At 70.7% G+C, this 57671-nt stretch carries 55 protein-coding genes and 1 pseudogene (1 of these 56 running past the window's edge); 38 read left to right on the plus strand and 18 right to left on the minus strand.

The window, feature by feature from the left end; all coding sequences use genetic code 11:
* The 5 genes from AU195_RS10990 to ctaE all read right to left on the minus strand — a co-directional run.
* Window positions 1-365, minus strand: a 365-nt coding sequence (locus tag AU195_RS10990) for a cbb3-type cytochrome c oxidase subunit I (protein WP_172800544.1), incomplete at its 3' end; no start/stop codon positions are given.
* 193 nt (window positions 366-558) lie between these two features.
* Window positions 559-2226, minus strand: a complete 1668-nt coding sequence (qcrB, locus tag AU195_RS10995; protein WP_059159105.1) for a cytochrome bc1 complex cytochrome b subunit — start codon at window positions 2224-2226, stop codon at window positions 559-561.
* Window positions 2223-3467, minus strand: coding sequence for a cytochrome bc1 complex Rieske iron-sulfur subunit (gene qcrA / locus AU195_RS11000; protein ID WP_059159106.1), 1245 nt, complete (start codon window positions 3465-3467; stop codon window positions 2223-2225). The genes qcrB and qcrA overlap by 4 nt, the downstream gene beginning before the upstream one ends.
* On the minus strand, window positions 3464-4330 hold the full coding sequence (gene qcrC, locus AU195_RS11005) for a cytochrome bc1 complex diheme cytochrome c subunit (protein ID WP_502687335.1): 867 nt from the start codon (window positions 4328-4330) through the stop codon (window positions 3464-3466). The genes qcrA and qcrC overlap by 4 nt, the downstream gene beginning before the upstream one ends.
* Window positions 4331-4341: 11 nt before the next feature.
* Complete coding sequence (gene ctaE, locus AU195_RS11010) at window positions 4342-4953, minus strand: aa3-type cytochrome oxidase subunit III (protein WP_059159107.1); 612 nt, start codon at window positions 4951-4953, stop codon at window positions 4342-4344.
* A gap of 86 nt (window positions 4954-5039) precedes the next feature.
* On the opposite strand from ctaE, the gene trpD reads away from it, so the two are divergent.
* Complete coding sequence (gene trpD / locus AU195_RS26070) at window positions 5040-6128, plus strand: anthranilate phosphoribosyltransferase (RefSeq protein WP_059159108.1); 1089 nt, start codon at window positions 5040-5042, stop codon at window positions 6126-6128.
* On the opposite strand, the pseudogene AU195_RS25180 reads toward trpD, so the two are convergent.
* Window positions 6066-7868 (minus strand): annotated as a pseudogene (locus AU195_RS25180) (DEDD exonuclease domain-containing protein); the annotation flags it as partial. The gene trpD and the pseudogene AU195_RS25180 overlap by 63 nt on opposite strands.
* A gap of 122 nt (window positions 7869-7990) precedes the next feature.
* Between AU195_RS25180 and AU195_RS11020 the strand changes: the two are divergent.
* The 4 genes from AU195_RS11020 (at window position 7991) to AU195_RS11035 (ending at window position 11525) form a co-directional block, all read left to right on the plus strand.
* Window positions 7991-8275, plus strand: a complete 285-nt coding sequence (locus AU195_RS11020) for a hypothetical protein (RefSeq protein ID WP_059159109.1) — start codon at window positions 7991-7993, stop codon at window positions 8273-8275.
* A 153-nt stretch (window positions 8276-8428) separates the two neighbouring features.
* Window positions 8429-9550 carry a peptidoglycan hydrolase RipC gene (ripC, locus tag AU195_RS11025; protein ID WP_059159110.1) on the plus strand — a complete coding sequence of 374 codons (1122 nt, stop codon included), beginning with the start codon at window positions 8429-8431 and terminating at the stop codon, window positions 9548-9550.
* A gap of 5 nt (window positions 9551-9555) precedes the next feature.
* Entirely contained in the window at window positions 9556-10386 is an 831-nt protein-coding gene (locus tag AU195_RS11030) for a gluzincin family metallopeptidase (RefSeq protein WP_059159111.1), read from the plus strand.
* 11 nt (window positions 10387-10397) lie between these two features.
* On the plus strand, window positions 10398-11525 hold the full coding sequence (locus tag AU195_RS11035; RefSeq protein WP_059159112.1) for a glycosyltransferase family 4 protein: 1128 nt from the start codon (window positions 10398-10400) through the stop codon (window positions 11523-11525).
* Here AU195_RS11035 and AU195_RS11040 read toward each other — a convergent pair.
* Entirely contained in the window at window positions 11522-13339 is a 1818-nt protein-coding gene (locus AU195_RS11040) for an AMP-dependent synthetase/ligase (RefSeq protein ID WP_059159113.1), read from the minus strand. The genes AU195_RS11035 and AU195_RS11040 overlap by 4 nt on opposite strands.
* 62 nt (window positions 13340-13401) lie before the next feature.
* On the opposite strand from AU195_RS11040, the gene AU195_RS11045 reads away from it, so the two are divergent.
* The 5 genes from AU195_RS11045 (at window position 13402) to AU195_RS11065 (ending at window position 16721) form a co-directional block, all read left to right on the plus strand.
* The gene (locus AU195_RS11045) at window positions 13402-13791 is read left to right on the plus strand and encodes a polyketide cyclase / dehydrase and lipid transport (protein ID WP_059159114.1); all 390 of its coding nucleotides are present in this window, start codon (window positions 13402-13404) and stop codon (window positions 13789-13791) included.
* Window positions 13792-13846: 55 nt separating this feature from the next.
* The gene (locus tag AU195_RS11050) at window positions 13847-14284 is read left to right on the plus strand and encodes an SRPBCC family protein (RefSeq protein ID WP_059159115.1); all 438 of its coding nucleotides are present in this window, start codon (window positions 13847-13849) and stop codon (window positions 14282-14284) included.
* Window positions 14281-15534, plus strand: a complete 1254-nt coding sequence (locus AU195_RS11055; RefSeq protein ID WP_059159116.1) for an ArsA family ATPase — start codon at window positions 14281-14283, stop codon at window positions 15532-15534. Before AU195_RS11050 ends, AU195_RS11055 begins: the two co-directional genes overlap by 4 nt.
* Window positions 15531-15920, plus strand: coding sequence for a hypothetical protein (locus AU195_RS11060; RefSeq protein WP_059159172.1), 390 nt, complete (start codon window positions 15531-15533; stop codon window positions 15918-15920). Before AU195_RS11055 ends, AU195_RS11060 begins: the two co-directional genes overlap by 4 nt.
* 81 nt (window positions 15921-16001) lie before the next feature.
* A complete protein-coding gene (locus AU195_RS11065) occupies window positions 16002-16721 on the plus strand; it encodes a lysophospholipid acyltransferase family protein (RefSeq protein WP_059159117.1) in 720 nt (239 codons plus the stop codon).
* Here the strand turns inward: AU195_RS11065 and AU195_RS11070 are convergent.
* Window positions 16682-17938, minus strand: coding sequence for a glycosyltransferase 87 family protein (locus tag AU195_RS11070; protein WP_059159118.1), 1257 nt, complete (start codon window positions 17936-17938; stop codon window positions 16682-16684). The genes AU195_RS11065 and AU195_RS11070 overlap by 40 nt on opposite strands.
* An 85-nt stretch (window positions 17939-18023) precedes the next feature.
* Here AU195_RS11070 and AU195_RS11075 point away from each other — a divergent pair, with 85 nt between their 5' ends.
* Genes AU195_RS11075 through AU195_RS11085 form a run of 3 tightly spaced genes read left to right on the plus strand, consistent with a single transcriptional unit; the run spans window position 18024 to window position 20836 of the window.
* Window positions 18024-18917 carry a hypothetical protein gene (locus AU195_RS11075; RefSeq protein ID WP_059159119.1) on the plus strand — a complete coding sequence of 298 codons (894 nt, stop codon included), beginning with the start codon at window positions 18024-18026 and terminating at the stop codon, window positions 18915-18917.
* Window positions 18918-19424 (plus strand): polyadenylate-specific 3'-exoribonuclease AS, encoded by a 507-nt coding sequence (locus AU195_RS11080; RefSeq protein WP_059159120.1) that lies wholly within the window; start codon window positions 18918-18920, stop codon window positions 19422-19424.
* Between the two features lie 14 nt (window positions 19425-19438).
* Complete coding sequence (locus AU195_RS11085) at window positions 19439-20836, plus strand: class II 3-deoxy-7-phosphoheptulonate synthase (RefSeq protein ID WP_059159121.1); 1398 nt, start codon at window positions 19439-19441, stop codon at window positions 20834-20836.
* Between the two features lie 21 nt (window positions 20837-20857).
* On the opposite strand, the gene AU195_RS11090 is transcribed toward AU195_RS11085, so the two are convergent.
* Window positions 20858-22054, minus strand: coding sequence for a protein kinase domain-containing protein (locus AU195_RS11090; protein ID WP_059159122.1), 1197 nt, complete (start codon window positions 22052-22054; stop codon window positions 20858-20860).
* A 35-nt stretch (window positions 22055-22089) separates the two neighbouring features.
* On the opposite strand from AU195_RS11090, the gene AU195_RS11095 reads away from it, so the two are divergent.
* Window positions 22090-22494 (plus strand): Rv2175c family DNA-binding protein, encoded by a 405-nt coding sequence (locus AU195_RS11095; protein WP_059159123.1) that lies wholly within the window; start codon window positions 22090-22092, stop codon window positions 22492-22494.
* Here AU195_RS11095 and AU195_RS11100 read toward each other — a convergent pair.
* The 4 genes from AU195_RS11100 to AU195_RS11115 are packed head-to-tail and all read right to left on the minus strand — an operon-like array spanning window position 22466 to window position 26407.
* Window positions 22466-23998: an alpha-(1->6)-mannopyranosyltransferase A gene (locus tag AU195_RS11100; protein WP_059159124.1), complete on the minus strand. Its 1533-nt coding sequence runs from the start codon at window positions 23996-23998 to the stop codon at window positions 22466-22468. The genes AU195_RS11095 and AU195_RS11100 overlap by 29 nt on opposite strands.
* Before the next feature lie 2 nt (window positions 23999-24000).
* A complete protein-coding gene (gene idsA2 / locus AU195_RS11105) occupies window positions 24001-25080 on the minus strand; it encodes a bifunctional (2E,6E)-farnesyl/geranyl diphosphate synthase (RefSeq protein WP_059159125.1) in 1080 nt (359 codons plus the stop codon).
* Window positions 25081-25082: 2 nt separating this feature from the next.
* Window positions 25083-25787 (minus strand): LppM family (lipo)protein, encoded by a 705-nt coding sequence (locus AU195_RS11110; RefSeq protein ID WP_059159126.1) that lies wholly within the window; start codon window positions 25785-25787, stop codon window positions 25083-25085.
* Window positions 25788-25813: 26 nt separating this feature from the next.
* Entirely contained in the window at window positions 25814-26407 is a 594-nt protein-coding gene (locus tag AU195_RS11115) for a GNAT family N-acetyltransferase (RefSeq protein WP_059159127.1), read from the minus strand.
* A gap of 226 nt (window positions 26408-26633) precedes the next feature.
* On the opposite strand from AU195_RS11115, the gene AU195_RS11120 reads away from it, so the two are divergent.
* From AU195_RS11120 to AU195_RS11215, 20 genes are all read left to right on the plus strand, one after another.
* Window positions 26634-27044 (plus strand): SCO2097 family morphological protein, encoded by a 411-nt coding sequence (locus AU195_RS11120; protein ID WP_059159128.1) that lies wholly within the window; start codon window positions 26634-26636, stop codon window positions 27042-27044.
* 296 nt (window positions 27045-27340) lie between these two features.
* Window positions 27341-27772 carry a division/cell wall cluster transcriptional repressor MraZ gene (mraZ, locus tag AU195_RS11125; RefSeq protein ID WP_059159173.1) on the plus strand — a complete coding sequence of 144 codons (432 nt, stop codon included), beginning with the start codon at window positions 27341-27343 and terminating at the stop codon, window positions 27770-27772.
* On the plus strand, window positions 27747-28859 hold the full coding sequence (gene rsmH, locus AU195_RS11130; RefSeq protein WP_502687333.1) for a 16S rRNA (cytosine(1402)-N(4))-methyltransferase RsmH: 1113 nt from the start codon (window positions 27747-27749) through the stop codon (window positions 28857-28859). Before mraZ ends, rsmH begins: the two co-directional genes overlap by 26 nt.
* A complete protein-coding gene (gene ftsL, locus AU195_RS11135; protein ID WP_059159130.1) occupies window positions 28856-29884 on the plus strand; it encodes a cell division protein FtsL in 1029 nt (342 codons plus the stop codon). Before rsmH ends, ftsL begins: the two co-directional genes overlap by 4 nt.
* Window positions 29881-31809, plus strand: coding sequence for a peptidoglycan D,D-transpeptidase FtsI family protein (locus tag AU195_RS11140; protein ID WP_059159131.1), 1929 nt, complete (start codon window positions 29881-29883; stop codon window positions 31807-31809). The genes ftsL and AU195_RS11140 overlap by 4 nt, the downstream gene beginning before the upstream one ends.
* Before the next feature lie 43 nt (window positions 31810-31852).
* Window positions 31853-33376 carry a UDP-N-acetylmuramoyl-L-alanyl-D-glutamate--2,6-diaminopimelate ligase gene (locus AU195_RS11145; protein WP_059159174.1) on the plus strand — a complete coding sequence of 508 codons (1524 nt, stop codon included), beginning with the start codon at window positions 31853-31855 and terminating at the stop codon, window positions 33374-33376.
* Window positions 33373-34866 carry a UDP-N-acetylmuramoyl-tripeptide--D-alanyl-D-alanine ligase gene (locus AU195_RS11150; protein ID WP_059159132.1) on the plus strand — a complete coding sequence of 498 codons (1494 nt, stop codon included), beginning with the start codon at window positions 33373-33375 and terminating at the stop codon, window positions 34864-34866. The genes AU195_RS11145 and AU195_RS11150 overlap by 4 nt, the downstream gene beginning before the upstream one ends.
* A complete protein-coding gene (gene mraY / locus AU195_RS11155) occupies window positions 34863-35942 on the plus strand; it encodes a phospho-N-acetylmuramoyl-pentapeptide-transferase (protein ID WP_059094910.1) in 1080 nt (359 codons plus the stop codon). The genes AU195_RS11150 and mraY overlap by 4 nt, the downstream gene beginning before the upstream one ends.
* A 1-nt stretch (window position 35943) precedes the next feature.
* Window positions 35944-37434 carry a UDP-N-acetylmuramoyl-L-alanine--D-glutamate ligase gene (gene murD, locus AU195_RS11160; RefSeq protein WP_059159133.1) on the plus strand — a complete coding sequence of 497 codons (1491 nt, stop codon included), beginning with the start codon at window positions 35944-35946 and terminating at the stop codon, window positions 37432-37434.
* A gap of 5 nt (window positions 37435-37439) precedes the next feature.
* Window positions 37440-38981, plus strand: coding sequence for a putative lipid II flippase FtsW (ftsW, locus tag AU195_RS11165; RefSeq protein WP_059159134.1), 1542 nt, complete (start codon window positions 37440-37442; stop codon window positions 38979-38981).
* Entirely contained in the window at window positions 38978-40099 is a 1122-nt protein-coding gene (murG, locus tag AU195_RS11170; protein WP_059159135.1) for an undecaprenyldiphospho-muramoylpentapeptide beta-N-acetylglucosaminyltransferase, read from the plus strand. The genes ftsW and murG overlap by 4 nt, the downstream gene beginning before the upstream one ends.
* Window positions 40096-41550 (plus strand): UDP-N-acetylmuramate--L-alanine ligase, encoded by a 1455-nt coding sequence (gene murC / locus AU195_RS11175; protein ID WP_059159136.1) that lies wholly within the window; start codon window positions 40096-40098, stop codon window positions 41548-41550. The genes murG and murC overlap by 4 nt, the downstream gene beginning before the upstream one ends.
* Window positions 41547-42485, plus strand: coding sequence for a cell division protein FtsQ/DivIB (locus AU195_RS11180; protein WP_059159137.1), 939 nt, complete (start codon window positions 41547-41549; stop codon window positions 42483-42485). Before murC ends, AU195_RS11180 begins: the two co-directional genes overlap by 4 nt.
* Before the next feature lie 202 nt (window positions 42486-42687).
* Window positions 42688-43854 carry a cell division protein FtsZ gene (gene ftsZ / locus AU195_RS11185; protein WP_059094904.1) on the plus strand — a complete coding sequence of 389 codons (1167 nt, stop codon included), beginning with the start codon at window positions 42688-42690 and terminating at the stop codon, window positions 43852-43854.
* 21 nt (window positions 43855-43875) lie between these two features.
* Window positions 43876-44580, plus strand: coding sequence for a peptidoglycan editing factor PgeF (pgeF, locus tag AU195_RS11190; protein WP_157531108.1), 705 nt, complete (start codon window positions 43876-43878; stop codon window positions 44578-44580).
* On the plus strand, window positions 44577-45326 hold the full coding sequence (locus tag AU195_RS11195) for a YggS family pyridoxal phosphate-dependent enzyme (RefSeq protein WP_059159139.1): 750 nt from the start codon (window positions 44577-44579) through the stop codon (window positions 45324-45326). The genes pgeF and AU195_RS11195 overlap by 4 nt, the downstream gene beginning before the upstream one ends.
* Before the next feature lie 66 nt (window positions 45327-45392).
* On the plus strand, window positions 45393-46043 hold the full coding sequence (locus AU195_RS11200; RefSeq protein WP_059159140.1) for a cell division protein SepF: 651 nt from the start codon (window positions 45393-45395) through the stop codon (window positions 46041-46043).
* Window positions 46044-46140: 97 nt separating this feature from the next.
* Window positions 46141-46431, plus strand: coding sequence for a YggT family protein (locus tag AU195_RS11205; RefSeq protein ID WP_011560632.1), 291 nt, complete (start codon window positions 46141-46143; stop codon window positions 46429-46431).
* Between the two features lie 204 nt (window positions 46432-46635).
* Window positions 46636-47457 carry a DivIVA-like cell division protein Wag31 gene (gene wag31, locus AU195_RS11210; protein ID WP_059159141.1) on the plus strand — a complete coding sequence of 274 codons (822 nt, stop codon included), beginning with the start codon at window positions 46636-46638 and terminating at the stop codon, window positions 47455-47457.
* 17 nt (window positions 47458-47474) lie between these two features.
* Complete coding sequence (locus tag AU195_RS11215; protein ID WP_059159142.1) at window positions 47475-47873, plus strand: phage holin family protein; 399 nt, start codon at window positions 47475-47477, stop codon at window positions 47871-47873.
* Here the strand turns inward: AU195_RS11215 and AU195_RS11220 are convergent.
* Window positions 47870-48547, minus strand: a complete 678-nt coding sequence (locus tag AU195_RS11220) for a phosphoribosyltransferase (protein ID WP_172800546.1) — start codon at window positions 48545-48547, stop codon at window positions 47870-47872. The genes AU195_RS11215 and AU195_RS11220 overlap by 4 nt on opposite strands.
* Before the next feature lie 89 nt (window positions 48548-48636).
* Between AU195_RS11220 and AU195_RS11225 the strand changes: the two genes are divergently transcribed.
* Window positions 48637-49995 carry a TIGR01777 family oxidoreductase gene (locus AU195_RS11225; protein WP_059159143.1) on the plus strand — a complete coding sequence of 453 codons (1359 nt, stop codon included), beginning with the start codon at window positions 48637-48639 and terminating at the stop codon, window positions 49993-49995.
* Here AU195_RS11225 and AU195_RS11230 read toward each other — a convergent pair.
* Window positions 49965-50687, minus strand: a complete 723-nt coding sequence (locus AU195_RS11230; protein ID WP_059159144.1) for a type 1 glutamine amidotransferase — start codon at window positions 50685-50687, stop codon at window positions 49965-49967. The two genes, AU195_RS11225 and AU195_RS11230, sit on opposite strands and share 31 nt — an antisense overlap.
* 7 nt (window positions 50688-50694) lie before the next feature.
* Window positions 50695-51909, minus strand: coding sequence for a serine hydrolase domain-containing protein (locus AU195_RS11235; protein ID WP_059159145.1), 1215 nt, complete (start codon window positions 51907-51909; stop codon window positions 50695-50697).
* 17 nt (window positions 51910-51926) lie between these two features.
* Here AU195_RS11235 and AU195_RS11240 point away from each other — a divergent pair, with 17 nt between their 5' ends.
* Window positions 51927-53507 carry a phospholipase D family protein gene (locus AU195_RS11240; protein WP_059159146.1) on the plus strand — a complete coding sequence of 527 codons (1581 nt, stop codon included), beginning with the start codon at window positions 51927-51929 and terminating at the stop codon, window positions 53505-53507.
* Between the two features lie 185 nt (window positions 53508-53692).
* The gene (locus tag AU195_RS11245) at window positions 53693-54565 is read left to right on the plus strand and encodes a hypothetical protein (RefSeq protein WP_286149218.1); all 873 of its coding nucleotides are present in this window, start codon (window positions 53693-53695) and stop codon (window positions 54563-54565) included.
* Here AU195_RS11245 and AU195_RS11250 read toward each other — a convergent pair.
* The gene (locus AU195_RS11250) at window positions 54549-55214 is read right to left on the minus strand and encodes a response regulator (protein ID WP_059159148.1); all 666 of its coding nucleotides are present in this window, start codon (window positions 55212-55214) and stop codon (window positions 54549-54551) included. The two genes, AU195_RS11245 and AU195_RS11250, sit on opposite strands and share 17 nt — an antisense overlap.
* Complete coding sequence (locus AU195_RS11255; protein ID WP_059159149.1) at window positions 55207-56826, minus strand: sensor histidine kinase; 1620 nt, start codon at window positions 56824-56826, stop codon at window positions 55207-55209. The genes AU195_RS11250 and AU195_RS11255 overlap by 8 nt, the downstream gene beginning before the upstream one ends.
* A gap of 57 nt (window positions 56827-56883) precedes the next feature.
* Here AU195_RS11255 and AU195_RS11260 point away from each other — a divergent pair, with 57 nt between their 5' ends.
* Window positions 56884-57671 carry the 5' portion of a Bug family tripartite tricarboxylate transporter substrate binding protein gene (locus AU195_RS11260; protein ID WP_059159150.1) on the plus strand. It continues 208 nt past the right edge of the window, so only the first 788 of its 996 coding nucleotides appear in the window; it begins with the start codon at window positions 56884-56886; its stop codon lies off the right edge, out of view.

The following is a 57671-nucleotide window of genomic DNA, read 5'->3' on the forward strand; positions in this document are numbered from 1 at the left end:
TTGAGGCGGGGGAACGCCACGTCCGGGGCGCCGATCTGCAGCGGCAGCACCAGGTTCGCGAACCCGAACACGATCGGAGTGGCGTAGAACAGCAGCATGGCGGTGCCGTGCATGGTGAACAGCTGGTTGTACTGCTCATTGGACAGGAACTGCAGTCCGGGGACTGCCAGCTCGGCCCGCATGAACAACGCCATCAATCCACCGACCAGGAAGAACGTGAAGCAGGCGACGACGTACATGATCCCGATCAGCTTGTGATCGGTGGTCGTGATCAGCTTGTAGATCAGGTTGCCCTTGGGGCCGAGGCGCTCCGGGAACGGACGTCTGGCCACCAGCGGCTGGTGCAGAGTGGATTCGGTTGTCATGGGAACACCCCCGAAGGAACAACGCCCGACATCTTCGATGCTAGAACGTCTCCGCGAAGGTTGGCAGGCCAATACGCGAGGCGGGCCAAAGGTCAGCGGGGGAGGGGAGGCGCGGCCCCCGACCACCCGGGGAACGAGAAGGCCGCCGCGACCTCCGGTGTGGAGGACCGCGGCGGCCGTCTCGTTGTCGGATCTAGTGGTGACCGTTCGTCGAACCGTCGCCGTCGCCGTGGGCGGAACCGTTGGTGCCCTGCCGCTCCCGCAGCGCCGTGAGCGCTCGGCGATGTGAGGCGTGCTGGGCCTCGGTCAGCGCCTCGTGCTCGACGATCGGGTCGGCGAACAGGAAGCTGCCGCTGCCCGGCGCGCCGCCGGAACCCAGCTTGTTCATCCGCTTGGGCAGAGGAGCGCCCTGGTACTCCAACGGAATCGGATGCCCGTGGGCGTCGACCGGTCCGAGCGGCTGGTGCAGCTCGATGTACGCACCGTGCGGCAGCCGCTTGATGATGCCGGTCTCGATTCCGTGCTCGAGCACCTCGCGGTCGCTGCGCTGCAACGACACCGCCCACCGGTAGGTGGTGTAGTACACGATCACCGGCAGCACCACCATCGCGATACGGCCGATCCACGTCGTCGCGTTCAGCGAGATGTCGAACTTCAGCGCGATGATGTCGTTCATGCAGGCGAAGGTCAGCAGGATGTAGAAGGCCACCGCCATCGCGCCGATCGCGGTGCGGACCGGGGCGTCACGCGGACGTTGCAGCAGGTTGTGGTGCGCGTCGTCGCCGGTGAGCCTCTTCTCGAGGAACGGATACACCGTCAGCAGGCCGAGGATCAGGCCCATCAGCACCGCGATCCACACCGGCTGCGGAATCGTGTAGTTGCCGATGTAGAACTCCCACGCCGGCCACAACCGGATCAGGCCGTCGGTCCACATCATGTAGAAGTCCGGCTGGCTGCCCGCGGACACCTGAGACGGCTTGTAGGGGCCCAGGTTCCAGATCGGGTTGATCTGCAGCAGACCGCCCATCAGGCCGAGGATGCCCACGGTGAGCGCGAAGAAGGCACCCGACTTGACCGCGAACACCGGCATGACCCGCACGCCGACGACGTTCTTCTCGGTGCGGCCCGGCCCGGGGAACTGCGTGTGCTTCTGGAACCACACCAGCGCCAGGTGGGCGGCGATGAGCGCGAGCATGATGCCGGGGATCAGCAGGATGTGCAGCGCGTAGAGCCGCGGGATGATGATCGTGCCGGGGAAGTCGCCGCCGAACAGCGCCCAGTGCATCCAGGTGCCGACCACCGGGATGCCCATCGTGATGCCGGACAGGGCGGCCCGCAGGCCGGTGCCGGACAGCAGGTCGTCGGGCAGCGAGTAGCCGAAGAAGCCCTCGAACATCGCCAGGATCAGCAGAAGCGAGCCGATGACCCAGTTGGCCTCACGCGGCCGCCGGAACGCGCCGGTGAAGAAGATGCGGGCGAGGTGGACCATGATCGACGCGGCGAACAGCAGCGCCGCCCAGTGGTGGATCTGACGGACGAACAGTCCGCCACGGATCTCGAAGCTGATGTCGAGCGCCGAGGCGTACGCCCGCGACATCTCCACCCCGCGCAGCGGCTGGTAGACGCCGTCGTAGACGACCTCTGCCATCGACGGATCGAAGAACAGGGTGAGCCAGACGCCGGTGATCAACAGGATGATGAAGCTGTACAAGGCGATCTCACCCAGCAGGAACGACCAGTGGGTGGGGAAGACCTTGTTCAGCTGGCGACGGACCGCCGCCGACGGGTGGTAGCGCGAATCGATCGCGTTACCCTGCGCCGCGAGTCTGGCGGCCATCTTGGAACCACTCTGTGCGCTCATGATGTCTTCCGTTCCCAGAATGCAGGCCCGACGGGTTCGATGAAATCGCCGTTGGCGACCAGGTACCCGTCCTGGTCAATGGTGATGGGCAACTGCGCGAGGGCGCGCGCAGCCGGACCGAATATGGGTTTCGCGAAGTGCAACGCGTCGAACTGCGACTGGTGGCACGGGCACAGGATGCGGTGCGTCTGCTGTTCGTACAGCGACGACGGGCAACCCAGATGCGAGCAGATCTTGGTGTAGGCGAAGAACTCGCCGAAGTTGAAGCTCTCCTGGCCCTTGCGCTTGACCACCTTCGACATCTCTTCGGGCCGCAGACGGATGAGCATCACGGGATTGCGCACGCCCATGATGATCTCGGTCATCTTGTGGTGCGACTCGACCGTGGTGCCGTCACCGTCGGATTCGCGCCACGGGTACACCGTCTCCATACCGCCGGCGTCGAGATCCTCGGGCCGCATCTTGGCGAACGTCGGACCGTGGCCGGTGTTCCCGGTCGCCCGGGCCAGGAAGATCGTCTCGCCCTGGAACCGCGGGGTCCACCCGGAGGTCCACAGCACGGCCTTGGGGCCGTCGGCGGTCGGGACCACCGGCTTCCACGGGTTCTTGATGAGGCCGCCGATGAACGCCACCGCGGTGCCGAGGCCGAAGGCGCCGAGCCCGACTCCGAGCGAAACGCCGATCATCTTGCGGCGCTTGATGGTCGAGCCCTCGAGCGCGTCGGTCAGGTTCGCCGCCGCGGTCTTGCGCTGGATCTCGGGGGAGGCGCCGTCGTGGCGGTCCTGGATCGAGATCTCCTCGGGGATGAACCGCTTCTGGTAGAGCACCGCGCCGATGCCGATCGCGAGGATCGACAATCCGAAGAAGAGGCCGTAGAGCGGCGTGGTGAGCGAGTACAGGAACTCACCCTCGGAGCCGTAGGGCTGGTACTCCCACGGCCAGAACAGGAACACCAGCAGCAGGATCAGTCCGGACACGCCGCCGATCAGCAGCCAGGACGCCACCCCGCGCTCCGCGCGCTTCTCGGCGCGGGTGCCGGGCACCGGCCAGCGCGGTTCCTTGTAGACCGTCTCGACGCCGTCGAGCCTGCCGCCGAGTTCGACGAGTTCCTCACGGGACATCGCAGCCAGTTCGGCGTCGCTGGGCTGACCCGGCACGCCACCGTGGCCGGGGGCGTCGGTGCCCTTGGGGGCGCCACCCGGGGTGTTGGTCACCTGCTCTTCGTTCCGCTCGTCGCTCATGCCCGTGCCCCGATCCAGAGAGCCGCGCCGATGACGGCCACCATGCCGATGATCCACGCCGCCATACCCTCGGACACCGGGCCGAACCCGCCGAGGCCGTAGCCGCCGGGAGGCGGCGTCTTCCGCGACTCCTCGACGTAGGCGATGATGTCGCGCTTCTCCTCCGGCGAGAGTTGACGGTCGGAGAACTTGGGCATGTTCTGCGGGCCGGTCGACATCGCGGTGTAGGCCTGCGCGGGAGACGCCTGGAGTTCAGGCGCGTACTTGCCCGACGACAGGGCGCCGCCCCGGCCGGTGAAGTTGTGGCACGAGGCGCAGTTGAGCCGGAACAGGTCACCGCCGCGGGCGACGTTGTCGCCGATCAGGGACTGGTTGGCGATCTCGCCGTTCTCGTCGCGCGGGACGACGGGGCCGCCGCCGTTGGCCTGCACGTAGGCGCCGAGCGCATCGGTCTGCGCCTCGTCGAAGTCGGCCGGCTTGTCCGGGGCCTGGGCCTCGTTGCGGCGCGCGGGCATGCGGCCGGTCGAGACCTGGAAGTACACCGCCGCCTCACCGACACCGATCAGGCTGGGTCCGCGGTCCGCCACACCCTGCAGGTTGCTGCCGTGGCAGCTCACGCAGGACATGTCGTAGAGCTCCTTGCCGGTGCGCAGCAGGGCCGACTGTGACTCGTCGGCCACCGCCACCTGCGGTGCGGGCGTCAGCGTGGCGGCGACACCGCCCGCGACACCAAGTCCGACCAGCAGCAGCACCGCTGCCGACAGGCGCCGGCGGAACCGTCGGCGGGACTTGCTGATCATCGAACCCCTTCTCATCGGCTGCGGATCTTGTGAGCTCATGGGCGCGGAGTTCATCGGACGCATCGGCTTGCCGATCATCGGACGAAATAGATGACGGCGAACAGCGCGATCCACACGATGTCGACGAAGTGCCAGTAGTAAGACACGACGATCGCCGCGGTGGCCTGCGCCGGTGTGAACTTGCTCATCTTGGTGCGGGCGAGCAGGAACACGAAGGCGACCAGACCGCCGATCACGTGCAGGCCGTGGAATCCGGTGGCCAGGTAGAAGACCGAGCCGTAGGCGCTGCCCGGGATCGTCGTGCCCTCGTGCACCAGGTGGTAGTACTCGTAGAGCTGGCCGAGCACGAAGAACAGGCCCATCAGGAACGTCAGGACGTACCACCGGCGCAGGCCGAACACGTCACCGCGTTCGGCGGCGAAGACACCCATCTGGCACGTGAACGACGACGCGATCAGCACCAGCGTGACGGGTACCGCCAGCGCCAGGTTCAGTTCGGTCGGCGGGGGCGGCCACTCGCCGCCTGCCTGGGCGCGCGCGGTGAAGTACATCGCGAACAGTCCAGCAAAGAACATGAGCTCACTGGAAAGCCACACGATGGTGCCGACACTGACCATATTCGGCCTGTTCAGCGAATGCACGCGCGAAGTGATCGCGGTTCCCGAGGTCCCAACAGCACTCGTCACACATGAAGTATGACGCTTTGTAGTTGTCGAACTCCACCCGGGTCGCCTAAACGTCACAGTGTCGTTCGGAAGGATCGGGCGGACCTTTGGGAAGTTCCCGGGCGCCGTGGGAACATCGGCGCGTGACTGATACTCCCACGTGGCCGTCGATCCTGGGGCGGTTGACAACCGGACAGAATCTGGCGAGCGGGCAGGCCGGCTGGGCGATGGACCAGATCATGACCGGTGCGGCCACCCCGGCGCAGATCGCCGGGTTCGCGGTGGCGATGAAGCTCAAGCGCCCCACGTCCGCGGAAGTCACCGAATTGGCCGACGTGATGCTCAAGCACGCGCGCCGTATCCCCACCGACGTCATCGGCAACGAGACGGTCGACATCGTCGGCACCGGAGGCGACGGCGCCAACACCGTGAACCTGTCCACGATGGCGGCGATCGTGGTGGCCGCCGCGGGCGTCCCGGTGATGAAGCACGGCAACCGGGCCGCGTCCTCCCTCTCCGGCGGGGCCGACACGCTCGAGGCGCTCGGGGTCCGGATCGACCTGAGCCCCGATCAGGTGGCGGCCTCCGTCGCCGAAGTCGGTATCGGATTCGCCTTCGCCAACCACTTCCACCCGTCGTACAAGCACGCCTCGGCGGTGCGCCGGGAACTCGGCGTGCCGACGGTGTTCAACCTCCTCGGTCCGCTGACCAACCCCGCACGGCCCCGGGCCGGGCTGATCGGCTGCGCGTGGGCGGAGCTCGCCGAGGTGATGGCCGGGGTCTACGCCTCGCGCAACTCCAGCGTGCTGGTGGTGCACGGCGACGACGGCCTCGACGAACTGACCACCACCACCACGAGCACGATCTGGCGCGTGCAGGCCGGCACGGTCGAGCGGCTCACGTTCGACCCGGCGGCCTTCGGCTTCCAGCGCGCCCAGCTGTCCGAACTGGTCGGCGGCGACGCCGAACACAACGCCGCCGAGGTGCGGGCGGTGCTCGGCGGAGCCAAGGGTGCGGTGCGCGATGCGGTGGTCCTCAACGCCGCGGGCGCCATGGTCGCGCACGCCGGGCTATCCAGCGACGCCAAATGGGTGCCGGCCTGGGAGCGGGGACTGGCCCGCGCCACCGAGACCATCGACTCCGGGGCGGCCGAAAAGTTGCTCGCGCGTTGGGTGCGGTTCACGCAGAAGCTCTGACGGGTCGGTCTGTTCGGCGGCCAGCCGCGCCGAACGGGCCGTCTCCGCCCACGCCAGCCACCGACCGGCCGCGCCGATCGGCGTGGCGTATCCGGGGTCGCACCGCACGATCCGCACGCCGGGGCTGCTGAGCCAGCGGGTGATCAGCGCGGTCTCCTCGACCAGCGCACCGCCCAGCGGGGCGGCGTCGGGCAACACCGTCTGCGCCGCGGCGGTCAACGCGTCGACGACCGGCATCGGCGGCACCCCGCGGCGGGCGCAGCCTGCGGCGGCCAGGCGTCCGTGGCGCACCACCGCGAGATCCCACCCGCCACTGCCGTCCGGACGCGCCGCGACCAGTTCGGTCTGGCCGGCCAGCGCGCGCAGCCGCTGCCCGCGCCACAGCACCTCGATGCCCGTGGCGGCGTGGTCACGCAGCCGGGCCGCCGACTCGTAGCGGTTGACGGCGGCCAGCTCGGCGATCCCGTCGAGCACCGCGGCCAGCGCCGCATCGTCGCGGCCCTCGATGAGGTCGGCGGCGCGGCGGGGGGCGGGCGCGTACGCCGCGGCGTCGATGTCCCGCGGCGCCGGGCACGGCGACAGTTCCCGCTCGGCGCAGCCCGCCCCGTGCCGGGCCGCGCGGGCGAGCCGTGCGGTGCAGGTCCGCACACCGGTGAACCGGGCGAGCAGTTCGGCGGTCTGCACGGCGTCTGCGCGAGCCCGGAACGGACCCACCGCCGAACCGTGGCGCGGGGCGCGGACGACCGAGAACCGGGGAAAGGCCTCGTCGGTCAGCACCACCCACCACCAGCGCTGCGGGAATTTCGAACGCCGGTTGTAGGGCGGCGCGTGCGCGGCCAGCAGGCGCAGCTCACGCACACCCGCCTCGAGTTCGTGGGCGCATTCGACGTGGTCGACGCGGGTGGCCAGCGACGCCATCTCCTTCATCCGCGCCCGCGGATCGGCTCCGGTGAAGTACTGCCCGACCCGGCGGCGCAGGTCAACGGCGGTGCCGACGTAGAGGACCTCGTCACCGGGACCGCGGAACAGGTACACCCCCGGCCGGCGCGGCAGCCCGTCGGCCAGCCGGCGATTGCGGCGCTGCGCGGGGGTGACGTCCGGCAGGTAGGCGCGCAGGTCGGTGTAGCTGTGCACGCCCTGGTTGCCGATCCGCTCGATCAGCCCGTGCAGGACGTCCACCGTGGCGCGCGCGTCGTCGAGGGCCCGGTGTGTAGGAGTGGTCTTCGCATGGAACAGCTGCGCCAGTGCGGACAGCCGCACACTCGGCGCCTCTTCCCGGGTGAGCACGCGGCGGGCGAGCTTGACCGTGCAGAGTATCGGCGGACGCGGCCAGGTCAGCCGGCACTGTTCGGCGGCGGCCCGCAGGAAGCCGATGTCGAAACCGGCGTTGTGGGCGACCAGCACCGAGCCGCGCGCGAACTCGAGGAAGGAGGGCAGCACCGACTCGATGCGCGGGGCCGCGCAGACCATCGCGGTGGTGATGCCCGTCAGCGACACGATCTGCGGCGGTATCGCCCGCCCGGGGTCGACCAGGGTGGCCAACTCCCCGAGGACTTCGCCGCCGCGGACCTTCACGGCGCCGATCTCGGTGATGGCGTCCGCACGCTCACCCGTGGCGCGACCGCCGGTGGTCTCCAGATCGACGACGACGAAGGTGGTGTCCCGCAACGACAGTGACTCCATGTCGAAGGACAGCTGCTCGGCCGCGCGCCCTTCGGCACCGACGCTGCGCTGACCCATGCGAGAAACGTAGGGAACGGCACCGACACCGCGGCGGTGCCACGCGGGCCGCGGCGTTCTCGGACGGGTCGTGTCGGTGGGCGCCGCTAGCGTGCGGTCACCACCGATCGAAAGGACGGCCCATGGCACAGGGTCATCAACCGCGAAGCCACCGACCGCCAGGTCAGCCACCGGGCGGGGCGGACCCGGACACGGGTAACGACGCCGACACAGTGATCATCGACTGCGACGACTGTGCCGTGCGCGGCCCGGGGTGTCAGGACTGCGTCGTGAGTGTGCTGCTCGGGGTTCCCGAGACGTTGCTCGTCGACGAGCGCCGGGCCCTGGAAGTGCTGGCCGAGGCCGGATTGGCGCCGCGGCTGCGCCTGGTTCCGGTTCACCGGCAAAACAATTCGGGCGTTGCCTGAGGGGCGGTGCGGGGAGGGATCGGAACAAATCGCCCCTTGGCACCTGTTAAATTTGGCTCTCCTGTTGGACAAGCCCGATGCCGTTTCGTAACCTATCTGAGACCTAAGAGCAGTTCGAGGCGGCTCGTTACGCCAGTTTAAGGACGCAAAATCTTGAGGCTCGTTCGCGCGCAGTGGGGCATCCGTGTTCTCAAACGACCCGCCGTCGGTGCGATAGCGGCGCTGGCCATGTTCTCCTCGGTGCTGGCCGGCAGCGCGCTGGCCGACCCGGCCGACGACGCGTTGGCAAAGCTCAACGAGCTGTCGCGGCAGGCCGAACAGACCACCGAGGCCATGCACTCGGCGCAGCTCGAGCTCACCGACAAGCTGGCCGCGCAGCAGGCCGCCGAGGCCAGGCACACCGCCGACCTCGCCGCCGCCGACCGCGCCAAGGACCAGCTGGCCGACTTCCAGTCGGCGGTGAACAAGGTGGCCGCCACCCAGTACATGGGCGGCCGCACCGACGGGATGAGCGCGCTCTTCACCGCCGACTCTCCGCAGCAGTTCATCGACAAGATCTCGGTACAGCGGGTGATGGCCGGTGAGATGGCCGCGCGGATGGCGGGTTTCCGCGACGCGACATCCCGGGCCGCCGCCGCCGAGCAGGCTTCGGCACGGTCGGCCGCCGACGCCAAGACCGCCGCCGAACAGGCCGCCCAGGTCCGCGCCGATCTGCAGAACAAGCAGAGCCGGCTGCAGACCCAGATCGCCGTCGTCAAGTCCCAGTACGAGGCGCTGACGCCCACCCAGCGCGAGGCGCTGGCCGCGCTTCCGCCCGCGCCCCCGGTGCCGCCTGCCGCGGCGCCCCCCGCCCCGAACGATCCCGGTGTGCTGGCCGCGCCTCCCGGGGCCATCCCGCCGGGCGACATCGCCCCGCCGGCGCCGGGTGGGGCCACCCGAGCCGTCGCGGTGCAGGCCGCGCTCAGCCGCATCGGTTCGCCGTACTCATGGGGCGGATCCGGCCCGAACGCGTTCGACTGCTCCGGTCTGGTGATGTGGGCCTTCCAGCAGGAGGGCATCTCGCTTCCGCACTCCAGCCAGGCGCTGGCCCGTGGCGGGCAGCCGGTGTCGACGGACCAGATGCAGCCCGGTGACCTCGTCACCTACTACTCCGATGCCTCGCACGTCGGCATCTACATCGGCGACGGGATGATGGTCCACGCCTCGACCTACGGCACCCCGGTGCGCGTGGCTCCGGTGAACAACGCGCCGATCCACAACGTGCGTCGCTACTGATTCCCGTGGCCACCGGGCCCGGCTCCACCCGACCCCGGCGGGTCCTGCTCGCGCTGCTGCTGGCCGAGTTCGTCTCCGCCGTCCTGCTGCTCGACCGGGCGCACCCTCCGGCCGCACCGCCGCCGCTCGCCGCCACGGTCGTCGAACAGCCGACGGCCGCCGGCCCCACCGCCGTCACCACGCAGCTGCCCGACGGACGCCGCGCGGAGTTCGTCGCGCTCGGCGGGACCCGCAGCGCGACGCTGCTGTCCCGGATCGCCGCCGAACTCCCGGCGGCCGCCGACGCGGTGACCGGCTTCTGGGGTCCGGACTGGCGGCAGGAGATCGTCATCGTCGCGACGGGTTCGGACCCGCAGTTCGAGGCGCTCGCCGGCGGGGGAGCCGACATCGCGGCCGCGACCACCGCCGACCGGATCCTGTTCGCCCCGGGGGCCGCCGCGATGACCGACGAGTCCCTGCGCATCGTGCTGCGCCACGAACTGTTCCACCACGCGGTGCGCGAGCAGACCGCCGCCGATGCACCGCGCTGGCTGACCGAAGGTGTCGCCGACTATCTGGCCCGTCCGCGCGACGCGGCGCCCGCGCCGGATGCGGTACCCACCCTGCCCACCGACAGTGACCTCGACACCCCCGGCCCCACCCGCTCGCTCGCCTACGACCGGGCGTGGCGGTTCGCCGCCTACGTCGCCGACCACTACGGTCCCGAACGGCTGCGGGCGCTGTACGTGCGGGCGTGCGGGCCCGGCCATCTCGACGTCGCCGCGGCGGTGCGGGACACGCTCGGCGCCGACCTCGACGAGGTGCTGGCCGGGTGGCGGCACTGGCCGCAGGGTTAGCCTGAGCTCCGATGTCCCGAGTCCTGCTGGTCACCAACGACTTTCCGCCGCGCGCCGGCGGTATCCAGAACTACCTCGAGGCGTTCGTCGACCACGTCGTGGCGGCGGGCGCGCACCAGGTGACCGTCTACGCCCCGGCGTGGAAGAACGCCGCGGATTACGACCGTGCGGCCGCCTACGAGGTGGTGCGCCACCCCGGCACCCTGATGCTGCCCGAACCGTCGGTGGCGGGCCGGATGCGCGGCCTCATCGCGAGCCATGACATCGACACCGTGTGGTTCGGCGCGGCGGCCCCGCTGGCCCTGCTCACGCCGATCGCCCGGCGTGCCGGCGCCGCCCGGGCGATCGCCAGCACGCACGGCCACGAAGTGGGCTGGTCGATGCTGCCGGTGGCGCGGACGGCGCTGCGCCGCATCGGCGACGACACCGATGTGGTGACCTTCGTCAGCCGCTACACCCGCAGCCGGTTCGCCGGGGCGTTCGGACCGCACGCCGCGCTGGAACACCTGCCGCCCGGGGTGGACACCGAGCGGTTCGCCCCCGATCCCGCCGCGCGCGCCGACCTGCGGGCCCGCTACGGCCTCGGTGACCGCCCCGTCGTGCTCTGCCTGTCGCGACTGGTGCCCCGCAAGGGGCAGGACATGCTGATGAAGGCCATGCCCGCGATCCGGCGCCGGGTGCCGGATGCGGTGCTGGTGATCGTCGGAGGCGGTCCGTACCGCGCCGCGCTGGAACGCCTGGCCCGCGAGCGCGGTGTCGGCGCGCACGTGTGCTTCACCGGCGGCGTCCCGGGCGAGGAACTGCCCGCCCACCACGCGATGGCCGACGTGTTCGCGATGCCGTGCCGGACCCGCGGCGCCGGTCTGGACGTCGAAGGGCTCGGCATCGTCTATCTGGAGGCCTCGGCGACCGGGGTGCCGGTGGTGGCGGGACGCTCGGGCGGCGCGCCGGAGACCGTCCGCGACGGTGAGACCGGGCTCGTCGTCGACGGCACCGACGTCGGTGCGGTGGCCGCCGCGGTCGGCGATCTGCTCGCCGACCCGGCGCGGGCGACCGCGATGGGTGACGCCGGCAGGCGGTGGGCACTGCAGAACTGGCAATGGCCGACGCGCGCCGCCCGGCTCACCGAACTGCTCTAACTGCTGTAGAGCGCCTCGATGTCGTCGGCGAACTTCTCGACGACGACCTTGCGCTTGACCTTCAGCGTCGGGGTCAGCTCACCGGTGTCCTCGGTGAAGTCCACCGGCAGAACCCGGAACTTGCGGATCGCCTCGGCCTTGGACACGGCCTGGTTGGCCTGCTTGACCGCGGTGTCGATCTCGGCGATCAGATCGGGATCGGTGGCGAGGTCGCCGACCGAGGCGCCGGATAGCTTGCCGTTGCGCTGTTTCCAGCCCTCGAACGCCTCGGTGTCGATGGTGATCAGCGCGCCGACGAACGGCCGGGCGTCACCGACGGCCATCGCCTGGCTGATCAGCGGATGGGCTCGCAACTGGTCCTCCATGACCGCGGGCGCGACGTTCTTGCCGCCGGCGGTCACGATGATCTCCTTCTTGCGCCCGACGATCGTGAGGAATCCGTCTTCGTCGATGGCGCCCAGGTCGCCGGTGTGGAACCAGCCGTCGGTGAAGACCTTCGCGGTCTCCTCCTCGTTGCGCCAGTAGCCGCCGAACACCACGCCGCCCTTGACCAGCAGCTCGTTGTCGTCGCCGAGTCGCATGCTGTTGCCGGGCAGCAGCTTGCCCACCGACCCGATCCTGATGTCGTCGATCCGGTTCACGGTGATCGCCGCGCTGGTCTCGGTCAGGCCGTAACCCTCGTAGATGGTCAGCCCGACGCCGCGGTAGAAGTGGCCGAGGCGTGCGCCCAGCGGTGCGCCGCCCGAGATCGCGGCGTGGCAGTCCCCGCCGAGCGCGGCGCGCAGCTTGCCGTAGACCAGCCGGTCGAACAGCGCGTGGCGGGCGCGCAGCAGCAGGCCCGGTCCGCGCCCGGCCTTGGCACCGCTCGCGTCCAGGGCGCGGCTGTACTCGATCGCCGTCGCGGCGGCGATGTCGAAGATGCGGCCCTTCCCGTCGTTGCGGGCGTTCTGCTCGGCGGTGTTGTACACCTTCTCGAAGACTCGTGGCACCGACACCACCAGCGTCGGCTTGAACACCCCGAACATCGGGACGAGGTTCTTGATGTCGCTGGTGAAGCCGAGGGTGCCCTTGTTGGCGAACGCGGCGATCGTGATCGCGCGGGCCAGCACATGGGCCAGCGGCAGGAACACCAGCATGCGCTCGCCCTTGGCGAGCTGGGTCGGGAAGCAGCTCTTGGCGCCGCGGATCTCGTAGACCAGGTTGGCGTGGGTGAGCTGGCAGCCCTTCGGCCTTCCGGTGGTGCCCGAGGTGTAGATCATGGTGGCCGGTTGGGCGGACCGGATCCCGGCGAGCCGGTTGTCGAGTTCGTCGGGTGCCACCTGCCCGCCCGCCTCGGCCAGCGCCTCGAGCGCACCGGGTCCGGAACCCTCGATGCGCAGCACCGTGCGCAACTCGGGCAGGTCGTCCCTGAGTTGTTCGATCCTGTCGGCGTGGGCGTCGTTCTCGGCGATCACCAGCACCGCACCCGAGTCCGACAGCACCCAACGGACCTGTTCGACCGAGGAGGTCTCGTAGATCGGAACGGTCAGCGCGCCGACGGCCAGGATCGCGAAGTCGAGGATCGGCCACTCGTAGCGGGTCGCGGACAGCAGCGCGACGCGGTCACCGGGCTGCACGCCCGAGGCGATCAGACCCAGTGCGGCCGAACGGATCTGCGCGGCGGCCTCGGCGCACGTCACGTCCGTCCACGTGCCGTCGACCAACCGGCGGAAGATGATGTGGCCGGGGTCGTCGCGCTCGTGGTCGAAGACCGCGCTGACGACGGTGTCGTGCTCACCCACGGTGAACGGTGCGGGCACACTGAACTCAGGCACGGCTTTTAGCCTAGTCGGCCGCTGCGCCGCGGCGAGGGGCCGTGTGTGAAGCTTGGGAGACGATGAACAGCATCCAGATCGCCGACGAGACGTTCGTCGCCGCCGAACCCGCTGACGTGGGCCGGGCCGTCGCCGAACCGGCCAACTGGCGGCGCTGGTGGCCGGACCTGCGCCTGACCGTCGTGGAGGACCGGGGACCGGTCGGGCATCGCTGGACCGTGACCGGCGCACTGATCGGGACCATGGAGGTCTGGCTGGAACCGTCGCTGGACGGCGTGATCCTGCACTACTTCCTGCACGCCGAACCGGCGGGCGTCTCTGCGCGGCAACTGGCGAAGACGAACCTGGCCAAGGCGAACCACGCGCGGCGTGTAGCAGGTAAGAAGATGGCGTTCGAGCTCAAGCGGACCCTGGAGGCATCACGGCCGGTGGGGGTGTCGCGGCTGTCCTGACGATGGGTACAGCCGCGGACGTGAGGGTACATTTCGGCTTGAGGAGGGCGGGTACGTGGCGGACAAGACGGCGCAGACGATCTACATCGAGGCCGATCCTGCGACGGTGATGGACGTCATCGCCGACATCGGGTCCTATCCCGACTGGGTCAAGGAGTACCGGGAGACCGAGGTGCTCGACACCGACGCCGAGGGATACCCGAAGACCGCTCGGATGGTGCTCGACGCAGCCGTGCTGAAGGACACCATGGTGCTGGCCTACGAGTGGCCCGCCGACCGGAATTCGGTGACGTGGACGCTGGTCTCGAGTTCTTTGCTGAAATCCCTCGAGGGCGCCTACCGCCTGGCGCCCAAGGGGTCGGGTACCGACGTCACCTACGAGCTCGCGGTCGACCTGATGATCCCGATGATCGGTCTGCTCAAACGCAAGGCGGAGCGCAGGCTGACCGAGACGGCGCTCAAGGATCTGAAGAAACGGGCCGAGGCTGAGTGAACTCCAGTGGCGCCGCGGCCCGCATCAGCCTGTTCGTCGGCAAGGGCGGGGTAGGTAAGTCCACGCTCGCGACGGCCACGGCCGTCCGCGAGGCGCGGGCGGGTGGGCGGGTGCTGATCGTGTCCACCGACCAGGCGCACTCGACCGGTGACGTGCTGGGGGCGACGGTGACCCCGACCGGGCGGCGGGAACCGACCCGCATCCTCGCCGATCTCGACGCCGGCATACCGGACGCCGGTGGCTCGCTCGACGCGCTGGCCCTCGACACGTTGGCGCTGCTCACCGAGAGGTGGCGGGACGTCGCCGCGCGCTTCCCCGACTCCGACCTCAATGACATTGCGCCAGAGGAACTCTCGGCGTTACCCGGAGTGCAGGAGGTGCTCGGCCTGCACGAGGTCGCGGAGCTGGCGGCGAGCGGTCTGTGGGAGCACGTCGTGGTCGACTGCGCCTCCACCGCCGATGCGCTGCGCATGCTGACGCTGCCCGGCACGCTCGCGCTCTACCTCGAGCGGGCGTGGCCGCGGCACCGCAGGCTGTCCCGGGGCGCCGACGATGCGGCGTCGGCAGCGATGGTGGATCTCGTGGAGCGCATCGATGCGGCCACCCAGCGGTTGACCGTCCTGCTCGCCGACGCGTCGCAGGTCAGCGCGCATCTGGTGCTCACCGCCGAGCGGGTGGTGGCCGCCGAGGCGTCCCGCACGCTGGGCTCGTTGGCGCTGATGGGCGTACGGGTCGCCGAACTGATCGTCAATCAGGTTCTGCTGCAGGATGATTCGTTCGAGTATCGGAACCTGCCCGAACATCCGGCGTTCGACTGGTACGCCGAACGCATCTCCGAGCAGAAGACGGTGCTCGACCACCTCGACACCGCGATCGGGGATGTGGCGCTGGTGCTGGTGCCCCACCTGCCCGGCGAGCCGATCGGCCCCAAGGCGCTGGGGGAGCTGCTCGACGCCGCCCGCAGGCGCGACGGATCGGCCCCGCCTGCGCCGGTCCGGCCGGTCGTCGACCGTGAGTCGGGAACCGGCCTCGATGCGGTGTACCGATTGCGGTTAGAGTTGCCGCAGGTCGATCCCGGCGAGCTCACGCTGGGCCGGGTCGACGACGACCTGATCATCGGCGCAGGCGGTATGCGGCGCCGGGTCCGACTCGCATCCGTGCTGCGCAGGTGCATCGTCACCGACGCGGCACTGCGGGGAAGCGAGCTGACGGTGCGATTTCGACCGAACCCGGAGGTGTGGCCGGCATGAGTGCTGAACATCCCGACCTCGGTCCCGAACTGAGGGCGCTGGCGCAGTCGATCCTCAACCGCCTCGACCCCGCGATCCGGTTCGCCGCCGCCCGTGCGGCCGGCAGCGGCGGGGAGCGGACCGGCAGCTGCCAGCAGGTGTGGTGCCCGGTGTGTGCGCTGGCCGCGCTGGTCCAGGGTGAACAGCACCCGCTGCTCAACGTCGTCGCCGAACACAGCGTCGCGCTGCTCGACGTGGTCCGCGCGCTCGTCGACGACATCGACGCGACGACCCCGCCGCCCCCCTCACCGCCGACCCCGCCGTCTCCACCACCGCCGCCACCGCCGTCCGGCGAGCCGCCCGGCCCGGGTCGCTATCAGCACATTCCGGTGACCGTGCAGGAGTGAGGTCCGCGCTGTGGTCGTGTTCTCACCGCCTGGGTAAAGTTGTCGCAGAGCACCGTCCGGTGCGCCCGATGCGGAGGGTCCATGTGGTATTGGCTGTTCAAGTACGTCTTCATGGGCCCGTTGCTGACCCTGCTCGGCCGTCCCAAAGTGCAAGGGCTGGAATACCTTCCCCGCTCCGGCGCCGCCATCCTGGCCAGTAACCACCTCGCCGTCGCCGACAGCTTCTACCTTCCGCTGGTGGTCAGCAGGCGCATAACGTTCCTGGCCAAGGCGGAGTACTTCACCGGAACCGGGCTCAAGGGCTGGTTCCAGCGCTGGTTCTACACCGTCGCCGGCCAGGTGCCGATCGACCGGACCGATGCGGACTCCGCGAAGAGTGCCCTGACCACCGCGCAGCGCATACTCGACGAGGGCAAACTGCTCGGCATGTATCCCGAGGGCACCCGCTCACCCGACGGACGGCTCTACAAGGGCAAGACCGGTCTGGCCCGGCTCGCGCTGGAGACCGGCATGCCGGTGATCCCGGTCGCGATGATCGGCACCGACGTCGTCAACCCGCCCGGCAGCAAGATGTGGCGGTTCGGCAAGGTCGAGGTCAAATTCGGCAAGCCGATGGACTTCACCCGGTTCGAGGGTCTCGCGGGCAACCGTTTCATCGAGCGGGCCGTCATCGACGAGGTCATGTACGAGCTGATGCGGCTCTCCGGTCAGGAGTACGTCGACCTCTACGCCGCCGACGTCAAGGAAGGCACCGCGGTCGCTCAGCCGGCCGCGCGACTGCCCGAGGCCGCCGCGGGCTGAACTGGCCTGACGGGGTCCGTGCGGTGGGTCGCCCGCGCGGCCAGCGTGCCCGCGGCCGCGATGACCAGCAGCGCCCACCACACGTAGGAGCCGCCGGCCAGCTGGCGCCACAGCGACGCCGAGGTCTCCCGGTGTTCGGGCAGCAGGGTGATCGGCGACCACACCGTCAGCGCGCAACCGAGTGCCCCGGCGACGGCCAGCCCGAGGTGCCGGGTGCGGTAGGCCACCACGAGAGTCACCAGCACCGTGGGCAGCGACCACACCCAGTGGTGTGACCACGACACCGGCGAGACCACCAGGCCGAACATCGCGACGCAGACCAGGGCCAGCACCGGTTCCTCGGCACGCAGTGCACGGCGCGCCGCCCAGACGGTCAGCCCCAGCACCGCGAAGCACGCCAGCACCCACAGGGCGAACCGGAGGTCCTCGCCGACCCCCAGGCGAGCCAGCGTGCCCGCGATGTTCTGGTTGGTGTTCAACGTGGCCGCGCCGATGCGGTCGGTGTTGCGTACCGTCGCGGTCCAGTACTCCCAGGAGTCGCGCCAGGCCAGCGCGAACCCGAGCACCATGAGCGCGACGGCCGAGGCCGCGCTCACCAGCAGTGCCCGGGTGTCGCGGCGCAGCAGGAAGTACAGCAGGAACACCGCCGGGGTGAGCTTGAGCGCGATGGCCACCCCGACCAGGACCCCGCGCGGCCACGGGGTGCGCCGGGGCACGCAGTCGGCGATCACCAGCGTCATCAGCACGACGTTGATCTGGCCGAAGTTGAAGTTGGCCTCGATCGGTTCGACGTGGATCACCGCGACCGCCACGATCGCGGCGGCCAGCCACACCCGCCTGCCGGGCGTCCACACGTCGAGCCGGGTCAGCACGATGAGCACCGCTACGACCAGCAGCAGCAGGGTGATCGCGGTGATCACGACGCTCGCCGCAGGCAGTGACATCAGCGCGAACGGCGAGAAGACGATCGCCGCGAGCGGGGGATAGGTGAACGGCAGGTCGAGGCCGCCCTGAGTGGCGAACATCGCGCCGTCGGCGTAGAGCGGGCGGCCGTCGAGCCAGGCCCGGCCGCCCATCCGGTAGACATCGATGTCGATCCGGTACGGCGTCTCACCGAGCAACCGCCAGCCGGCCCAGCCGAGTGCGACCAGGGTGAGAAGGCAGAACGTCCGCCACGCGAAGGTTGGCGCCCAAGCAGGCGACCGCCGAATACTCATGTCGCCGACCAGCCTATCTGTGGGCTCCGGCGAGTCGGACGCCATCCCGGTCGCGCCACGCGCAGGTCGGCGTAAGTTTTCGGGCGTGCACCTGACCCTGCAGCTGGACTTCCTCACCCTCGATCGCCTGCCGCTGCTGTGTTGCCTGGTCGCCTTCATCCTCACCTTCTTCGTGACGCGCACGATCGTGCGCTACATCCGGCGTCACGCCGGCAGCGACGCCCCACGCAAGTGGTGGCAGCCCCGCAACATCGCCGGCGCGGGTGGCACGCACATCCACCACGTCGTCATCGGGGTGATTCTCGTGATGGTGTCGGGACTCACCATGGTGACGCTGGCCGTCAACGGGGGGGTGCCCGAATTCACCGCTGCGGCAACCGTTTTCGGGATCGGCGCCGCGCTGGTGCTCGACGAGTACGCGCTGATCCTGCACCTGTCGGACGTGTACTGGTCCGAGGACGGCCGCACCTCCGTGGACGCCGTCTTCGCCGCCGTCGCGGTGGCGGGCCTTCTCATCCTGGGGTTCAATCCACTGTCGTTCTTCGACGTCGGCATCTGGCGCGACGACCACAGCGTGGTGGCGCGCGCGACGGTCATCGCGCTGGCGGTCGCGACGCTGATGCTGGCGATGGTGGTGCTGGCCAAAGGAAAGGTGTGGACCGGGCTGGTGGGCATGTTCATCACACCCCTGCTGTTCGTCGGCGCGCTGCGGCTGTCCCGGCCGCACGCCCCGTGGGCCCGCTGGCGCTACACGAACCGGCCCCGCAAGATGCACCGGGCGCTGGAACGCGAACGCTGGCTGCGCCGGCCCGTGGTGCAGGCCAAGCTGTGGCTGCAGGACGCCATCGCCGGGATGCCGAAGTTCCCCGACGACGCGAAGGTCGACGAACAGCTGGACCGTGAGATCCACGCCGCGCCCGCCCCGCAGAAGGTCCCCGCGGCCGAGAAGGCCGCCGCAGTTCAGAAGACCAGGGTCTAGATGCGCTTCTTCTACGACACCGAGTTCATCGACAACGGCCGCACCATCGAGCTCATCTCGATCGGCGTGGCCGCCGAGGACGGCCGCGAGTACTACGCGGTGTCGACCGAATTCGACCCGGAACGCGCAGGCAGCTGGGTCCGCAAGCACGTCCTGCCGAAGCTGCCGTCGCCTGCGTCGAAGTCGTGGCGGTCACGACGCGAGATCCGCTCCGAACTCGAGGACTTCTTCGGCATCGACGGGGACGAGCCGATCGAGCTGTGGGCCTGGGTGGGCGCCTACGACCACGTGGTGCTCTGCCAGCTGTGGGGGCCGATGACCGCGCTGCCGCCCGCGATACCCCGGTTCACCCGGGAGCTGCGCCAGTTCTGGGAGGACCAGGGCTCACCGCGGATGCCCCCGCGGCCCCGCGACTCCCACGACGCGCTGGTCGACGCCAAGCACAACCTGCTGCGCTACCAGGTGATGACCGGAACAGCGGGGCGCGACGGCCGGTCCCGGCGCTGACTTACCATTGACGGGTGAACTGGACCGTCGACATCCCCATCGACCAGCTCCCGGACCTGCCACCCCTGCCGGACGAGCTGCGTCACCGCCTCGATTCCGCGCTGGCCAAGCCGGCGGTACAGCAGCCGAGCTGGGACGCCGACGCCGCGAAGGCCATGCGCACGGTCCTCGAGAGCGTCCCGCCGGTCACGGTGCCCTCGGAGATCGAGAAGCTCAAGGGTCTGCTCGCCGACGTCGCCCGCGGCGAGGCGTTCCTGCTGCAGGGCGGCGACTGCGCCGAGACGTTCGTCGACAACACCGAACCGCACATCCGCGCCAACATCCGGACCCTGCTGCAGATGGCCGTCGTGCTCACCTACGGCGCCAGCATGCCGGTGGTCAAGGTGGCGCGCATCGCCGGCCAGTACGCCAAACCGCGCTCGTCGGACATCGACGCCCTGGGGCTGAAGTCCTACCGCGGCGACATGATCAACGGGTTCGCCCCCGACGCCGCCGCGCGCCAGCACGACCCGTCGCGGCTCGTGCGCGCCTACGCGAACGCCAGCGCCGCGATGAACCTGGTGCGGGCCCTCACCTCGTCGGGGATGGCGTCGCTGCAGAGTGTGCACGACTGGAACCGCGAATTCGTGCGGACCTCCCCGGCCGGCGCCCGCTACGAGGCGCTCGCCGGCGAGATCGACCGCGGTCTGCGCTTCATGGGCGCCTGCGGGGTCGACGACATCAACCTGCAGACCGCCGAGATCTTCGCCAGCCACGAAGCGCTGGTCCTGGACTACGAGCGGGCCATGCTCCGGTTGTCGACGGACTTCCCGGCCCACGATCCGGAGCCGCGGCTCTACGACCTGTCCGCGCACTACGTGTGGATCGGCGAGCGCACGCGCCAGCTCGACGGCGCGCACATCGCGTTCGTGGAGACCATCGCCAACCCGATCGGCATCAAGCTCGGGCCGACGACCACCCCGGAGCTCGCCGTCGAGTACGTCGAGCGGCTCGATCCGCAGAACCAGCCCGGCCGGCTGACCCTGGTCACCCGGATGGGCAACAGCAAGGTGCGCGACCTGCTGCCGCCGATCATCGAGAAGGTGGAGGCCAGCGGTCACCAGGTGATCTGGCAGTGCGATCCGATGCACGGCAACACCCACGAGTCCTCGACCGGGTACAAGACCCGCCACTTCGACCGCATCGTCGACGAGGTGCAGGGCTTCTTCGAGGTGCACCGCGCGCTGGGCACGCATCCGGGTGGCATCCACGTCGAGATCACCGGTGAGAACGTCACCGAATGCCTCGGTGGCGCGCAGGACATCTCCGACAGCGATCTGGCCGGGCGGTACGAGACCGCGTGCGATCCGCGGATGAACACCCAGCAGAGCCTCGAGCTGGCGTTCCTCGTCGCGGAGATGCTGCGCGACTGACGCCCGCGCGGCGCCGCGCGATCAGATCAGGCTGTCGAGGTTGCTGCCGAGCGCCCATGCGCCGGCGGCGAGCAGACCGGTCAGCGTGATGATCGCGACGACCCAGAACAGCAACGCGCGCTTGGCCCGCTGGCGGGCCCAGTAGAACTCGTCGATGTCGATGCCCGCGAATCGCCCTGCCGGATAGTCGATCTCACCGGAGTCGCGGGTGAACACCCGGGTGTGCTGGCGCGGCGGAGTCGAGGGCGGACGCGTGGTCGTGTCGGTCGCGGCCTGCTGCTCGGTGAGTTGGCTGTGGTACAGCACCGCCGACGCGTGCTGGGCGGAGTGGCGCGGCGCGGGCACCCGGAACGGCGGCAACCGCAGTTCCTCGGCGATCTCCTCCAGGTCCTCTCCCATGTCGAGCGCGTCGGCGTAACGGCCCGCCGGGTCGCGGGCGGTGGCGCGCAGCACCAGGTCGTCGAATTGCGGTGGCACACCGGCGATCACCGAACTCGGCGGCGGCACGTCGTTGTCCATGCGCTGATACGCCACCGCGAGGGCGCTGTCCCCGGTGAACGGGGTGACGCCGGTGAGCAGTTCGAAGGCCATGACGCCGACGGAATACACGTCGCTGCGCGGGCCTGCGTTCCCGGTGCCGACCTGTTCGGGGGACAGATAGGCCGCCGTGCCGAGGATCACGCTCGTGGAGGTGATCTTGGCCTCGGCGACGGCACGCACCAGGCCGAAGTCGGCGATCTTGACCTCACCGTCGTCGGAGATCAGCACGTTCTCCGGTTTGACGTCACGGTGCACGAGCCCGGCGCGGTGCGCCACGGCCAGCCCCGACAGCACGGGCGCCAGCACGGCGGCCGCGGCGTGCGGCGGCATGGGGCCGCGTTCGCGCAACAGTTCGCGCAGCGTGCCGCCCTCGACGAGTTCCATGACCAGAAACGGATACTGGCCGTCGAGGCCCTGGTCGTAGACCGCCACCAGCCCGGGATCCTTGAGCCGCGCCACCGCCCGCGCCTCCCGCTGGAAGCGGGTGAGGAACTGGTGGTCCCCGGAGTAGCGCGGGTCCATGACCTTCAGCGCGACGGGCCGGTCCAGTCGGACGTCGAGACCCCGGTACACCGTGGACATGCCGCCGGTGGCGATCGGCGCGTCGACGCGGTAGCGGCCGTCGAGTACGGCGCCGACGAGCGGGTCCGACTGCGGGTAGGCCTCCACCGAAGACATGTTACGAGTCGCGCCGGTGGCCCTAGACTCAGTGCGTGAGCAGCATTCCGGCGGCAGACGACGTCCTCGATCCCGATGAGCCCGTCTACGACCTGCCCGCGGTCGCCGACCTGCTCGGCATGCCGGTGACGCGGGTCCACCATCTCCTGCGGCAGGGCCAGTTGCTGGCCGTGCGGCGCGACGGGAAGTTCGTGGTGCCGCAGATGTTCTTCGACCGGCACGGTCACGTGGTGAAACCGTTGCCCGGTCTGCTCGTGGTGCTGCGCGACGGCGGCTACCGCGACAACGAGATCGTCCGGTGGTTGTTCACCCCCGACCCGTCGCTGACCATCAGCCGGGACGGGTCCACCGAACGGATCGCCAACGCCAGACCGGTCGACGCACTGCACTCACACCAGGCGCGTGAGGTGCTCAGGCGGGCTCAGGCTCTGGCTTACTGACCGCCCCGCGGTCGTCGCTTCTCGCCAGCGCATACCACGCCACCACCGCGCATCCCGCGGCGAGCAGGACGTGCAGCCACGAGTACATGCCGTGCGCCCCATCGGGTTTGAAGATCACCATGATCCACGTGGAGAACCCGGCGATCAGCGCGATCGACCGTCTCGACTGAGCCAGCGCGGAGACCACCGCCAACGGCCAGGTGTAGTACCAGGGCAGTGCGGCGGGCACGAACAGCACGACCACGAGCATCACCGAGGCGATGCCGATCAGCGCTTCGCGGTCGTCGTGCCGGAACCGCCACCACAGCAGCGGCAGCGCGATCACGATGATCGTCAGCCCGATGATGCGGGTGACGTCGATGACGGCGTAGAAGTTCACCGGCAGGAACAGCCCCACCACCGCGTTGGTCAGGTTCGCCACCGCGGTCGGCACCGTCAGCCAGTTGATGATCTTGACGTTGCCGGCCGCCAGCGCGGTCAGCCAGCCCAGGCCGACACCGGCGACCCAGGACAGGACCGCGAAGACGGCGACGAAGATCAGCAGCGCGGCGGCGGTGGCGGTCGCGAAGGCCCGCGGGGCGCCGTAGCCGCGACGGTCGCGTAGCTGTCGCATCCAGATCCACACCGTGAACGGCAGTGCCAGCCCGGCCGTCGCTTTCACCGCGACGGCGACGACGATCACCGCGACGCCGGCCGCCGGGCGCTTGTTCAACAACAGGGCCAGCCCGGCCATCATCAGCCCGACCATCAGCATCTCGTTGTGGACGCCGCCCATGAGGTGGATGATCACCAGCGGGTTGAGCACGCAGATCCACAGCGCCGCAGCGCCGCTCGCGCCGACGTGGCGGGCCACCCGGGGCGCCGCCCAGATCAGCAATATCAGGCCGGGCAGCATGCACAGCCGCAGCAGCATCGTGCCGGCCACCACGTGTTCGCCGACGATCATGGTGACGAACTTCGCGACCATGATGAATGCCGGGCCGTACGGAGCCGTGGTCGTGGTCCAGATGGGGCTGACGTCGTCGAGCAATGGGTTGGGGTTGGCGATCGGGCCGACGACGTAGGGGTCGAAGCCGTCGCGCAGCAGCGCTCCCTGCGCCAGGTACGAGTAGGTGTCGCGGCTGAACACCGGGACGCTCAGCAACAGCGGCGCCAGCCAGAACCCGGTGGTGGCGACCATGGTGTACTCGTCGGCCGTCCGGTCGATGACGCGGCGGCCCAACCACAGCCAGGCCGCCAGCATGATCGCGACGCCACTCCACAGCAGCAGCGAGGACAACACCAGGCCGTGGCCGAAGCGCAGCCACGACAGGTGCAGGGTTTCCAGCAGGGGATCGTGCACCCTGGTGCTGCCCGCGCCGAGCCCGCCGGCCGTGATCAGCGCCGCGCCAACGAAACCGAGCAGGGCGGGTCTGGCGGACGGCGACGTGGCGAATGCGACCAGCCGGGAGACGTGGTGCGCCACGCCGCGTTTCGGCGTCTCGGTCGAAGTGGGTGTGACCATGCTCAGGCGGACCGGTTGGCGGCCGATCTGGCGAGTTCGGTCAGGCCGGCCTTGGCCTGGGGGTCGATCGGCGCCGCGTCCAGTGCCTCGAGCGAGCGGCGGGTGAGCAGCTCGATACGTTCCTCGACCGCCGCGAGCGCCCCGACCGACTCGATGGCCGAGCACAGTTCGCGCACCTGCGACTCGCTCAGATCGGTGCCGATCGACGAGCGCAGCAGCGCGGCCGTGTCGGGATCGGTCTTGTCGGCGAGTTCGACGGCCTCGGCGAGCAGGACCGTGCGCTTACCCGACCGCAGGTCGTCGCCGGAGGGTTTACCGGTGACGGCCGGATCCCCGAACACGCCGAGGACGTCGTCGCGCATCTGGAAGGCGACCCCGATGTCGGTGCCGAGCTGGTGGAAGATCTCCTGCACCTCGGGCCGGTCGGCGGCCGCGGCGGCACCGAGCTGCAGCGGCCGCGACACCGTGTACGAGGCGGTCTTGTAGGTGTTCACCGTCATTGCCGAGGCGACCGTATCGGCCCCGCTGGCCTCGGCGGCGATGTCGAGGAACTGGCCGCCGAGCACTTCGGTCCGGATGTCGGCCCACACCCGCTGCACGCGGCGGTGGGCGTCGAGGGGCAGGTCGACCGAGGCGACGATGTCGTCGGCCCACACCAGCGACAGGTCACCGGCGAGGATCGCCGCCGACAGGCCGAACTGTTCGGACGACCCGTGCCACCCCTTCTCGGCGTGGCGGTCGGCGAAGAGCCGGTGCACGGTCGGCAACCCACGCCGGGTGGCCGAGGCGTCGATCACGTCGTCGTGCACCAGCGCGCAGGCGTGCAGGAGTTCCAGGGCGGAGAACAGCAGCAGCACGCCGCTGTCGGCGGGCCGGTCGGCCACCGCCCGCCAGCCCCAGTAGGCGAAGGCCGGGCGCAGGCGTTTCCCGCCCCGCAGGACGAACTCCTCGAGGGCGGCGGTCAGCTCCTCGTAGTCGGAACCGATGTAGGCGGCGTCGCGCCGACGGGTGGACAGATAGCCCCGCAACTGCTCGGTGACGGCCCCGGCCAACTCGGCGGCGCTCGGAGCCGCGGCATCCACGCTCAGCGCGTGCCCCTTTCGTCGTTGGTGTACGGGTCGGCGAGTGTGGGGGAGCGGTCCCGGCTGCTCCAGGCCAGACCGCCGATGATCCCGGCCACCACGAGCGTCGCCACCGTCAGCCAGATGGCCGCGGTGGTGAACGACCGCGCGCTGGGATCGGTGTAGCGCGCCTGGGCGTTCAACGTCGACACCACACCCGGGTTGAGCTTCCACTCCACGACCTCGGAGCTGACCTGGTCGCCGTTGGTCGACGTGACCTCGCCGGGGAACGCGACCGACAGCGAGACGTCGGCCTGCGGATCGCTCACCGACGTCAGGTCGACGCGGCCCTCGAGAATCACCAGATCACCCGCGCGGCGCAGGGAGATGTCGACGCCCGCGGCGTCGCGGTTCATGTTGGCCAGCTGCGGCAGTTCGGCGAAGGTGAGGTCGGAGAACACCGCCTGAGAGCCCACGTAGTCGTCCCGGTTGTAGTCCGAGACGGCCACCTTGGTGGCGAAGGGCAGGTTGTTCAGCAGCTGCGGACCCTTGTCGTCCGGTCCGCGCGGTTTGGTCGCGGCGACGATCTGGCCGGACACGCGGTCGTCGGGGGACACGGTGATCGAGGCCCGGACCCGCACACACCCCACCACCATGGGCAGCATCAGCAACAGCAGAACCCAGGCCACCAGGCGGGTGCGTTGTGGTCGGGCGAGCACGGAGGTCATCGGGGGTCATCGTGCCAGATGCGGGTCTACAGCGGCAGTGCGCGGCCCAGGATCGCAAAGGCCCTCGGGTCGCCCGCGAAGTGGTAGCCGCGGATGACGTCGGAGAAACCGAGCCGGCGGTACAGCCGCCAGGCCCGGTTGGCCTCGCCGTTGATCTCGGGCGTCGAGAGCAGGACGTGCTTCTCGGCGCGGTCGCTGAGCAGCCGGCGGGCCAGGCCCTCGCCGAGGCCGCGGCCCTGCGCATGCGGTGCGATGTGCAGTTCGGTCAGCTCGAAGTAGTCGGTCATCAACTCGACGATGCGGGCCGGTTCCGCCCCCACGCGCTTGAGCCCGGCCACCACCTGCTGCTGCCACCACTGGTCGGGTGCCCCGCAGTAGCCGTACGCGACCCCGAGCAGCGGCGCGTCGCGCAGGTCCTCCGGCGTGTCGGGCTCCCCGTCGGGTGGTTCGACGGCCGCCACGGCCTTCCACCCCTGCCGCCGGGTGTGCTCGATCCACATCGAGGCGCGCTGGTCCTCCGTGCCCCGCGGATAGCGCATCGCGTCGACGTAGATACCGAGCGCGTCGCCGAGTCGGCGTTCCATGTCGACCGGCGACAGATCGATGAGATGCGGCGCCAATGTCGTTGCCCTTCGGTCCGTCGCGCGGGAGTGTGCACAAGAGTCGTCGGTCCCCATTATCTCCGCGGACGGGCGGTGTCTTTCCAGGGGCGGCACAGGTCATACAATCGTGGGGCCGAAGTAGGTGGTACGGCTCAGATCGACCTCGTATCATGACGGTTAGAGGTCCGTGAACGCGGGCACGCACGGGTTTGAACGAACGGCCGCAGGCGGCGAGGAGGGACGAATGCCACTCTCCGATCATGAGCAGCGCATGCTCGATCAGATCGAGAGCGCGCTCTATGCCGAGGATCCCAAATTCGCGTCGAGTGTGCGCGGCGGGACTCTGCGTGCGCCGTCGGCCCGCCGCCGGTTACAGGGCGCGGCCCTGTTCGTCGTCGGGCTGGCGATGCTGGTCTCCGGTGTCGCGTTCAAGGCGACCATGATCGGAAGCTTCCCGATCCTCTCGGTGATCGGGTTCATCGTGATGTTCGGTGGTGTCGTCTTCGCGATCACCGGCCCGCGAGTGGCCGGCGGCCGGGACCGCTCGACGCCGCCCGCCGGCGGTGGCGCGCGCCAGAAGCGGTCGAAGGGTTCGGGTGGTGGTTCGTTCACCAGCCGGATGGAGGACCGTTTCCGCCGGCGCTTCGACGAGTAGTCGCTGACACGCTGAAAGGGGTGGCCCCGAGTGGGGCTGCCCCTTTTTTCGTGTCACGGGCCGGCGCGCTCCCCCCACAACGCCCCACCGTCCTCCCGCCCGCGCTGAGCTGCGGTTTCACCTGATTCCGTGGGCACTCTGCGGCCCGCTACCCACCGCTGCGACACCTCTGGACGTGGCGAAGTGGGGCTGGGTGGCATTTGGGCGCCAAGCAATGGCGCAAAGTGGGGGATTGTGGGGTAAAGTGGCGTGCAGCGGAGCAACCGGGGCTCCCAGTGGCGCAGGAGGTGGCCAGGATGTTTCTGGGCACCTACACGCCGAAGCTCGATGACAAAGGGCGGCTCACACTGCCCGCCAAGTTCCGCGACGCACTGGTAGGAGGGTTGATGGTCACCAAGAGCCAGGACCACAGCCTCGCCGTCTATCCGCGCGCGGAGTTCGAGAAACTGGCCCGCCGGGCCTCGCAGGCGTCGCGGAGCAATCCGGAGGCGCGCGCCTTCCTGCGGAACCTGGCGGCCGCGACCGACGAACAGCATCCCGACGCCCAGGGCCGGATCACCCTGTCGGCCGACCACCGCCGCTACGCGAACCTGTCGAAGGAGTGCGTGGTGATCGGCTCGGTCGACTACCTGGAGATCTGGGACGCCGCGGCGTGGCAGGAGTACCAGCAGGCCCACGAAGAGAACTTCTCCGCGGCGACTGATGAAACTCTGCGCGACATCATCTGAACCGGCCCGTGCAGCGTGGCCTCTGTCCGAACCGGCCCTGGCGTACTTCCCCGACGCCAGGTCCGCCTCGGACAGGGACCTCGCTGCAGGGGCACACAGCCCGGGGGTGGCGATGGAGCACATTCCGGTCCTGCTGGACCGTTGCGTCGAACTGCTCACCCCCGCACTGACCCGCCGCGACTCCGACGGCCGCGGAGCCGTCCTGGTCGACGCCACGCTCGGCGCGGGTGGTCACGCGCACCGGTTCCTGAGCGACCTGCCCGGACTGCATCTCATCGGACTCGACCGCGACCCCCAGGCCCTGCAGATCGCCGGCGAGAGGCTCGCGCCGTTCGGTGACCGGGTGTCGCTGGTGCGGACCCGCTACGACGGGATCGACGACGCGCTGGCGCAGACGGGCGTGGACGCGGTCAGCGGATTCCTGTTCGACCTCGGGGTGTCGTCCATGCAACTCGACCGCACCGAGCGCGGGTTCTCCTACAGCGCGGACGCCCCGCTGGACATGCGGATGGACAGCGACGCCCCGCTGACGGCGGCCGACGTGGTCAACACGTTCGCGGAGAAGGACATCGCCAGGATCCTGCGGGAATTCGGCGAGGAACGGTTCGCCGGCCGCATCGCCAAGCACATCGTGCGGCGCCGGCCACTGACCACCACCGGCGAGCTGGTGGAGCTGCTCTACGACGCGATCCCCGCCCCCGCCCGCCGGACCGGCGGGCATCCGGCCAAGCGCACTTTCCAGGCCCTGCGGATCGCGGTCAACAGTGAGCTCGACTCGCTGCGTGCGGCGATGCCCGCGGCGCTGGCCGCCCTCGAACCCGGCGGCCGGATCGTCGTGATGGCGTACCAGTCGCTGGAGGACCGCATCGTCAAGACCGAATTCGCCGCGGCCACCGCGTCGCGCACACCGCCCGGTCTGCCCGTCGAGTTGCCCGGCCACGAACCGGAATTCGTCGCACTCACCCGCGGGGCCGAGCGGGCCGCCCCCGAAGAGATCGAACGCAATCCGCGCAGTGCGCCCGTGCGGTTGCGCGCACTGGAGAAGGTCGCAGGCAGGCCGGAAACGGCCAGGAGGGACGCCCGATGAAGGCAAAGCGATCTGCACCCGTGCGCGGTGAGGAACGACGGCGGGGGCCCCGCCAGCCGGTGCGCAAGGCGCCCCGAAGGGCTGTCGAGGCGGCTCCGCGTCGTGGTAGGCCGACCCGCGACTCGCGGTCGGCGCCGCAGACCGCCCCGATCGCGCGGCCCGCGGAGCTGCCGGCGCGGCCGAAGAACGCCAGCCAGGCCAAGGCCCGGGCGAAGGCGCGGAAAGCCAAGGCGCCCAAGGTCGTACGCCCGCCTCTGCGGGAACGGTTGCTGATCAAGCTCTCGTCGATCGAGCTGAATCCCAAGGCGCTGATCGCGCGGGTGCCGTTCGTGGTGCTGGTCATCGGCTCACTCGGGCTGGGGCTCGGCATCACGCTGTGGCTGTCGACCGGCGCGGCCGAACGGTCCTACCAGCTCGGTGCGGCCCGCCAGACGAACCAGGCGCTGGCGCAACAGAAGGAAGCCCTCGAACGTGACGTGCTGGAGGCGCAGGCGGCCCCCGCACTGGCCGAAGCCGCGCGCAATCTCGGCATGATCCCGTCGCGCGACACCGCCCACCTGGTGCAGGACCCGGCGGGCAACTGGGTGGTGGTCGGAACACCGAAGCCGGCCGAGGGCGTGCCGCCGCCGCCGCTGAACACCCCGATCCCCGATGCGGCGCCGGCGCCTGCCGCTGCGCGGCCCGCCGCCCAGGCCGCCGCCCCCCGGGTAATCGATCCCCGAGAGGTCCCCGTCCGCGTCACCACCCGCCCGCAGGCCGCCTCCCCGCAGGCCGCCCTCCCGCAGGGTGAGGTACCGCACCTGGCCCCCGGTGCCCAGCCACCGGCGCCGGGTCCGGTTGCCGCGCCGCTGGATTCGGCCCCGGTCGCCGCGCCCGCTCCGGTCGCCCCGGTGGCCCCAGCCGCCCCCGAAGTGCTGCCCGCGCCGGTCGAACCCGCACCGGCCGCGGTGCCGCCGCCTCCGGCGCCCGCGCTCGACCACCTCGCCGCGCCGCAGGCGCCCGTGCAGGCCGGACCGCCCGCATGAGCGCCCGCCGCGATCCGCAGGGCGCCGCGCCGCGCCGCACCCGCAAGCCGAAAGGGGCGCCCGCTCAGGGCCGCCCGGCCAAGGCCCGCCGGACCCGCAAGGCGGTCGCCGGTGACGCCGGCCTGCGCAGTTCGTCGTTCGTCTTCCGCCACCGCGCGGGCAACGCGGTGATGGGGGTGCTGCTGCTGGTCGCCGGCGTTCAGCTGTTCAACCTGCAGGTGCCGCGTGCCGAGGGTCTGCGCGCGGAGGCGGCCGGCCAGCTCAAGGTCACCGACGTGCAGAAGGCGGTGCGCGGCAGCATCGTCGACCGCAACGAGGACAAACTCGCCTTCACCATCGAGGCGCGGGCGTTGACGTTCCAGCCGGTCAAGGTCCGCAAGCAGCTCGAGGAGGCGCGCGCGAAATCGGAGGAGGCGCCCGACCCCAAGCGCCGCCTGGTCGAGATCGCCGACGAGGTCGCGTCGCGGCTGAACAACAAACCCGATGCGAAAACCGTTCTGCGCAAACTGAACAGCAACGAGACGTTCGTCTACCTGGCGCGTGCGGTCGACCCGGTGATCTCCGATGCGATCACCGACAAGTTCCCCGAGGTCGGTTCGGAACGCCAGGACATCCGCCAGTACCCGGGTGGCTCGCTGGCGGCCAACATCGTCGGCGGCATCGACTGGGACGGCCACGGACTGCTGGGCCTGGAGGATTCGCTCGACGCCGTCCTGGCCGGCACGGACGGCTCGGTCACCTACGACCGGGGCTCGGACGGTGTGGTGATCCCGGGCAGCTACCGCAACCGCCACGACGCGGTCAACGGGTCGACCGTGCAGCTGACCATCGACGACGACATCCAGTTCTACGTCCAGCAGCAGGTCCAGCTGGCCAAGGACGCCTCCGGCGCCAAGAACGTCTCGGCCGTCGTGCTCGACGCGAAGACCGCCGAGGTGCTGGCGATGTCCAACGACAACACGTTCGACCCCAGCCAGGACATCGGGCGTCAGGATAACCGCCAGATCGGCAACCTGCCGGTGTCCTCACCGTTCGAGCCCGGGTCGGTCAACAAGATCGTCACCGCCGCGGCGGCGATCGAGTACGGGCTGACCAATCCCGACGAGGTGCTCCAGGTGCCGGGGTCGATCAACATGGGCGGCGTCACCGTCGGCGACGCCTGGAAGCACGGCACCATGCCGTACACGACGACTGGAGTGTTCGGGAAGTCGTCGAACGTCGGGACCCTGATGCTGGCCCAGCGGGTTGGGCCGGAACGCTACGCCGAGATGCTCAAGAGGTTCGGCCTGGGCCAGCGCACCGGCGTGGGGCTGCCGGGTGAGAGCGCCGGTCTGGTGCCGCCGATCCATCAGTGGTCGGGTAGCTCGTTCGCGAACCTGCCCATCGGACAGGGCCTTTCGATGACGCTGCTGCAGATGGCGGGCATGTACCAGGCAATGGCCAACGACGGCGTGCGGGTCCCGCCGCGGGTCGTCAAGGCGACCATCGCCCCCGACGGCACCCGCACCGAAGAGGAGCGGCCCGAAGGGGTGCGCGTGGTGTCGCCGCAGACGGCGCAGACCGTGCGCAACATGTTCCGCTCGGTCGTCCAGCGCGATCCGATGGGGGAGCAGCAGGGCACCGGGCCCGCGGCCGCGGTCGAGGGCTACCAGATCGCGGGCAAGACCGGCACCGCACAGCAGATCAACCCCGCCTGCGGCTGCTACTACAGCGACGTCTACTGGATCACCTTCGCGGGCATGGCCACCGTCGACGACCCGCGCTACGTCATCGGCATCATGATGGATGCCCCGCACCGCGCCGCCGACGGCTCGCCGGGGTCCTCGGCCGCCCCCCTGTTCCACAACATCGCCTCGTGGCTGCTGCAGCGGGAGAACGTGCCGCTGTCGCCGCCCAGCACGCCGCTGACGCTGCAGGCGACCTGACCGACGCGGCGGGCCGACCGAGGCTGGGTACTGTGTCATGGCCATGAAGCTGCGCCCCAGCCATCCCGTCGGACACGGGCTCGGTGCCCTCGCCGAGCAGGTGCACGCGGTTCCCGCCCCCGGATTCCCGGTGCCCGACATCCGGGTCACCGGGGTGACACTGCGCGGTCAGGACGCCCTGCCCGGTGACCTGTTCGCCGCGCTGCCGGGATCCTCCGCGCACGGGGCGCGTTTCGTCGCCGACGCCGTCGCCGGTGGTGCGGTGGCCGTGCTCACCGACGCCGTCGGGGCGGTCATGCTGGGCGCCGACCCCCCGGTTCCGGTGCTCGTCCACCCCGACCCGCGCGCCGTGCTCGGCGAGGTCGCCTCGACCGTGTACGGCCATCCGTCGCGGCACCTGCGCGTCGTCGGCGTGACCGGCACCTCCGGCAAGACCACCACCACCTACCTGGTCGAGGCCGGGTTGCGGGCGGCCGATCGGGTCGCCGGCCTGATCGGGACGGTCGGCATCCGCATCGACGGACGCGACCAGCCCAGCGCGCTGACCACCCCCGAGGCGCCCGATCTGCAGGCGCTGCTGGCCGTGATGGTCGAACAGGGCGCGGACACCGTGGTCATGGAGGTGTCCAGCCACGCGCTGACCCTTGGGCGCGTCGACGGGGTGCGCTTCGCGGCGGGCGGGTTCACCAATCTCTCGCGCGACCACCTGGACTTCCATCCGACGATGGAGGACTACTTCGAGGCCAAGGCGCGACTGTTCGACCCGCAGTCGACCGCGCACGCCGCGATCTCGGTGGTGTGCGTCGACGACGACGCCGGCCGGGCGATGGCCACCCGTGCCGACCGCGCGGTGACCGTCAGCGCGACCGGCAGACCCGCGGACTGGCGCGCCGAGGACATCCGCGCGGTCGAGGCGGGCGCGCAGGAGTTCGTCGCCGTCGACCCGGCGGGTGTGCACCACGGCCTGCGCATCGGGCTGCCCGGGCACTACAACGTGGCGAACTGTCTGCTGGCCACCGCGCTGCTCGACGCCGTCGACGTGTCACCCGAACAGGCCGCACCGGGTCTGCGCAGCGCAACCGTTCCCGGCCGGTTGGAAGCCGTCGACCGCGGTCAGGACTTCCTCGCGCTGGTGGACTACGCGCACAAACCCGGTGCGCTGCGCGCGGTGCTCGAGACGCTGCGCGGGCAGACCGCCGGCGGGCGGTTGGCCGTGGTGTTCGGCGCGGGCGGCAACCGCGATGCCGGCAAACGCGAACCGATGGGCCGGGTGGCCGCCGAACTGGCCGATCTGGTCGTCGTCACCGATGACAACCCGCGCGACGAGGACCCCGCCACGATCCGCTCGGCCATCACCGCCGGCGCGCGGGCGGCCGCCGGCGGCGCGGACATCGTGGAGATCGGGGACCGACGCGAGGCGATCGCTCACGCCGTGCGGTGGGCGCGCTCCGGTGACGTGGTGCTGATCGCTGGCAAGGGCCACGAGACCGGCCAGACCGCGGCCGGGCGGACCCACCCGTTCGACGACCGCGTCGAACTGGCCGAACTGCTGGAGAAACGCGGGTGATCGAACTGACCCTGGCCCGGGTGGCCGAGATCGTCGGCGGCACGCTCGCCGACATCACCCCCGAGGATGCCGCCGCGACCCGGATCACCGGAACCGTGGAATTCGACTCACGCGCCGTCACCGCGGGTGGGTTGTTCCTGGCGCTGCCCGGCGCCCGCTCCGACGGCCACGACTTCGCGCAGGCGGCGGTCGCCGCGGGCGCCGCGGCGGTGCTGGCCGCCCGTCCGGTCGGAGTGCCCGCCGTCATCGCGCCGCCCGCCGAGGGACCCGAGGGCGCCGGGGTGCTCGAACACGACACCGACGGCGCGGGCGCCGCGGTGCTGGCCGCGCTGGCCCGGCTCGCCGCCGCGGTGGCCGCCGAACTGGTCGAGGGCGGGCTGCGGATCGTCGGGATCACCGGGTCGTCGGGGAAGACCTCGACGAAGGATCTGGTGGCCGCCGTGCTGGCGCCGCTCGGTGAGGTGATCGCCCCGCCCGGATCCTTCAACAACGAGCTCGGGCATCCGTGGACGGTGCTGCGCGCCGGCCGGTCCACCGACTTCCTCGTCCTGGAGATGTCGGCGCGGCATCCGGGCAACATCGCCGCGCTGGCCCGGATCGCCACACCGTCGATCGCGGTGGTGCTCAACGTCGGTACCGCCCACCTCGGCGAGTTCGGCTCGCGCGAGGCCATCGCGGCCACGAAATCCGAACTGCCGCAGGCTGTTCCGGCATCCGGCGTGGTGATCCTCAACGCCGACGACAGTGCGGTCGCCGCGATGGCGGAGGTGACCGCGGCCCGGGTGGTGCGGGTGTCGCGCGAACCCGGCGCCGACATCTGGGCGGACGCGGTGACCCTCGACGAACTGGCCCGGCCGCGCTTCACGCTGCACGCGGCGGGCGGCGAGGTGCCGGTGAGCCTGGCGGTGCACGGCGACCACCAGGTGTCCAACGCGCTGTGCGCGGCCGCGGTCGCGCTGGAATGCGGGGCCACCCTCGACCAGGTCGCGGCGGCGCTCGCCGGAGCCGGTCCGGTGTCGCGGCACCGCATGCAGGTCACGACCCGCGAAGACGGCGTCACCGTGGTCAACGACGCGTACAACGCCAACCCGGACTCCATGCGGGCCGGGCTCAAGGCACTGGCGTGGATGGCGCGCTCCGGTGAGGAACGTCGCCGGAGTTGGGCCGTACTCGGCGAAATGGCCGAACTCGGCGACGACGCGATATCGGAGCACGACGGCATCGGCCGGCTGGCGGTGCGCTTAGATGTGTCTCGACTCATCGTCGTCGGAACCGGGAGGTCAGCGAGCGCCATGCATCAGGGGGCGGTCATGGAGGGATCCTGGGGGTCGGAGGCCACCCGGGTCGATGACGCCGACGCCGCGCTGGCGCTGTTGAGCGACGAACTGCAGCCCGGTGACGTCGTGCTGGTGAAGGCATCCAACTCGGCGGGCCTGGGAGCACTGGCCGACGTGCTGGCCGCCGGACGTGACGGGACCGCCACCCGATGAGGCAGATCCTCATCGCCGTCGGCCTCGCGCTTGCGGTGTCGATCCTGCTGACCCCGGTGCTGATCCGGTTGTTCACCCGCCAGGGCTTCGGACACGAGATCCGCGAGGACGGCCCGCCGACCCACGCCAAGAAACGCGGCACCCCGTCCATGGGCGGGGTGGCGATCCTGGCCGGCATCTGGGTCAGCTACCTCGGCACCCACCTGGTCGGCATGGCGCTGGACGGGGAGGGGCCGTCGGCGTCGGGTCTGCTGGTCCTCGGCCTGGCCACGGCGCTGGGCATCGTGGGCTTCGTCGACGACCTGATCAAGATCCGCCGGGCCCGCAACCTCGGCCTGAACAAGACCGCCAAGACCGTCGGCATTCTGGCCGCCGCGCTGTTGTTCGGGGTGCTGGCACTGCAGTTCGGCAACGCCGACGGGCTCACCCCGGGCAGCCCGGAGCTGTCCTACGTGCGCGAGATCGCCACCGTGACGCTGGCGCCGCTGATCTTCGTGCTGTTCTGCGTCGTCCTGGTCAGCGCCTGGTCCAACGCGGTGAACTTCACCGACGGGCTCGACGGCCTGGCCGCGGGTGCGATGGCGATGGTGTGCGCGGCGTATGTGTTGATCACGTTCTGGCAGTACCGCAACGCCTGCGCGACCAGCCCCGGGCTGGGCTGCTACAACGTGCGGGACCCGCTGGATCTGGCGCTGGTCGCCGCGGCCGCTGCGGGCGCGTGCATCGGATTCCTGTGGTGGAACGCCGCCCCGGCCAAGATCTTCATGGGCGACACCGGATCGCTGGCGCTCGGCGGCATCATCGCCGGGCTGTCGGTGACCAGTCGCACCGAGATCCTCGCCGTCGTGCTGGGCGCGCTGTTCGTCGCCGAGGTCACCTCGGTCGTCGTGCAGATCCTGGCGTTCCGCACCACGGGCCGCCGGGTGTTCCGGATGGCCCCGTTCCACCACCACTTCGAACTCGTGGGCTGGGCGGAGACCACGGTGATCATCCGGTTCTGGCTGCTCACCGCGATCGCGTGCGGGCTCGGCGTGGCGCTGTTCTACGGCGAGTGGCTCACCGCCGTCGGGGCCTGAGATGGCCCGCGCCGTCGTCGAACCCCTCACCCCGGGCGCCCGGGTCCTCATCACCGGCGCCGGGCTGACCGGCCGGTCGGTCAGCGCCGTGCTCGAGCCCACCGGTGTGCGGTTGACCATCTGCGACGACGACCCGCTGGCCCTGCAGCGCCTGGTCACCCCGGCCACCGTGGTCACGACCGACGAGGCGGTGGCGGCCATCGCCGACTACGCCCTGGTGGTCACCAGCCCGGGCTTCCCCCCGACCGCACCGGTGCTGGCCGCGGCCGCGGCCGCCGGGGTGCCGATCTGGGGCGACGTCGAACTCGCGTGGCGGCTGGACCGCGCCGGCTGGTTCGGGCCGCCGCGGCGCTGGCTCGTGGTCACCGGCACCAACGGCAAGACGACGACGACGTCGATGCTCTACGCCATCCTGCGGGCGGCGGGCCGCCGCGCGGCGCTGTGCGGCAACATCGGCAACCCGGTGCTCGACGTGCTCGGCGAAGAACCGCGCACGCGAGGAGCGAATGACGAACCCGAGATCCTGGCCGTCGAACTGTCGAGTTTCCAGCTGCACTGGGCGCCGTCGCTGCGGCCGGACGCCGGAGTCGTGCTCAACGTGGCCGAGGACCATCTCGACTGGCACGGGTCGATGACGGCCTACGCGCGCGACAAGGCCCGGGTGCTCGACGGCCGGGTGGCCGTGGTGGGCCTCGACGACCCGGTGGCGTCCGACCTGATCACGACCGCGGCCGCGCCGGTGCGGGTGGGGTTCCGGCTGGGTCCGCCGGTGGCCGGCGAACTGGGCGTGCACGACGGCTGGCTCGTCGACAACGCGTTCGCCTCCGGCCTGCGGCTCGTGCGCGCCGACGACATCCCGGTCGCCGGCCCCGTCGGGGTGCTCAACGCGCTGGCCGCCGCCGCTCTCGCGCGTGCGGTGGACGTGCCCGCCGAGGCGGTCGCCGCGGCGTTGACGTCGTTCGAGGTCGGTCGGCACCGCGCCGAGGTCGTCGCGGTCGCCGACGGCGTGACCTGGGTCGACGACTCCAAGGCCACCAACCCCCACGCCGCCCGCGCGTCGATCGCGGCGTATCCGCGGGTGGTGTGGATCGCGGGCGGACTGCTCAAAGGTGTGTCGGTCGACGCGCTCGTCGCCGAGGTCGCCGACCGGCTGGCCGGGGCGGTGCTGATCGGCCGCGACCGCGCCGTGGTCGCGGAGGCGTTATCGCGACACGCGCCCGATGTCCCCGTCGTCGAGCTGGTGACGGGGGAGGATTCTGGGGTGCATGGGACTACTGAGTCAGCTGTGAATGTTGTGACTCGTGTGATCGACACGGCGGGCCGGTCGCTACCCGATGCGGTGATGCGGGCGGCGGTCGATGCCGCCCGCCACCTCGCCCGCCCGGGAGACGCTGTGCTGCTGGCGCCCGCGGGCGCCTCATTCGACCAGTTCAGCGGCTACACCCAGCGCGGCGACGCCTTCGCCGCCGCGGTGCGCGCCGACCTCGGATAAGCGCCGTGGCGACGATCCTGGCCCGGTTGCGCGGCAGGGCGGCAGGCACCGAGACCGCCGAGGGCGAATCCGTCGCCGCCGGCGCGCCCGCGACGAGCGCCGCCACGGCCCCGGTGGTGTCCCGCACCCGCTTCGCGGCCTGGCTGGGCCGCCCGATGACGTCGTTCCACCTGATCATCGCGGTCACCGCCCTGCTGATCACGCTGGGGCTGACCATGGTGCTGTCGGCGTCGGGGGTGTATTCCTACGACTCCGACGGTTCGCCCTGGTCGGTGTTCGCCAAACAGGTGCTGTGGACGGCCGTCGGGCTGCTCGCGTTCTACCTGGCGCTGCGCATGCCGGTGAAGACGCTGCGTCGGTTGGCCTTCCCCGGCTTCGCGTTCACGATCGTGCTGCTGATCCTGGTGCTCATCCCGGGTATCGGCAAGATCGCCAACGGCTCGCGCGGCTGGTTCGTCGTCGCCGGTTTCTCCATGCAGCCCTCGGAGCTGGCCAAGATCGCGTTCGCGATCTGGGGGGCGCACCTGCTGGCCGCGCGCCGCCTCGAACGCGCCACCCTGCGCGAGATGCTCATCCCTCTGGTGCCCGCCGCCGTCATCGCGCTCGCGCTGATCGTCGCGCAGCCCGACCTCGGTCAGACGGTGTCGTTGGGCATCATCCTGCTGGCGCTGCTCTGGTACGCCGGTCTTCCGCTGCGGGTGTTTCTCAGCTCGCTGCTGGCGGTGATGGTCTCGGCGGCCGTCCTGGCCATGGCCGAGGGGTACCGCTCCGCGCGCGTGCAGTCGTGGCTCGATCCGAGCGCAGACGCGCAGGGCTCGGGTTATCAGGCGCGGCAGGCGAAGTTCGCGCTGGCCAACGGCGGGGTGTTCGGCGACGGTCTCGGGCAGGGCACCGCGAAGTGGAACTATCTGCCCAACGCGCACAACGACTTCATCTTCGCGATCATCGGCGAGGAACTCGGCTTCGTCGGCGCGGCCGGCCTGCTCGCGCTGTTCGGGTTGTTCGCCTACACCGGCATGCGCATCGCGCGCCGCTCGGCCGATCCGTTCCTGCGGCTGCTCACCGCCACGGCGACCACATGGGTGCTCGGGCAGGTGTTCATCAACGTCGGCTACGTGGTGGGCCTGCTGCCCGTCACCGGCCTGCAGCTGCCGCTCATCTCGGCGGGCGGAACGTCGACGGCGACGACCCTGCTGATGCTGGGCCTCATCACCAACGCCGCGCGGCACGAACCCGAGGCGGTGGCCGCGCTGCGGGCCGGCCGCGACGATCGGGTCAACCGCTTGCTGCGGCTGCCGCCGCCCGAGCCCTACGTACCCACCCCGCTCGAGGCGGTCCGCGACCGGCTGCGCTCGCGTCCGGGGAAGCCGGCGGCCCCGCGTTCGGCGAAACCGGCCCGCGCGCCGCGGCGCAAACCCCCGGCGGCTGAACGCCGCGAGCGGGGCTCAAGGCATCATGTAGGCGGTCAGCGGTCGGCGGCGAGCCGGACCGGTCAGCGCCAACAGGGTCGACGAGGTCGGCCCAGGGAAGGTCAGCGTTACGGGTGAACGGCACCATCTCGGTCGTCCTCGCCGGCGGCGGAACCGCGGGGCACGTCGAACCGGCGATGGCCGTCGCCGACGCCCTGGCCACGCTGGAGCCGGGAGTGCGGATCACCGCGCTCGGCACCGAACGGGGGCTCGAGACGCGGCTGGTTCCCGAGCGCGGCTACGACCTCGAACTGATCACGCCCGTCCCGCTGCCCCGCAAGCCGTCCGCCGACCTGGCGCGGTTACCGCTGAAGGTGCGCCGCGCGATGCGGGAGACCCGCGCCGTCCTCGACACCGTGCACGCCGACGTCGTCATCGGGTTCGGCGGCTACGTGGCGCTGCCCGCCTACCTGGCGGCCCGGCGCGCCCACGTCCCCATCGTCGTGCACGAGGCCAATGCCAGCGCCGGCCTGGCCAACAAGGTCGGCGCCCGCTTCGCGCGCCGGGTGCTCTCCGCCGTGGCCGACCCGGGTCTGGGCCGCGTGGAGGTGGTCGGCACACCGGTGCGGGCCAGCATCACCGAACTCGACCGCGGTGCGCTGCGCGCCGAGGCCCGCGCCCACTTCGGATTCGCCGACGACGCCCGCGTCCTGCTGGTGTTCGGCGGCTCGCAGGGCGCCCGCTCGCTCAACAACGCCGTCGCCGGCGCCGCGAAAGAGATTGCGGCGGCGGGAATCTCGGTGCTGCACGCCTACGGGGCGAAGAACACCCTCGAACTGCCGGAGCCGGCGCCGGGTGATCCGCCGTACGTCGCGGTGCCCTACCTGAGCCGGATGGACCTCGCCTACTCGGCCGCCGACCTGGCGGTCTGCCGGGCGGGCGCGATGACGGTGGCCGAGGTGACGGCCGTCGGGCTGCCCGCGGTCTACGTGCCGCTGCCGATCGGCAACGGCGAACAGCGGCTCAACGCGCAACCGGTGGTGGACGCCGGCGGCGGCCTGGTCGTCGACGACGCCGACCTGTCACCGCGGTTCGTGGCCGACACGGTGGTCCCGCTGCTCACCGACACCGGCCGGCTGCAGACCATGACCGCGGGCGCCGCGCTCTCCGGCCACCGGGACGCCGCCCGGCACGTCGCCCACGTCGCGCTCGACGTGGCGCGCGAGGCGGCGGGCGCGCGGAAGAAGGCCCGGTGAGCACGCCGCCGCTACCCGAGGAGCTGCGCCGGGTCCACATGGTGGGCATCGGCGGTGCGGGCATGTCGGGGATCGCCCGCATCCTGCTCGACCGCGGCGCGCTGGTCTCCGGCTCGGATGCCAAGGAATCCCGCGCGGTGGTGGCGCTTCGGGCGCGGGGCGCGGCCATCCGGATCGGGCACGACGCCTCCTCGCTCGACCTGCTGCCGGGCGGGCCGACCGCCGTCGTCACCACGCACGCGGCGATCCCCAAGACCAACCCGGAGTTGGTCGAGGCGCGCAGGCGGGCGGTCCCGGTCGTCCTGCGGCCGGTCGTGCTGGCCAAGCTGATGGCCGGCCACACCACGCTGATGGTGACCGGCACCCACGGCAAGACCACGACCACCTCGATGCTCATCGTCGCCCTGCAGCACTGCGGTTTCGACCCGTCCTTCGCCGTCGGCGGCGACCTCGGCGAGGCGGGCACCAACGCCCACCACGGCAGCGGTGAGTGCTTCGTGGCCGAGGCCGACGAGAGTGACGGCTCGCTGCTCGAGTACACCCCCGACGTCGCCGTGGTCACCAACATCGAGGCCGACCACCTGGACTTCTTCGGCAGTGCCGAGGCCTACACCGCGGTCTTCGACGCGTTCGTCGAGCGGCTCACCCCGGGTGGTGCGCTGATCGCGTGCGTGGATGACCCCGGCTCTGCCGCGCTCGCGGAACGCACTGCGGCCCTTGGGGTCCGGGTGTTGCGCTACGGTTCGGCCGGGGGCGGGGACCTCGCAGGCGCGCTGGCCGGCTGGGAGCAGCAGGGCACCGGCGCGGTGGCCCACATCCAGCTGGCGGGGGAGAGCGCACCGCGGGCGATGCGGCTGTCGGTGCCCGGCCGCCACATGGCGCTCAACGCGCTGGGCGCACTGCTGGCCGCGCTGCAGGTCGGGGCGGACCCCGACACCGTGCTCGACGGGCTGGCCGGCTTCGAGGGCGTGCGGCGGCGGTTCGAACTGGTCGGGACGGCGAGCGGGGTCCGGGTCTTCGACGACTACGCGCACCATCCGACCGAGGTCGGGGCGACGTTGGCGGCGTTGCGCGCGGTCACCGACCAGGCCGGCGAGGGGCGCGCGGTGGTGGTGTTCCAGCCGCATCTGTACTCGCGCACCGAGACGTTCGCCCGTGAGTTCGGCACCGCGCTGAGCGCGGCCGACCTGGTGTTCGTGCTCGACGTCTACGGCGCCCGCGAACAGCCGATCGCCGGGGTGAGCGGGGCCAGCATCGTCGAGCACGTGAGCGTGCCGGTCACCTATGTGCCCGACTTCTCCGCGGTGGCCGACCGGGTGGCGGATGCGGTGCGGACCGGCGACGTGGTGGTCACGATGGGCGCGGGTGACGTGACCATGCTGGGGCCGGAGATCATCGGCGCGTTGCAGGCCAGGGCGAACCGGACCGTACCGGGGGCCGGCGCGCGATGACGGTGCCGCCGTCCGGGTCGGATCCGGATCAGCCCGAGGCGGCGCCGGAGGAACCCACCCCGCCACCGTCGGCGGCAGCGGCCGAGGACTCTCCGGCGCCGCAGGCCGACGACGAGGACCGTGAGGGACCTCGACGCCGCGCCCGGCGGGAACGCGAGCAGCGCCGCGAGGTGAAGGACCGCGCGATGGCCCTCGAGGAGGCCCGCCGCGAGGCCAAGCGGCGGGCGACCAGCGGCCCGGTCCGGGAGGCGACCCCGATAGCGCGCGGGGCGGTTCGCGGCCTGAAGGTGCTGGTCTGGTCGGCGCTGGCCTCGGTCGTCGCGGTCGGCCTCGGACTCCTCCTCTACTTCACCCCGATCATGTCGGTGCGCGACATCGTCGTCGTCGGCGTGGAGGCCATCCCCCAGGAGGAGGTGCTCGGCGCCGCGGCGGTGGTGCCGGGCACCCCGCTGCTGCAGGTCGACACCGATGCCGTCGCCGAACGCGTGGCGACGATCCGCCGGGTCGCCAGTGCGCGGGTGCAGCGCGAGTATCCGTCGTCGTTGCGGATCACCGTCGTCGAGCGGGTCCCGGTGGTGGTCAAGGACTATCCGGACGGTCCGCACCTGTTCGACCGGGACGGCGTGGACTTCGCGACCGCACCGCCGCCGCCGAACCTGCCGTACCTGGAGACGGAGACGCCGGGGCCGAACGATCCGGCCACCGAGGCGGCGTTGCAGGTGATGCTGGCGCTGCCCCCCGAGGTGGCGGGTCAGGTGGGGCGGATCGCCGCGCCGTCGGTCGCGTCGATCACGCTCACGCTCGTCGACGGCCGGGTGGTGGTGTGGGGGACCACCGACCGCACCGACGAGAAGGCGCTCAAGCTGGCCGCACTGCTCACGCAGCCGGGGCGCACGTATGACGTGTCCAGCCCCGATTTGCCCACGGTCAAGTAGAAATTCGTGTCGACATTCGTCGGCGCGCCTGCATGGTTGAGCGGCACCGTCGCCCTACCGTTCTGGTTGCGCGGATCTACTTGACATAACTCTAAGCCTGTGGTTGAGGTTGAGGGTTTGCGGGAAGGCTTCGCACGAGTACTGGCAACCAGGCAGCAGAAAGGCGACCGCTCATGAGCGCTTGCGCGAAGAAGGTCGAGCGATGACCCCGCCGCACAACTACCTCGCCGTCATCAAGGTGGTCGGCATCGGCGGCGGTGGCGTGAACGCCGTCAACCGGATGATCGAACAGGGCCTCAAGGGTGTCGAGTTCATCGCGATCAACACCGACGCCCAGGCGTTGTTGATGAGCGACGCGGACGTCAAGCTCGACGTCGGCAGGGACTCGACCCGCGGCCTCGGGGCGGGGGCGGATCCCGAGGTGGGCCGCAAGGCAGCCGAGGACGCCAAGGACGACATCGAAGAACTCCTGCGCGGCGCCGACATGGTGTTCGTCACCGCCGGCGAGGGCGGCGGCACCGGCACCGGCGGCGCACCGGTCGTGGCGTCGATCGCGCGCAAGCTCGGCGCGCTGACGGTCGGTGTGGTGACCCGGCCGTTCTCGTTCGAGGGCAAGCGGCGCAGTAACCAGGCCGAGAACGGCATCCAGGCGCTGCGCGAGAGCTGCGACACGCTGATCGTCATCCCCAACGACCGGCTGCTGCAGATGGGCGACGCCGCGGTGTCGCTGATGGACGCGTTCCGCAGCGCCGACGAGGTGCTGCTCAACGGTGTCCAGGGCATCACCGACCTGATCACCACTCCCGGTCTGATCAACGTCGACTTCGCCGACGTCAAGGGTGTGATGAGCGGTGCGGGCACGGCGTTGATGGGCATCGGGTCGGCCCGCGGCGACGGCCGGGCGCTCAAGGCCGCCGAGATCGCGATCAACTCGCCGCTGCTGGAGGCCTCGATGGAGGGTGCCCAGGGTGTGCTGCTGTCGGTGGCCGGCGGCAGCGATCTGGGCCTCTTCGAGATCAACGAGGCGGCGTCGCTGGTGCAGGACGCCGCGCATCCCGAGGCCAACATCATCTTCGGCACGGTCATCGACGATTCGCTCGGCGACGAGGTCCGCGTCACCGTGATCGCCGCCGGATTCGACTCGGCGGGCCCGAGCCGCAATCCGGTGGTGAGCCCGGGCACCCCCAGCGCCGCACCGACTCAGCCGATCGCCCCGGGGCGGGCCGGCAAGGTGGCCTCGCCGCTGTTCGAACCGGCCGATCCGGCGAGCGTGCCGGTGCACACCAACGGCGCGACCGTCAGCATCGGCGGTGACGACGGCGGGATCGCGGACGACGACGTCGACGTGCCACCGTTCATGCGGCACTGATCCGGGTTCGATACTGGGAACGTGACCGTTCGTGTGCGGCGGGTGACCACGACCCGCGCCGGTGGCGTCTCGGCGCCGCCGTACGACACCTTCAACCTGGGCGACCACGTCGGCGACGATCCGGCCGCCGTCGCTGCCAACCGTGAGCGGCTCGCGAAGGCGACCCGGCTCGACGGCCGCCTGGTGTGGATGAACCAGGTGCACAGCGACCGCGTCGTGCGAGTCGACGGACCGGCCGACGGACCGGTCGACGACGCCGACGGTCTGGTCACCACGACCCGCCGCCTGGGGCTGGCCGTCGTGACCGCCGACTGCGTCCCGGTCCTGCTGGCCGATGCCCGCGCCGGCGTGATCGGCGCCGTCCACGCCGGACGGGTCGGTGCGCGCGACGGTGTCGTCGTGCGCGCGGTGGAGACGATGCGCGAGGCCGGTGCGCGGGTCGAGGACATCTCGGTGTTGCTCGGCCCGGCGGTGAGCGGCCGGAACTACGAGGTGCCCGAGGAGATGGCGGCCGAGGTCGAAGCGGTGCTGCCCGGCAGCCGGACCACCACCGCCCGCGGCACTGCCGGACTGGACCTGCGGGCCGGAATCGCCCGTCAGCTGACCGATCTGGGCGTCACGGCCATCGACGTCGACCCGAGGTGCACCGTCGCCGACCGCAACCTGTTCAGCCACCGCCGCAACGCCCCCACCGGCAGGCTGGCCTCCCTGGTGTGGATGGAGTGAGCGGCGTGGTCACCGACCGGGAGTCCGAGTTGGCCGCCTCGCTGACCGCGGTGCGGGAGCGGCTCGCGCGCGCCGCGAAGGCTGCGGGCCGCGACGTCGGCGACATCACCCTGCTGCCGGTCACCAAGTTCTTCCCGGCCTCCGACATCCGGATCCTGCGCGGTCTGGGATGCCGGGACTTCGCCGAGTCGCGCGAACAGGAGGCGTCGACGAAGGCCGCAGAGCTGGCCGCCGAGTTCGCGGACGATCCGGTGCGCTGGCACATGGTGGGCCGGATCCAGCGCAACAAGGCCAGGGCGGTCGCCCGCTGGGCGTACGCCGCGCACTCGGTGGACAGCGCCAAGCTGATCGCCGCTCTCGACCGGGGCGCCGCCGACGCGCTGGCCGACGGTGTGCGCGTCGCGCCGCTGCGGGTATACCTCCAGCTCAGTCTCGACGGCGACGTCGAGCGGGGCGGCATCGACGTCAACCGGCCGGACCTCATCGACGAGCTCTGTGCCGCAGTCGATTCCGCGCAAGCGCTGCAGTTCGTCGGGTTGATGGGCATTCCGCCGCTGGGCGCCGACGCCGCCGGGGCCTTCAGCCGTCTGCAGGCCGAATGGCACCGGGTACAGCGGCTGTACGAACAGCGACTCGAGTTGTCCGCCGGGATGTCCGGTGATCTCGAGACGGCGGTCGAACACGGCTCGACATGTGTGCGTGTCGGAACCGCGCTTATGGGACCTCGTCCTCTAACGTCACCCTGAGTAGTCACTCCAGTCACATCTTCATCACAGACACCACAGCTTGACGGTCTTCAGAAGGGTCGCGCGATGAGCACACTGCACAAGGTCAAGGCCTACTTCGGTATGGCGCCCATGGATGACTACGACGACGAGTACTACGAGGACGACGAGCGCGCCGAGCGCGGCGCGGCCCGTGGTTACGCCCGTCGGCCCCGCGAAGACCGCTTCGAGGAAGACGGGTACGGCCGCGAGTACGACGACCGGCCGGCCCCACGCGAATACGACGAACCGCCGATCTACCGCGGCGGGTACGACGAGCCCCGGTTCGACCCCCGGCTTCGCGGTCCCCGCGAGTTCGAGCGCCCGGCACCGCGACTGGGCGCGCTGCGCGGCTCGACTCGGGGTGCCCTGGCGATGGACCCGCGCCGGATGGCGATGCTCTTCGAGGAAGGCAGCCCACTGGCCAAGATCACGACCCTTCGCCCCAAGGACTACAGCGAAGCCCGCACCATCGGTGAGAAGTTCCGGGACGGCACCCCGGTGATCATGGACCTGGTGTCCATGGACAACGCCGACGCCAAGCGCCTCGTCGACTTCGCCGCCGGTCTCGCCTTCGCGCTGCGCGGCTCGTTCGACAAGGTCGCCACCAAGGTGTTCCTGCTGTCGCCGGCCGATGTGGACGTCACCGCCGACGAACGCCGACGCATCGCCGAGGCGGGCTTCTACGCGTATCAGTGACTTCGGCGGCGCCCCGGCCCGGCAGGTAGGCTGACGAGGTTGTTTTCCCACCTGTATCGAATGTCACATATCTGCCCGTAGTGAGGTCGAGCTTCCGTTGGCGCTGTTCTTCGAAATCCTTGGTTTTGCGCTGTTCGTCTTCTGGCTCCTGCTCATCGCGCGGGTCGTCGTCGAGTTCATCCGCTCATTCAGCCGGGACTGGCGCCCACGGGGGCTGACGGTCGTGGTGCTCGAGGTGATCATGACGCTGACCGATCCGCCGGTGAAGTTGCTGCGGCGCCTGATTCCCCAGCTCACCATCGGCGCCGTGCGTTTCGACCTGTCGATCATGGTGCTGCTGCTCGTCGCCTTCATCGGTATGCAATTGGCGTTCGGGGCAGCGGCCTGACCCTGGCCGACGAGCCGCTCCAGCGGCGTGGTCCACGGGGTTTGCCGAGGTGCGGCGCGGGCCGGGAAAATTTGAAATTCGCTCTTAAAATTTGACCTCCGCTGCAACCGCCGGGTCTGGTGTGACAGGATGGACGCCAGTTGCGATCCATGCAGGCTTTACACTTTGAGATCGGTTGACGGTCCAGACTCAAGGGGGCAGACGATGCCGCTCACACCCGCCGACGTTCACAACGTCGCGTTCAGCAAGCCGCCCATCGGCAAGCGGGGCTACAACGAGGACGAAGTCGACGCCTTCCTCGACCTGGTCGAGAATGAGCTGACCCGGCTGATCGAGGAGAACACCGACCTGCGCCAGCGGGTGGCCGAGTTGGACCAGGAGCTATCCTCGGCCCGGTCCGGCGGCGGCGCCTCGCCGCAGCAGCAGGCCGCCCCGATCTACGAGCCGGAGCCCGAACCGACTCCGCCGCCCCAGCCGGTGTACGAGGCGCCCCCCGCGGCGCCGGCACCGACCCAGCAGCAGAGCGAGGACTCGGCACTGCGCGCGGCCAAGGTGCTGAGCCTGGCCCAGGAGACCGCCGACCGCCTGACCAGCACCGCCAAGGCCGAGTCGGACAAACTGCTCTCCGACGCGCGTGCCCAGGCCGATGCGATGGTCAGCGATGCCCGGCAGACCGCGGAGACCACGGTCACCGAGGCCCGCCAGCGCGCGGACGCCATGCTCGCCGACGCACAGACCCGGTCCGAGGCCCAGCTGCGGCAGGCCCAGGAGAAGGCGGATGCGCTGCAGGCCGACGCCGAGCGCAAGCACTCCGAGATCATGGGGACCATCAACCAGCAGCGGACCGTGCTCGAAGGCCGGCTGGAGCAGCTGCGGACCTTCGAACGTGAATACCGCACGCGCCTGAAGACGTACCTGGAATCGCAGCTCGAGGAGTTGGGTCAGCGTGGTTCGGCCGCGCCGGTGGATTCCAGCGCCAACAACGACGGCGGCGGCTTCAACCAATTCAACCGCGGCAACAACTGACACGGCGGCGCTGATCGATGCTGATCATCGCGCTCGTCCTGGCCGTCATCGGGCTCGCCGCGCTGGTGACCGCCGTGGTCACCGGCAACGCCGTGATCGCGTGGGTGTGCATCGCGGCCAGTGTGGTCGGTGTCGTGTTGTTGATCGTCGACGCCGTCCGCGAGCGGTCCCGCAAGCCGGCCGCCGCGAGAACCGGCGCAACCGGCACCGCTGAGACCGGGACGGCCGACGAGTTCGACGCCGACTATCCCGACGAAGCCGAGGCCTACGAGGCCGATGACACCCATGCCGACGGCGCCCACGCCGACGCCGAACCGGGTCCCGACGCCGACGCCGACACCCGCGCGGTCCCGTACGACGAGCGCCACGAGGACGAAGTGGGCGCCGAGCATCCCGAAGAACCCACCACCCGCTAACGGGTCGGCGTCGCCAGCAGGTCCCGCACCTCGTCGTCGGTGACCTGGTGGAAATCGGCGTACACCTGGCCGACGGCGTCGAAGCCCGCGGGCATCGTCGCGCAGATCACCGCATCCGCTTCGCCGCCGATCTCCCGGCACGCCGAGGCCGGACCCACCGGAACGGCAACCACCACCCGGGCGGGCTGCGATGCGCGAACCGCCCGCACCGCGGCCAGCATGCTGGCGCCGGTGGCGATGCCGTCGTCGGTGAGCACCACCGTCGCGCCGGCGAGTTCCGGCGGCGGGCGACCCTGCCGGTAGGCGGTCTCCCGGCGACGCAGTTCCAACGTCTCGCGCTCGATCGCGCGCCGCAGCGCCTCCTCGGTGATGTTCAGGCGGGTGACGAGCTGCTCGTTGATCACGACCCCGCCACCGGACGCGATCGCGCCCATTGCGAGCTCTTCCCATTGCGGCACACCGAGTTTGCGCACGAGGAACACGTCCAGCGGTGCACCGAGGCCGTGGGCCACCTCCCAGCCGACCGGAACACCGCCGCGCGCCAGACCGAGCACCACCACGTCGTCACGGTCGCGATAGGCCGACAACTTCTCGGCCAGGACCCGGCCGGCATCGCGGCGGTCCCGGAAGGTGCGCCCGCCGGACCTGCCGGCGAACCTGTCCCATCCGCTCATCGCCAAGAGGGCGTACCCGCCGTGCACCGGGGCAATCCACCCTCCGGGCGGCGCCGAATACCGACTGCACGCCGGCGACAGGGAGATCCATGGGCATCGAGTTCGAGAGCATCGTCGACCACCCGCTCGACGAGGTGTTCGCCTGGCACACCCGGCCGGGGGCCATGCCGCGGCTGGTGCCGCCCTGGCAGCCGATGACGGTGGTCGCCGAGACGCCGTCGCTGGCGGACGGTCAGGCGGTGCTCGGCCTGCCCGCCAGTCTGCGCTGGATCGCCCAGCACGACCCGTCCGCCTACGACCCGCCGCACCGCTTCGTCGACGCCCTGTCGTCGCGCGGCGTGAGGTCGCTGCCACCGCGGGTGATCGGTTGGTGGCGGCACACCCACGACTTCGCCGACGCCGGTCAGGGCCGCGCCCTGGTCCGCGACCGCGTCAACACGACGGTGCCGGGAGCGCTGCTGCGTTCGACGTTCGTCTACCGGCACCGCCAGCTGGCCGACGACCTGGCCGCCCACCGGGAGGCCGCCGGGGCCGGGTGCGGGCCGCTGGTCGTCGCCGTCACGGGGTCGTCGGGCCTGGTCGGCTCGGCGCTGACCGCGATGCTGACCAGCGGCGGGCACCGGGTGATCCGGCTGGTGCGGCGGCCCGCGACCGGCGCCGACGAACGGCAGTGGAATCCGCGGTGGCCGGCGCCGGATCTGCTGCGCGGGGTGGACGCCGTGGTGCACCTGGCGGGCGCGTCCATCGCGGGCCGGTTCACCGCATCGCACAAGGCCGCGATCCGCGACAGCCGCATCGAACCCACCCGCCGGCTCGCCGGGTCGGCGGCCGGCGGGGGTGTGCGCACCTTCGTCAGTGCCTCGGCGATCGGGTTCTACGGCTATGACCGCGGCGACGCCGTGCTCGGCGAGGACAGTGCCCGGGGGACCGGTTTCCTGGCCGACGTCGTCGCCGACTGGGAGGCCGCGACCGCACCGGCGGCCGACGCGGGGGTGCGGGTGGTCACCGTGCGCACCGGCATCGTGCAGGCTGCGGCGGGTGGGACACTGCGGCTGTTCCGTCCGCTCTTCGGCGCCGGCCTGGGTGGGCGGCTCGGCACCGGACGGCAGTGGCTGTCGTGGATCGGCCTCGACGACCTGCTCGACGTGTACTACCGGGCGCTGTGGGACGACCGCGCGAGCGGGCCGGTCAACGCCGTCGCCCCCGAACCGGTGCGCAACGCCGACTACACGAAGACGCTGGCGGCGGTGCTGCACCGACCGGCCGTGCTGCCCGTCCCGTCAGTCGGCCCGCGGCTGATCCTGGGCGCCCAGGGCGCCCGCGAACTCGCCGAAGCCGACCAGCGGGTGGTGCCGACGGCCTTGCAGTCGCTGGGTCACCGGTTCCGTCATCCACGCCTCCGCGATGCGCTCGCACATCAGCTCGGGCAGGGCGCCGCCGAGACATAGGACAGAAAGGCGCGCACCAGCCCGTGAAGACGAATGGCGGCGCCGTCTTCGAACTGCCTTGTGCGAGCGAGTAATTCGCCGTGGTCAAGGCCGAAGCCCAGGGCCTCGCCGTCGCGGTCGTCGGCCAGCCACTCGATCAGCAGGGCGTGGTCGAGTTCGGGGTGGAACTGCAGCGCGAGGCTGCGGTCGAGCAGGAACGCCTGCGAAGAGGCGGCGGTCCGCGCGATCTCCACCGCCCCCGGGGGCACCGTCCACCGGTCGAAGTGCCACTGGAACCACGGCCCGGGCGGGACGAGGTCCGGACGGTCGGTCGTGATGTCGTACCACCCGATCTCCGGCGTCGGTGCGCGCCCGACGCTGCCGCCGAACGCCTGGGCGATGATCTGTCCGCCGAAGCACACGCCGAGCAGCGCGACCCCGGCCGCGGCGGCCTCACGGAGCAGCGCCATCTCGGCTCCGACCCACGTCCGGTGCAGCGCATCGTCGTACACCGGCCACCGCGCACCCAGGGGCACGATGACGTCGTAGCCGGTGGGATCGGGGAACACCACGTCGAGGGCAGGGTCCGCGGCCCGCTCCGGGGGGACCACCGTGAAGGTGTCGACGTCGAAGCCGGCGTCGGTGAACGCGTCGCCGAGCAGCGCCTCGGTGGCGACGGGATCGTTGTACAGGAACAGGACTCGGGGTGTCACCCGGCCATTATGGCCGCGGCCCCGGTGGCGCGTCGTCCGGTGCGAGTTCGGCGGCGATCCGCGAGAACAACGTCTGCGCGCCATTGGTGTAGTCGCCGCCGGCGTCGAACGCCGCAGGGGTGAACGTGACGGCGACGGCGATCGCCAGTCTGCGGGCGGGCAGGTACGCCGCGACGCCCCCGTAGCCGGACAGCATCGGGTTCTGCAGCAGCCAGTTCCCGGAGATCACGATGCCCATCCCGTAGGTGTAGCGGTCGGTCATCGGCGCGCAGGTGGGGCAGCCGGGTTGGGCCCGGGTGCGGCCCCGCAGGTCGGTCGACACCATGCGGCGGTAGGACTCCGGCGACAGCAGCGTGCCGGATCCCACACCGGCGGCGGTGGCCTCCAGATCGGCGACGGTGGAGGTCTGGACGGCGCCGTGCGTGATGGTCCACGACGGATTCCAGTACGTCGACTCCTCGTAAAACGCTGTGCCGGCGGGGATTCCGAGCACCTGCCGACGTTCGGAGGAGAAGGCGTGCAGCGCCGGTTCGGGGATCTGCGCAGTCAACGAGGCTCGGGTGCCCGTCAGCCCGAGCGGCCGCAGGACCCGCTCATCGAGCAGGTCGGCCATGGGGCGGCCGGTCGCCCTCTCCAGCGCCAGCCCGAGCAGGACGTAGTTGGTGTGGGCGTAGCTCCAGTTGGTTCCCGGTTCGTACTGCAGCGGCTTGTGCACCGCGAAGTCGAGCAGGTCGTCGGTCGTGTAGGCCCGGAACGGGTCGGCGTACGCCGCGTCGGCGAACGCGTCGTTGCCCAGCACGTAGTCGTGATAGCCCGACGTCATCTGCGCCAGCTGCCCCAGCGTCACACGGTCGGAGTGCGGCACGTCGGGCAGCCAGCGCGAGAGCCGGTCCTCGAGGCTCACGGTGCCGTCCTCGACGAGCAGCAGCAGCAGCGTGGCGACGTAGGAGATCGCCACCGCGCCGTTGCGGAAGTGCATGTCGGCGGTGGCGGGCACGCCGGTCATCGATTCGCCGACCGCCCGGGTGACGATCTCGTCGCCGTCCTCGGTGACCCTCACGATGACCGATCTCAGGTGGGCGTCGGCCATCGTCTGGCGAACGATGTCCATGACGGCCTCCGCGCGCGGGTCCGGGGCGGTGCGGGTGGGGACGGTGCCCGTGCACGCCGCGAGCACGAGCAGCACTGCGAGCGCGCCGACGATGCGGCGGGGGACGGGCATGGCCGATACTAGCGGGTATGGCGGACCTGTCCGACTGGTTCCTGACGGCTGACGAACGCGGCAATCCGTCGTCGGACCTGCCGGTGTACTGCGAAGGCAACCGGGTCGAACCGCTGGTCCACGGCGCGACGTACTTCGACGCGCTGGCCACCGCGGTGGATGCGCTGGGGCCCGGTGATCACCTCTTCTTCACCGACTGGCGCGGGGACCCCGACGAGAAGATGCGCGACGGCGGACCGACGATCCGCGAATTGTTCTGTCGCGCAGCCGAACGCGGCGTCGTGGTCAAGGGGTTGGTGTGGCGCTCGCATCTGGATCAGTTCGCCTACAGCGAGCAGGAGAACCAGCACCTCGGTGAGGCGATCGAGCGCGCCGGCGGTGAGGTGCTGCTGGATCAGCGGGTCCGGATCGGCGGGTCGCACCACCAGAAGTTCGTGGTGCTCCGTCATCCCGGGGCACCCGAGTGCGATGTGGCCTTCGCCGGCGGCATCGACCTGTGCCATTCGCGCCGCGACGACGCCTCGCACCGCGGCGATCCGCAGGCGGTGCAGATGTCGAAGCGGTACGGCGACCGTCCGCCGTGGCACGACGCGCAGCTGCGGTTGCAGGGTCCGGTGGTCGGGGCGCTCGACGCCACGTTCCGGGAGCGGTGGAACGATCCGGCGCCGCTGGACACACTGAATCCGGTCGCCTGGGTGGTGGACCGCCTGCGGGGTGCGGATCTGAGGGCCGACCCGCTGCCCGAGCAGCCGCCGGATCCGGCGCCGTGCGGCCCGCATGCCGTGCAGGTGCTGCGCACGTATCCGGACGCGCACTTCACCTACGACTTCGCCCCGCACGGGGAACGCAGTGTGGCGCGTGGATACACCAAGGCGGTGCAGCGCGCGCGGCGGCTGATCTACCTGGAGGACCAGTACCTGTGGTCCAAGCAGGTGGCGGATCTGTTCGCCAAGGCGCTGGCGGACAATCCGGACCTCCACCTGATCGCGGTGATCCCGCGGTACCCGGACGTCGACGGCAGGCTGGCGCTGCCACCGAATCGGGTGGGGCGCAGGCAGGCCATCGAGGCGTGCCAGGCGGCCGGCCCGGACCGGGTGCACCTCTTCGACGTCGAAAACCACGAGGGCACACCCGTTTACGTGCACGCCAAGGTCTGCGTGGTCGACGACGTGTGGGCCTGCGTGGGCAGCGACAACTTCAACCGGCGGTCGTGGACGCACGACAGCGAGTTGTCGTGCGCGGTGCTCGACGACACGCGTGACGAGAGGTCGCCGCGCGATCCGGCGGGCACCGGGGACGGGGCGCGGCTTTTCGCCCGCGACCTGCGGTTGCGGCTGATGCGCGAACACCTCGACCGCGCCGAGGACGACGGGCTCATCGACCCCGCTGATGCGGTGGGTGAGATCGTCAAGGCGGCAGAGGCTCTCGACGAGTGGTATGCGCGCGGCCGGGTCGGGCCCCGGCCACCGGGGCGGCTGCGGCCGCACCGGACCGAACGGCTGGGCCGGGTCACCCAACTGTGGGCGGTTCCGGTGTACCGGATGATGTACGACCCCGACGGGCGGTCATACCGGGCCCGCTGGCGTGGGGAGTGGTGACCCGCGCTTGTGGAAAGCGCAAACACTTTGCGCCAGTGGGGTTTGCTGCCGCTACGTGTGGGGTACAACGCCGCTTGTCGGGGACGTGAACCGGAGTAAGATCGCTGTGCCGAAATCGGCACCAGGGGAGGAGTCCCTTCATGTCCGTTTCCTTCACCGTCACGCGGAAACTGCGACGTGTCCCCATGGCTGTGATCGCGGTGGCCGGCCTCATCGGTGCGATGTGCTGGTCCGGGCCGACCGCGCAGGCGTTCTACATCCACAACCACGCCAGCGTCACCCGCACCGCGCTGCCGCCCGATCAGGTCAACGAGATCGCCATGCTGCAGATCCTCAACGGGCCGCCGCCCGGCGGCGGCGCGATGGGCAGCGACGCGTTCGCGACCGACGAGTGGCGGCACATCGACAACGCGAAGAACCCGGCCGACATCTGTGCGCGCGCGCAGCAGGCGTGGAACACCCTCTCCCCGGTCATCCTGCGCGGGTCGCAGCCGATCGGCCCGGGCGCCACGGCGCTCCGCGACGGACCGGCCGCCCGCGCGGCCTTCGGCGGTCTGGCACACGCGCAGCAGGACTTCTACGCCCACTCCAACTGGGTGGAGTCCAACATCGCTGCGGGACAACCGGAACGGCCGGCACCCGCACTGTTCCCGACCTGTAACCCGAGCGCATTCCCGGCCGACCTGCACACCGGGTACTTCAACGCTCTGTACTCGGCACAGTTTCCGCTCGACGGCTGCCCGCCGGCAGGCCCGCCGCCGGGGTTCGGCGAGTGCCACGCCGCGTTGAACAAGGACGGACCCAACACCGCACGCGGCGGCCAACCGGTTCCCGGTACCTCGATGAACATGTACGACCTCGCGGCGCGGCTGTCGGCCGTGACCACCACGGATTTCTACCGGTATGTGCGTGGCCTGATCGCCAGCACCGTGTCGGCGCAGAACCCCGGGGTCGACGGCCAGTGCATCGCGAACAAGTTCTTCCGCCCCGATCTGCTGGGGCCGTGTGCGGTGTCCATCAGTCCGTTCGGAGTGCCGGGCGTCATACCGCCCCGCTGACCCGGTAGCGTCGTTCGGGCCTGCCCGCCCCGTACTGCAACCGCAGCTCCAGCGCACCCGTACTCAGGTAGTGCTCGAGGTAGCGGCGCGCGCTGACCCGCGAGATTCCCACCAGCTCAGCGCATTCCGTCGCGGAGACCTCACCCGCCCGCTGCACGGCGTCGAGGACGAGTCGCCCGGTCTCGATACCGAGACCCTTCGGCAGCACCTCGCCGCTGCTGTGCCGGCCGAACAGGGAGTCGATCAACGACTGGTCGGCGCCGCGCGCGGATTCCAGTGCGTCGGCCCGGGCCGCGAACGCCTCCAACTTCGCGCGCAACTGGGTGAACTCGAACGGTTTGATCAGGTAGTCCGCCGCGCCGCCGTCGAGTGCCGCGCGGACGGTGTCGAGCTCCCGCGCGGCGGTGATCATGATGACTCCGACGCCATCGCCGTGCGACCGCAGACGCTGCAGCACCTCGAGGCCCGTCATATCCGGCAGATAGACGTCCAGCAGGATCAGGTGTGGCGCGAGTTCCCTTGCCGCCGAGAGAGCTTCGCCACCTGTGCGCGCCACCCCGACCGCCCGGAACCCCTCCACCCGCTCGACGAACCGGCGGTGGATGTCGGCGACCATGAAATCGTCGTCGACCACCAGCACGTCACGCATGCGCGGCCACCCGGCTCAGCGGCAACCGCACCGTGAACACGGCGCCGCCGTCGTCGCGGTCGGAGACCGTCACGACGCCGCCGTGCTGTGCGGTGACCAACCGGACCAGCGCCAGCCCGATCCCGCGGCCGCCAGGCGCCTCGGGCTTCGACGTCACCCCGCGGGCGAAGATCTCCTCCCGGAGATGTTCGGGCACACCGGGCCCGGTGTCGGTGACGGCGATCGACAACCCGTCGGCGTCGCCGATGAGCACGCTGACCCGCGCGGCCCCCGACCCCACCGACACGTCGACCGCGTTGTCGATCAGGTTGCCCAGCACCGTGATCACGTCGGTCGCCAGCGCCGGGTCCAGCGCTCCCAGATGGGAATCCGGGTCGAGCCACAACGTCACCCCGCTCTCGGCGGCCAGGGTGGTCTTTGCGATCAGCAGCGCAGCGACCGCCGGATCGGCGATCCGACGGGTCACCGCGTCGCTGATCTCCGCGCGCCGCCGCGTCAGCTCGCCGATCAGGTCCCGCACCGCGTCGTACTCACCGAGCTGCACCAGCCCGGAGATGGTGTGCAACTGGTTGGCGAACTCGTGTGTCTGCGCGCGCAGGGTGTCGGTGACGCTCTTGTGCGACGACAACTGCGCCTGCAGGGCCGCCAGTTCGGTGCTGTCCCGCATCGTGGTCACCGTACCGATCCACTCGCCGCCGCTGGACGCCGTGCGCCGGTTGAGCGCGAGCACGCGGGTGCGGGTGGCGATCACCACGTCGCGACCGTCCTCGCCGGAGAGCAGGAATTCCACGACCGCCGGATCGAGCCCCACCGCATCGGCGCGCCGGCCCACCGCCGACCCGGACAGGCCGAGCAGTTCCTGGGCGCTGTCGTTGAGCAGGGTGATGACGCCGTCGGTGTTCACGGCCACCACGCCCTCACGGATGCTGTGCAGCAACGCTTCCCGGTGATCCGCCAGGCCGGCGATCTCCGCCACCTCCAGGCCGCGGGTGTGGCGTTTGATCCGCCGCGACAGCAGCCACGACGCCACCAGGCCCAGTGCGGCGGCCAGTCCGAGGTAGAGCAGGAGCCGTTCGCCCGCGCCGTTGAGCAGTTGCCACACCGACGGATACGGTTCGCTGACCGACGCGATCGCCAGCACCTCGCCCCGGTTGGTCAGCACCGGAACCTGCCCTATCAGGCTGTGCACACCGTCGACGTCGTCGTCGCCGTACCAGGCCCGGCCCTCGTCGGCGCGGGTGACGCTCAGATCCACCCGGTTGCCGACCCGCGACGGGTCCGATGACGCCAGCACCCGGCCGTCCGGACGCAGGATCTCCGCCAGCCCGGCACCCGAGAGGGCGACCGCCTGATCCACTTCGGGCGCCAGCACCCGCGCGGCGAACGGGTCGGCCAGGCGGTCCCGCACGATCGGGGTGGAGGCGACGTTCTCGGCGACCGCGATCATTCGCTGGCTGCGCGCCTCGCGGAACTCCTTGGTGGACTGCGCGACCGACACGGCCGCGACGGCCAGCAGCACCACCGCCACCACCAGCAGCTGGAACACCAGGAACCGTCCGGCCAGGCTGCGGCCGCCGAACCCCCGCACCGTTCCGGACCATCGTGAACTCAACGACCAAAACGTCCTTTGCTTTCGAATCAGTGACTCACGTCACTTTCCGGGTCCAGTATGACCTTCGTGAGACGAAACCTGCGTGCGCTGGCCGCCATCGTGCTGGCTGTGGTGATCGCCATGGCGCTGACGTCGTGCGGGGTGACCCGCGGCGGCGAATCCGGGGGCCTGCACCGGCTGCGGATGATGGTGCCCAACAGCCCGGGCGGCGGCTACGACCTGACCGCGCGCACCGCGGTGAAGATCATGGAGGACAACGACATCACCGGTCGTGTCGAGGTGTTCAACGTGATCGGCGCAGGCGGCACCGTCGCGATGGCCCGGCTGATGAACGAGCGCGGCAACGACGACCTCATGATGACGATGGGCCTCGGGGTGGTCGGCGCCACCTACACCAACGGGTCCAACATCAAGGCCTCGGACGCCACCGCGGTGGCCAAGCTCATCGAGGACCCGGGCGCGATCTTCGTCCCCGCCGACTCGCCGTTCCAGACTGTCGGCGACTTCGTCGAGGCGTGGAAGGCCGATCCGGCCGCCGTGACGATCGGCGGCGGATCCTCACCGGGCGGCCCCGACCACCTGTTCCCGATGGAGCTCGCCGAAACGGTCGGCGTGGACCCCAAGGCCGTCAACTTCGTCACCTACGACGGCGGTGGCGACCTGCTGACCGCGCTGCTCGGCAAGAAGATCACCGCGGGGACGTCGAGTCCGGGCGAGCTGATCGACCAGATCGAGGCCGGCCAGCTGCGTGTGCTCGCCGTGTCCAGCGACGACCGGGTCGAAGGTGTCGACGCGCCCACGCTCACCGAGTCGGGCATCGACCTCACGTTCGCGAACTGGCGGGG

The sequence above is a fragment of the Mycobacterium sp. IS-1496 genome (assembly GCF_001499995.1).
Classification (GTDB): Bacteria; Actinomycetota; Actinomycetes; order Mycobacteriales; family Mycobacteriaceae; genus Mycobacterium.

Coding starts and splice junctions, on each gene's coding strand:
- qcrB (WP_059159105.1), bottom strand. CDS start 2,226: ATGAGCGCACAGAGTGGTTCCAAGATGGCCGCCAGACTCGCGGCGCAG.
- qcrA (WP_059159106.1), bottom strand. CDS start 3,467: ATGAGCGACGAGCGGAACGAAGAGCAGGTGACCAACACCCCGGGTGGC.
- qcrC (WP_502687335.1), bottom strand. CDS start 4,330: ATGCGTCCGATGAACTCCGCGCCCATGAGCTCACAAGATCCGCAGCCG.
- AU195_RS11020 (WP_059159109.1), top strand. CDS start 7,991: ATGGCACAGGGTCATCAACCGCGAAGCCACCGACCGCCAGGTCAGCCA.
- AU195_RS11035 (WP_059159112.1), top strand. CDS start 10,398: ATGTCCCGAGTCCTGCTGGTCACCAACGACTTTCCGCCGCGCGCCGGC.
- AU195_RS11045 (WP_059159114.1), top strand. CDS start 13,402: ATGAACAGCATCCAGATCGCCGACGAGACGTTCGTCGCCGCCGAACCC.
- AU195_RS11060 (WP_059159172.1), top strand. CDS start 15,531: ATGAGTGCTGAACATCCCGACCTCGGTCCCGAACTGAGGGCGCTGGCG.
- AU195_RS11065 (WP_059159117.1), top strand. CDS start 16,002: ATGTGGTATTGGCTGTTCAAGTACGTCTTCATGGGCCCGTTGCTGACC.
- AU195_RS11070 (WP_059159118.1), bottom strand. CDS start 17,938: ATGAGTATTCGGCGGTCGCCTGCTTGGGCGCCAACCTTCGCGTGGCGG.
- AU195_RS11080 (WP_059159120.1), top strand. CDS start 18,918: ATGCGCTTCTTCTACGACACCGAGTTCATCGACAACGGCCGCACCATC.
- AU195_RS11090 (WP_059159122.1), bottom strand. CDS start 22,054: ATGTCTTCGGTGGAGGCCTACCCGCAGTCGGACCCGCTCGTCGGCGCC.
- AU195_RS11100 (WP_059159124.1), bottom strand. CDS start 23,998: ATGGTCACACCCACTTCGACCGAGACGCCGAAACGCGGCGTGGCGCAC.
- AU195_RS11110 (WP_059159126.1), bottom strand. CDS start 25,787: ATGACCTCCGTGCTCGCCCGACCACAACGCACCCGCCTGGTGGCCTGG.
- AU195_RS11120 (WP_059159128.1), top strand. CDS start 26,634: ATGCCACTCTCCGATCATGAGCAGCGCATGCTCGATCAGATCGAGAGC.
- mraZ (WP_059159173.1), top strand. CDS start 27,341: ATGTTTCTGGGCACCTACACGCCGAAGCTCGATGACAAAGGGCGGCTC.
- rsmH (WP_502687333.1), top strand. CDS start 27,747: ATGAAACTCTGCGCGACATCATCTGAACCGGCCCGTGCAGCGTGGCCT.
- ftsL (WP_059159130.1), top strand. CDS start 28,856: ATGAAGGCAAAGCGATCTGCACCCGTGCGCGGTGAGGAACGACGGCGG.
- AU195_RS11140 (WP_059159131.1), top strand. CDS start 29,881: ATGAGCGCCCGCCGCGATCCGCAGGGCGCCGCGCCGCGCCGCACCCGC.
- AU195_RS11145 (WP_059159174.1), top strand. CDS start 31,853: ATGAAGCTGCGCCCCAGCCATCCCGTCGGACACGGGCTCGGTGCCCTC.
- mraY (WP_059094910.1), top strand. CDS start 34,863: ATGAGGCAGATCCTCATCGCCGTCGGCCTCGCGCTTGCGGTGTCGATC.
- murD (WP_059159133.1), top strand. CDS start 35,944: ATGGCCCGCGCCGTCGTCGAACCCCTCACCCCGGGCGCCCGGGTCCTC.
- AU195_RS11180 (WP_059159137.1), top strand. CDS start 41,547: ATGACGGTGCCGCCGTCCGGGTCGGATCCGGATCAGCCCGAGGCGGCG.
- ftsZ (WP_059094904.1), top strand. CDS start 42,688: ATGACCCCGCCGCACAACTACCTCGCCGTCATCAAGGTGGTCGGCATC.
- AU195_RS11200 (WP_059159140.1), top strand. CDS start 45,393: ATGAGCACACTGCACAAGGTCAAGGCCTACTTCGGTATGGCGCCCATG.
- wag31 (WP_059159141.1), top strand. CDS start 46,636: ATGCCGCTCACACCCGCCGACGTTCACAACGTCGCGTTCAGCAAGCCG.
- AU195_RS11215 (WP_059159142.1), top strand. CDS start 47,475: ATGCTGATCATCGCGCTCGTCCTGGCCGTCATCGGGCTCGCCGCGCTG.
- AU195_RS11220 (WP_172800546.1), bottom strand. CDS start 48,547: ATGAGCGGATGGGACAGGTTCGCCGGCAGGTCCGGCGGGCGCACCTTC.
- AU195_RS11225 (WP_059159143.1), top strand. CDS start 48,637: ATGGGCATCGAGTTCGAGAGCATCGTCGACCACCCGCTCGACGAGGTG.
- AU195_RS11235 (WP_059159145.1), bottom strand. CDS start 51,909: ATGCCCGTCCCCCGCCGCATCGTCGGCGCGCTCGCAGTGCTGCTCGTG.
- AU195_RS11240 (WP_059159146.1), top strand. CDS start 51,927: ATGGCGGACCTGTCCGACTGGTTCCTGACGGCTGACGAACGCGGCAAT.
- AU195_RS11245 (WP_286149218.1), top strand. CDS start 53,693: ATGGCTGTGATCGCGGTGGCCGGCCTCATCGGTGCGATGTGCTGGTCC.
- AU195_RS11250 (WP_059159148.1), bottom strand. CDS start 55,214: ATGCGTGACGTGCTGGTGGTCGACGACGATTTCATGGTCGCCGACATC.